The sequence below is a fragment of the Enterocloster aldenensis genome (assembly GCF_003434055.1).
GTDB lineage: Bacteria > Bacillota > Clostridia > Lachnospirales > Lachnospiraceae > Enterocloster > Enterocloster aldenensis.
The window spans coordinates 1-57,671 of the sequence record NZ_QVEX01000007.1 but is presented as its reverse complement, the minus strand read 5'-3'; the positions used below and the strand labels follow the sequence as shown (position 1 = coordinate 57,671).

Here is a 57,671-nt window from a genome sequence, read left to right as displayed (position 1 = left end):
TATGTAATCGGCGGTTTTGTTGAAGGCAAACTGATTGGGAAATATGGTTGGCGGAAGGTTTTTACCACTGTTATCTGTGCCTTCATCATCGCTTCCGTACTTATACCGCTGGTAACAAATTATTATATCATCCTGCTGCTGCGCTTTATCCAGGGGTGCGGATGTATGGTAGGCCTTACCAGCGCCGTAGTCAGTTCCTGGTTTCCGACCAAAGAACGCGGTCTGGCCCTCGGAATCCTTCTGGGTGCCATTGGACTTGGTTCTGCCCTGGGCGGATACGTGGGAGGATTGCTGACCCCTGCCTTAGGGTGGAAAATGACCTTTTGGATCATATCAGCCGTCTCCATCCTGGGCGCCATTGTCTTCTATCTCATGGTTAAGGAAGCGCCTCCCCTTGAGGAGGAGACAGTCATACCGGTAGAAGATCCGGAAAACATAAATATCTTTGCCCAACCTGCTCTTTGGCTCCTGGGTCTTTCAACCTTATGCTGCTTTTTTAACTGCTATGGCATGTATGCATACCTTGCTCAATATTTATTTACTTTAAAATACACGGCTGCGGAAGTCGGGATGATTGTATTCCTAAACGGCTTCATTGCCATTATTTCCACACCGGCCGTAGGATGGATTTCCGATAAAAAAGTGGCATCCATGGGCGCCCTTAAGGCAAGGACATGGGCCAATACATGGCTGGCTCTCTTCGTAGGATTAATAGGATGTGCACTCATCCCACACCTGGCCCCTATAAACATGGGTATGGCCCTCTTGATATCCTTGGTTGCCGGCTGGGGTATTCCCGCAACCAATGGCCCTGGGCTCTCCCTTCCGGCTGATCTGTTCGGCAGCGCTGCATCCGGAGCCGGTGTCGGTTTCGTACTGTTAATCGCAGGCGCCGGAGGAATCATCGCCCCCATATTTGTTCCCTGGCTTGCGGGTCAGACCAACTGGACCATTGCCTGGTATGTGACAGCGCTGCCGGCGCTCATCGGAATGTTTATTAATATCTATCTTGGAAAATATACAAAATCCCCAAAACACAGTTAGGGCATAACCAATCACCGCCCTGATATTCAAATTCATAAAGGAGAATGTGGAATGGAAGAAAAATATATGCTGGCTTATGACTGTGGTACAACCGCAGTCAAGACCGTAGTGATACGTATGGATGGAACAGTAATAGGAGAATCCAGGGCTGACAATCCCCTGATCCAGCCTTATCCCGAATGGGCGGAGCAGGAACCGGAGGTGCTTTGGGGACGTATCTGCCAGACAACTAAGGATGTAATCCAAAAGCAGGGGATTTCTCCTCAAAGCATAACAGGCCTGGTATTCGTGGCGCATTGGAAAAACATCATACCGGTAGGAAAGGATGGGCAGGTACTGAGAAACAGCATCATATGGATGGATTCAAGGGCTGCCAAACAGGCTGCCAGACTGAATGAAGCAGCCGGTTTCTTTGTTGGGACTGGACAGGAATACTGGCCCCGCCTTATGTGGCTCAAGGAAAACGAGCCTGATATCTGGAACAGGGCAGAGCGGATCATGGGCCTGAATACTTATTTCAAATGGAGGGCTACCGGCCAGTTCGTCACAGAGCCATCGGATGACTTCATCCATGCATATAATCCCCATATGCAGGAATACTATGACCGGATTCTTGCCGCCGCCGGATTAGGGGATGACATACATAAATTCCCACCTATCAAGCCCGCCACGGAAGAAGTAGGTAAGATAACCCCCCAGGCCGCGGAAGAATTGGGCCTGGTGCCCGATATAGCCGTGTTCGGCGGTTTCGGGGATCTTCCTGCCATAACCGTCGGAACCGGCTGCTGTCAGAAGGATATGGTGCATATATACTTCGGAACATCCTCATGGCTGGTGGATATCAAGGATACGCGCAAAGAAGGATACGCGCCCCAGTACTTCACCTTCAACCAGGAATTTGAAGGCGCCCTCTTTGCACTTCAGACAGGATGTTATGCCTTTGACTGGGCTCTTAGCCAGTTCTATCATGTGGAACGCAATATTCTCGGAGCCGACATATTCGGATTTGTAGACAAGCAGCTGGAGGATATCCCCGCCGGAAGCGGGGACCTGATTGCTACCCACTGGCTCACAGGGGAACTTCCTCCTCTGGCCAAGAATGCCAAGGCCCTGTTCTTAAACATCACCTCCAGCCATGACCGCAGGCATATGGTCCATGCCGTCATGGAAAGCATCTGTTACACACACAGGTCCTACCTGCAGACTTACGAAAAGAAAACAGGACGGACGCTTTCCAGCATCCGTGTAGTAGGCGGCGGAGCAGTAAGCGACATATGGATGCAGATGCTTGCAGATGTACTGCAGATTACGGTTGAGGTACCTGAAAGTCCCCGCTATACTGGCGCAATCGGAGCATATTACTGTGCCATGGTTGGTCTGGGCCTGCTTGAAAATTATGATGCCATCTACAAGGATGTGCGTATTGAAAGGACATTCATACCCAATAAAGAACATGCACAAATCTATGATAAGCTGTATAATGTCTACATAAAGCTGTTTCCTGCCTTAAAGGATCTGTACAGTGAAATCAACGGCGTTTATTAGGAAACAGATATGAAAACTGCAATGGAGGAAACATCATGAAAATTGCCATCGGTGAATTTCACCAGGAAACCAATTCTTTTAATCCGTTCCCAAGTACCAGAAAGGACTATGAGGTATTCGGAATCCATAAGGGCTGGGAAATGATTCATTCTGCAGACGCATCCTGCGCGCTGAAAGGAATGGTTGACGCACTGTCCGGGGATGGCGCGGACATCCTTCCCACCTACCGTATGTGGGCCAATGCAGGAGGTCCTGTACAAAAAGAGGTAACAGACGAATTCGTTACGGCTGTCTCACATATTTTAAAAGCCAATCTTCCATTAGACGGAATATGTCTCTCACTTCACGGTGCCACGCAATCAGTGGAATCCGATGATGTATGCGGTGACATACTGGAAACCATAAGGAATATTGTGGGAACAGACACCATAATCGCTGTTTCCCTGGACCTGCATGCCAATGTAACCAGAAAAATGGTACAAAATGCAGACTTTCTCTGCGGATACCATACATACCCTCATGTAGATTTTTACGATACAGGCACACGGGCAGCCAGGCTTTGTCTGGCAGGCATCAAAAAAGAGCGTCCCTTATATAGAAGGTATGTCACAATACCCATGATTGTTCCCGCCAGCGGCTTTACTACCCTGGATGGTCCATTTGCAGATCTGGTTGGGTTGGGGGAATCCCTTGTGGATTCAAATGAACTGACTGATTTTTCCATTTTCCAGATGCAGCCCTGGCTGGATGTAGAAAACGGGAATTCATCTGTTATTACCATATCAGAACACAGGGACGATACAAGGGCCTTGGAGTTTGCACAAAAGCTGGTCCGTATGCGTCATCAGTTAAAGCCTGCCCTGAGTTCTGTAAAGGATGTAATCCAACTGGCAGAAAACCGGGCGGATGAATCCCCCATCCTATTAGTAGACTCTGCCGACTCCACTAATGCAGGCGCGTGTGGGGACAGCGCATATGTCCTGCAGGTAATCCGTGAATGCCGTTCCGCCATAAAGGCAGGTATGGCGCTTTGCTGTAAACCTGCGGTGGAAAAAGCGTTTCAAATTGGGGTTGGGAATACCGGAAGATTTCTGATTGGCGCTTCCCTGGACAAAGTCCATACACAGCCAGTTGAAACAGATGCCTATGTACAGTCGCTTCATGACGGGATATATTTACAGGAAGGTCCTGCAAAAAAAGGGCTCAAAAATAACCTTGGCCGGACAGCCGTACTGAAGGTTGGGAATACGGACGTGATTGTCACATCTGATTTCCTGCTGGGTCCAGGCGATCTGCAGCTTTACCGCCATTTTGGGATTGAACCATTATTATACCAGCTGATTGTTGTTAAGGCCTGTACTTCTTTTAAAGCTGGTTACAGGACGGTTTCCCAACACATTGTTTATGCCGATACGCCGGGAGCCGCTACTGCTGATTTGTGCAGGCTGGATTTTAAGAAGCTGCCAAAGAAGTTCTATCCTTTTGAGGAAATATCAGAGGATATGATTGAAGTTGTATATTAAAGATAGGGATTCCTCCATTAAAGTATCGTTAATATTACGTCCATACGATTGACATCTGCCCTGCCGTCCCCATATAATGCCATCAGGGCCAGTACTTAACCTACATGTGGCAGAAAGGAAATGACATACCTATGGATGACGGATGCGATGCTAATCACATTCCTGTTGAGTTATATTTTAATATGTCTATGTAATTAAGAAGACATAACCTGCACTCGTTTACACGGATGCAGGCTATGTCTTTTTGAAATAATCTACAACTTTAGAGGAGGAATCATTTTGAGTATTGAATCGTTTTTCAGCCTTTTGGGAGGGCTGGCACTATTCCTATATGGAATGCAGATGATGAGCACCAACCTGGAAGCAGCTGCGGGCAGCCGCATGAAGCAGATTCTGGAAAGGCTGACTGCCAACCGCTTCCTTGGAGTGCTGGTGGGCGCCGGAATCACTGCAATCATCCAGTCATCATCCGCAACAACCGTCATGGTAGTGGGGTTTGTGAATTCCCAGCTCATGACCCTGAAACAGGCTGTATGGATCATCATGGGCGCCAATATCGGCACCACTATCACAGGCCAGCTGATTGCCCTGGATATCGGGGCCATTGCTCCCCTGATTGCATTTGTGGGCGTTGCCCTGATTTTGTTTGTTAAAAAGAAAAAAATCCAGTTTGCAGGCGGAATCGTGGCCGGACTGGGCATCCTTTTCCTGGGTATGGGCATGATGAGCGCTGCCATGATACCTCTGCGCAATTCAGAAGGATTTGTAAGGCTCATGACCAAATTCTCCAATCCCCTCCTGGGAATCCTGGCCGGCGCAGGCTTTACAGCCATCATCCAGTCATCATCCGCATCTGTCGGAATCCTGCAGGCCCTGGCTGTCAGCGGGCTGATTGGAATCGACAGCGCTGTCTTTGTTCTGTTCGGCCAGAACATCGGCACCTGCATCACGGCCGTGCTGGCCTCCATCGGCGCGAACAGGGATGCAAAACGCACCACCCTGATCCACCTGATGTTTAATATCATAGGCACCACTGTATTTACCATTGTCTGTATCATGATTCCCTTTACCAGCTGGGTGGCAGCCTTCACCCCAAGCAATCCGGCTGCCCAGATTGCCAACGTACATACACTGTTCAATCTTGTAACCACCCTGCTCCTGCTTCCATTCGGTTCGCAGCTGGCGCGTCTTTCCGAAAAGCTGCTTCCTGACAGGCCCGGGAAGCCGGCGGATGAAGAACACTGGTTTGAAGAGCTTCTGGCCTCCGAACATGTGCTTGGCGTCTCAGTCATCGCACGGAAACAGCTGATGGAGGAAGTCAGCCAGATGCTTTCCCTGGCAGCTGAAAATATCGACAAGGGCTTTCTTGCATTCCGTGAAAAAAGCGCGGATGAACTGGAACAGATCCTAAAACGCGAGGAAGAAATCGACCTTTCCAATGCCCGGCTTTCCAGAAGGATTTCCAAGGTCCTGACCGTGGAACACAACCCGGCCGAGGTGGATGCGCTGCGCCGTATATTCACCATCAGCGGTAATGTGGAGCGTATAGGCGACCATGCCAAGAATATTGCTGGTTATGCCCGGACCATGATGGACCGGGGGCTGGAGCTGTCGGCCCAGGCCCAGGAGGAACTGGCAGATATGAGGGCCTCCAGCATGCGCGCCATAAACCTTGTCTGCAGCGCAAAGAACCTTGCTGCCAGCAGCCTTGGCACACAGGCCCTGCCGGCGGATAAAACCTTACCCCTTAATCAGGCACAGTCCCAGGAATACGTGTCCCTGCTGGAACAGGCCGCGCTCCTGGAACAGGAAATAGATGAAAAGACCCTCTTGTACCGTTCCAACCAGATTGACCGTATGGGAAATGGAAAATGCCATGTGGAGACTTCCATCCTGTATTCAGAAATCCTTACGGACTACGAACGCATCGGCGACCATGTATTTAATATTGCACGCGCGCTTGCCAAGCTTGGGGAGGAAAAAGACTATATCAGACCAGCCATTTAAAAAGGAACTTACAGTGGAAAAGAGCCAGACACCTGGCCCTTTTCCATCTAAAAATCAACCGTACCGCCGCACTAATTCTTCTTAATACCTGCCGCAGCGCCACTCTAATCCCTAATATGGATTTGATGTCCGCTATAATTTCCCTGAATCATTCCAGCCTGTTTTTTTGCAGTCTTAAGAAGTTCGTGGAAACAGATTCCTGTCTCATAGCCCATCTCCTCCAATACCCATACCAAATCCTCTGTGGAAAGGTTCCCGGAGGCTCCAGGCGCAAAGGGACAGCCTCCCAGGCCGCCTAAGGCTGACTGAAGCCGGACCACCCCCGCCTCAATGGCTGCCAGGCTATTGGCCAGTCCGCTGCCTCGGGTATCATGAAAATGCACCATCAGTCCCAAATCCGGATAAGCTTCCTGCAGCACTGCAATCAGCCCCTTCACCTGCGCAGGATCCGCAATCCCTATGGTGTCACACAGACAGCATGTTTTCATCCCAGCCTCCACATAGTCCTTCAAAAATTCCTTTACTCTATATGGATTCCTGTATTTCCCTTCAAAGGGGCATCCGAATGCAGTTGCCAGATCCACAATTATTTCCATATCTGGATATGTATCTTTTATTTCCCTGAAAGAAGCCAGCGATTGTTCATGGGTCCTGTTGATATTGGCCTGATTATGGGACGCGCTCAGGGAAACAACATAGCAGACCTTTTGCAGGCCCGACTCATATGCATTTTTAGCTCCCCTCAGGTTTGGCACCAGGGCAAACATATCCAAATCCGGGTATGTTTCAAGAACAGCTTTTGTTATTTCCCCCGCATCCGCCAGTTGCGGGATTGCTTTGGGGCTTACAAAAGAAGTAAACTCCATGTGCCTGACCCCGGCCGATACAAGGTCCCCTATCAATTCAAGCTTTTCCTGCAAAGGAATATGCGCGCAGGCCACGCTTTGGAATCCATCCCTGGGTCCTACCTCGATTATCTCCACTTTATTGTCCACAAAACCAACTCCCTTCACTGTCAAATAACACCCTTGTCTTTTAGCACGGCTACCTGCTTTTCATCCAACCCCAGCAGTTCCCCATATATTCTGGCATTATCCTCACCTAATAGCGGGGCTGGCTTGCGGGGGAAGGATTTTGTCTCTGTCAGCTTTTGTGCACTGGCCGTTACCCTGATTTTTCCAATGCCCGGCTGCTCAATCTCAGGAAACATTTCCCGGTACTTGGCAATCTGCGGATCCGCCACAACCCGGTCCAGGGTGTTCACAGGACTGGAAGGCACGCCGGCTTCATTGAGAACATCCACCACCTCATCCACCGTATACTGCTTTGACCACGCGGAAATGATTTCCCGCATTTTTTCATGATTTTCCACCCGGTCCTTGATATCCAGGAAATCCGGGTCTTCCTTTAATTCCGGCCTGCCCATGACATCACACAGCATTGCATACAGCTTATTATTTCCAGCTGCAATAATCACGCTGCCGTCACTGGCCGGAAATGAATCATAGGGATATGTAGACTCATACCGGTTTCCGATACGCTGGGGAACACGTCCCTCCGCCAAATAAATCATGGTGATGTTTGTCATGGCGGAAACCACGGAATCCACAAGGGCCACGTCCACCTTTTCACCTTTGCCCGTTCTCTGCTTATTTACCAATGCGGCCAATACGCCGATGGTCATGTTAAGTCCGCCCAACACATCGCCCATGGGCGTACCTGTGCGGGTGGCCTCGCCTCCGGGCCAGCCGGTGGTGCTCATGAGTCCCCCCACGGCCTGCCCGATAATATCATACCCCGCCCGGTTCCTGCATGGGCCTGTATGTCCGAATCCGGAAACAGCGCCGTAAATCAGTCCTGGATTCACTTCCTTCAGCACCTCATACCCCAGCCCCAGCTTTTCCATTGTGCCGGGGCGGTAGTTTTCAATTACCACGTCCGCCTTTTTGACCATATCCAAAAACATCTTTTTTCCTTCAGGCGCCTTTAAATTCAAGGTACAGCCAAATTTGCTGCGGTTAAAATTCGTATAGTAAACACTGTTCCCATTGATGAACGGACCCATGCTGCGGCTGTCATCCCCCCCTTTGGGCTGTTCCACTTTAATCACCTTTGCCCCCATATCGGCCATAATCATGCCGCAGTAGGGGCCGGCCAGCACACGGGTAAGATCCAAAACAGTTACACCTTCCAATAAACCAGACATTATTTTCTTCCTCCATTTTTTGTTTTGTCACTCTGCATAAGCGTCTTCTTCTGCTTCCTTGGAGAATAAATCCTCTACAAATTCCTTTGGCAAAGGTTCCGATTTCTTATTTACAATTACATATACAATAATGGACAGGACCGCTCCTGCAACAAAGGGCGGCATTCCCAGGATAAATCCGCCTCCGGGTTTTACCGTGTACCAGAACAATGTGCCAAAACATCCCGCAAGCATGGCCGACACGCATCCCGCCCTGGTGCCGGATTTAAAATACGTGCCCCCAAATACAGGAACAATAAGCGTGGCCGCAATCACAGAAAAAGCAAATGTAGAGAACAATGATATCATCTCCGGGGGATTGAAGGCCCAGATAACCACCACGATCATAATGGAAAACATCATGATATTGGTAACGTTCATGACCTGCCTGTCCGTTGCCTCCTTCTTCAGGAACTTCTTGTAGATATCCACCCCGAAGGCGCTGCCGCTTGTCATCAGCACCCCGTCAATGGTAGACATGGAGGCCGCAATCACTGCCACGATGACAATGGCCCCGATTACGTTGGGGAAAAACTCCAGCACCATGGATGGAAAAACCGCATCCACGTTGTTTATAAATGCGTTCCCATAATATGCGCGGCCCATGTTGCCGATTATCATGGAGCCCCAAAGGATTGCCCCAAGCCATATTGACAGCAGGATAGAGGAAACATATACGGTCTTTCGGTCTTTAATCGTAAAGTTTGTCTGTACAAGCTGCGGAAGCCCCCATGGAGTCAACGCATACACGGTGGAGAACAGGAACAGGTTGCTCCAACCCATGGGCCCTGGTGTTTCCAGAAGCGCCGGATCGCTTGCAGCCACTCCGGCAGATATGGCGGAAGGTCCGCCTATAATGCAAAATCCGGCAATCAGGACCGCCATCATACCAAAGGCCATCATAAGCCCCTGTACTACATCCGTATAACAGCGCGCCATATATCCGCCAAAAATCAGATACACGCATGCCACGGCGGAAACCAGGATTACTGCAATGCCGTAAGAAATCCCAAATAATTGTGCCAGGGACAGGGCGCCGCCTTTTACAATCCCCACCATGTAAGGCACCATAAAAATAATAATCACAATTGAGGCAATCCCACCCGCCGCGGAGGACTTAAAGCGTTTGCTGATATACTCGGGTATGGTCATGGCCTGCAGGCGCACGGAAGCCCTGCGCAGGCCATGGGAGAACAGCAGCAGGCCAAGGGGAAGCAGGACGACCTGGGCAAGAGGCATCATCAGATAGGCCAGCCCTGCCTTGTAGGCAGTTCCCGTATTGCCAATAAATGTGGATGAACTGAGGTACGTGGAGCCATAGGTCAGGGCAAATATCCATGGCCCCAGGCTCCTCCCTCCGGTGAGAAAACCATTTAGATTGTTTGTGTACTTCCGGTTACAGTAAAATCCAATGAATAACATACCAATAATGTAAATTGTTAAAACAATAAATCCGATTAATGCGAGATTTCCTGATAACATACTTTTCACCCCTTACTCTTATACCACGTCACAATTCCTGGATTCTTTACCTTGCTGTTCCCAATGCCTATTTATTATGCTTCCTATATTTTAAATACGCCGCAATGCATACAGCGGCAGTTCCAATGGTGAGGATAGGTCCTAAAAACCAACCTAAATATGTGGGAAATGGTAATCCAAAAATCATAGTCATCCTCCTTTTTATTCACCCTGTTTCAGCCCAATACGTTCATGTAATCGATTACTTAACCGACAGAAGGCCACACTGCCCGATGTCTGACAGTGGGGGGCTTCTGCCGGGGACTTCCTATTTTATTTTCTCTTCATCAGCAGGGCTAAAATCGCCTTCTGAGCGTGAAGCCGGTTTTCCGCCTGGTCATATACGATGGAGTGCGAACCATCGATAACAGCGTCCGTCACTTCCTCCCCACGCGCTGCCGGCAATGGATGCATGTAATAAGAAACCGGTTTAGCCAGTTCAAAATGCCTGTCGGAAATGCACCAGTCTTTTGCAAACTGCCTGCGGTACTCCTTATCCTCCTCCTTGCCCATGCCCCTGGTGCTGCCCCAGCTCTTTGCGTAAATAATATCCGCATCCGTGCTTGCCTCATAAATATCATTGGTAACGTTTAAGGCACCGCCGCTCTTCTGATATGCCTTCTGGGCAAAATCCATATATTCCTCATCCAGCTCATATCCCTTTGGATGGGCCAGCGTCAGGTCCGCGCCCAGCAGGCTGCAGGCAAGGAGCATGGCCTGGGGCACGCCCGGTGACTTTACCCTGTCAGAATAAGCCCAGGACATCACGATTTTTTTCTTCTTCCAGCCAGACCCAAGCTTTTCCTGGATGGTCATAAGGTCTCCCATGCATTGGCAGGGATGTTCCTTATCATCCAGCCCGTTGATAACCGGAATCGTGGTGGCCCTTCGGATCTGCTCCATAATGTCCCTTGCCATCCCATATTTTTCCAGGTCGTAGAGGCGCACCATCAGGGCATCCAGATACCGTGAGATTACCAGGCCTGTATCATCCCAGGTCTCTTTATTCTTTCGCTGCATATTATCTTCACTGTAATACTGGGCATGTCCCCCAAGCTGGGTCATTCCTGTTTCAAATGATATGCGGGTGCGGGTGGAAGGCTGTGCAAAAATCATTCCCAGGGTTTTGTTCTTTAATAATTCGTGTTCCGCTCCCACGGCGTTCTGGCGTTTTAAGTCAAACCCTACTTCCAGGATTGTCTCAATTTCCTCACCCGTGAAATCCATCAGTGTTACAAAATCCTTACCTCTCATGTCTGTTCTCATAAAATACCTCCTATGAATGTTGTTATATTTCATGGCTGACGAATGTTCCCCAGCCTGGTTTCCCTGTAATGTTACCTTTGTGAATGACCTGTTTTCCCCGGACATAGGTTTCCTCAACCGTATAGTGCATCGGGATTCCCTGATAAAGAACCGCGCTGTCACGGCATTTTGTAAACAGTTCCGTTATCTTTAGAGGCTTTGGCACGTCTAACTTTCTGACAAGTACGAAATCCGCGTCCGCCCCCTCCTCAATCCTTCCTTTTCCCGGAATCCCAAGAACAGCCGCGGGCTTCTGTGCCATGCTGCGGGCAATTGCCTCCGGGGTCAGGCGGCTGTCCGCAACCGCGTTCATTAATAGCGGAAAAGAAAGCTCCAGCCCGGGAACCCCGTCATAGGTATGCCATATATCCGGTCCGTTTTTCAGTTTTTCTTCTTTCAGATAGGGCGCATGGTCGCTGCCTGTAAGCTCGAAGGCTCCCTCAGCGTATAACCCCAGAAGCTTCTCCATCCTTGCCTTGTCCCGCAGCGGAGGCTTCATACGGGCGAATACCCCGGCATGTTCCCCGCTGTCCTCATGAAATAAAAGATACTGAGGACATGTTTCCCCATGGATGTCCACCCCTTTTGCACGGGCCTCCTGTATCATGCATATTGCCTCAGGCGTGCTTACGTGGCAGACAGACACCCTGCAGCCTGTTTTCTGCGCAGCGGTTATTACCCATCTGACCGCCTCGGTTTCCGCTTCCACTGGACGGGACCTGCAAAAGGCTTTCAGTCCGTTATGACCGGATTTCATCTCTTTTTCAGTCTGTGCCTGTACGTACTGGTTCAACTCACTATGTACTGCCAAAAGCCTGCCTGTTTCAGCCACCTTCTCCATGACGCGCGCAAGCGCTTCCTCTGTCTCGCTGCACAAGCCGTAAAATTCCTTTTCCCGTCCAGGCACCGGAGGCATCAGGAATGTTTTATATGCCATGGCCCCTGCCTTTGCAAGGCATGGTATTTCTTCCAGATTATCGGATCCGGCTCCGCCATACATGGCGTAATCCACATAAACCTGGGGCGCCGCCTCCTGGACCCTTGCCACAAAATCCTCTTTGCGTGAGGCAGGAGGCAATGCAACCGGCATTTCCACAATTGTAGTCACCCCTCCCGCCGCCGCCGCCATTGTGCCGGAGGCAAAGTCTTCACGGTAAGAAAACCTTCCTCCCCGGATATGGACATGACTGTCTATCAATCCCGGAAAAACCAACAGGCCGCAAGCGTCCACTGTGTCACGGGCTGGATTAACCGGTTCCCGGACAGGACACACCCGTATGATTTTCCCTCCCCGAATCTCTATATTGCCCTGAAAACAGCCTTCGGGCCTTACAATCACCCCATGGACAATATTTAAATCATTCATTGCCATCTCCTCCTGCCCGCTTGGCTGGGCATTTATTTTAATGGTTCCTGATATACGAATCCATGGCCGCGGCCGCCTTTTTCCCATCGCTCACCGCCTGGACCACAGTAGCGCCTCCATTGTACCAGTCTCCGCCGGCAAAACAGTTGGTTCCCTCCACACGCAGCGTGTCCGGGTCCACGTTTCCCTCCGGCAGTTCCATATCCGCCACTTTTCCTATTGCCAACACAACAAGGGAGGCCTTCATAACGAATTCACTGCCAGGTATGGCCTCAAACCGCCTGCGTCCCGTACGGGTCCTGTCCCCTTCATCCGGGCAGGCTGTCATCCGGTTGCGTACAAATGTAATCTCCGCCTCCTCCCCTTTTAGGGAAATGTTTTTAGGGGATACCAGATACATAAACCCGCTCCCTTCCAAAGCCGCATGGATGAACTCCTCATCACAGGACGGCATTTCCAGACGGGAACGCCGGTAAGCCAGCACTGCCTTTTCAGCGCCCGCATCCAGGCTGCACCGTACGGCATCTATGGCAGAGTCTCCCCCGCCGATTACACAGACCGTTCCGGACAGTTCTTTTATGGTCCCGTCCTTCAGGTCCTTCAGAAATGAGGAACAGCCCACAACCGGAGCTCCTTCCCCAATCTCCACGCCGCTGATGCGGTCCCTGCCCAATCCTGCGCCCATAAACACCGCATCATATTGTTCTGAAATACCGCCCATCATCTCATCCAATGTGACCCTGCGGTTATACGTTATGTGGATACGGTCAGCCGGAAGTTCTCCCAAATCGTCCGCAATCACATCCATGCTGATGCGGGAACCCGGAATTTCACGGGATACAACCCCTGCGGCATTGGAATCCGCTTCCAGGACATCCGCCTCATACCCCAGGGCCGCCAATGAGGCAGCGCATGCCAGACCTGCAGGACCCGCGCCGATAACAGCCACCTTTTTTCCGTTTAACGGGGCCAATACTGGCCGGTATTGCCCATTTGCACAAGCAAACTTCTGTAAATCCCGGATATGGACAGGTGTCCCGCAACGGTTTCTGGTACAATTCTTCTGGCACAGATTTTCGCTGGGACAGAGGCTTGCGCATATGCCGCCCAAAGGATTGGCTTCTTTGATTACCCGCTTTGCGCTCTTCACATCCCCATAACGGAGATGGCGTATAAACTGCGCCACATCCACATTGGCCGGACAGCCCTTCTGGCAGGGCGCGTCCACGCAATACAGGCAGCGCTTTGCTTCCTCCTGGATTTCACCAAAGGTCTGTTTGATTCCATTCGTCATACTTCCCACCTCCTATTTCCGCGCCATGGTTATGGCCTGTGCCGGACAGATTCCATAACATAATCCGCAGCCATCGCATTTTTCCCTGTCCACTACCGCAATCCTATTTTCATCCAGGTGAATCGCACTGTAAGCGCTGTCCTGGCAGACAGCAACACAACGCCCGCAGCCAATACATGTTTCCGGATCCGGACTGCTGTATAATTTATACGCCCGGTTTAAGTCATTGTGCCGGAAAATGTGGGGCAGCGCCTTTTTGCAGAAATCATTGATTGACTCAAACCCCATTTCCTCCATATAGTTCAGCAATCCCGCATTAAGGTCATTAATAATCCGGTAACCATGGTGCATCACCGCGGAACAGACCTGGAGGGAGGATGCGCCCACTGCAATAAACTCCACGGCGTCCTTCCAATTAGAAATCCCGCCAATGCCAGATACCGGAATCTGGACGGAATCCGCAATCTGGGCCACGGTCCGCAGGGCCACCGGCTTGATGGCAGCGCCGCTCAATCCCTGGAACGCGCTGCATCCATCCACGCTGGGATATGGCACAAAGCTATGGATGTCAATTCCAGGCAGGCTGTTCAACGTGTTAATGGATGCAATGGCGTCAGCCCCTGCTTCCTGCGCTGCTTTTGCCTTTCCGGGAATATCCTGGACAATTGCAGGTAACTTGGTCATGACCGGTTTTAGGGTTTCCTCCCTGACCCAGCCAGTGACTTTCCTGATCATCTCCTCGTTGCCGCCAATGGCCGCTCCCCCTCCGGACTCCGCCATGCCATGTGAGCAGGAAAAGTTCAGTTCAAAGCCGTCTGCCCCTGCCTCGTCAAACATCCTGGTAACTTCCCGCCACTGTGCCTCCACAAGGCCCTCGGTATGCAGCAGGCTTACCCATACGCCATGCTCCGGAAAATGCTTCTTCAGCCATTCTGTATCCTTTGCCCATTTTTCAATGGTCTTGGGACTTCCCAATTCAAAATTGGTAAAACCAAGGATTTCATTATCCGCACTCCTGACCGCCGTAATGCGGGGATTCACATTTTGGGCCTGGCTGACCTGATAGGCCAATGTTTTTAAAACAGCGCCGCCCCAGCCGGCCTCAAAACATCTGGCAACCATTTCCACATTTGTGGTTGGAGGCGCCGATGACAGCATGAATGGGTTTGGCATGGCAACACCGGCAAAATTGACTTTCAGTGTTGATGGCATAATCTTCCCTCCTTATTTTCCAAGTATCCTTTTCAGATGATTCCTCAATCCTCCATCCTCCACAATACTTAATACATGATCCGGCAGACGGCTTCCATGATAGGTCTGGCCTGTGGTCAGATTTTCTATGGTTCCGTTCTGCAGATCCACTATGATTTCATCTCCCTGATTCAATTTTTCTGTCTCGGAAAATGTTACTGCGGGAAATCCCACATTGATGCAATTGCGGAAAAATATTCTGGCAAAGCTCTTGGCAATGACGCCTCCCACCCCTGCATACAGCAATGCAATCTGGGCCGTCTCCCGGCTGGAACCAGGCCCGAAGTTTTCTCCCGCCACAATAATGTCGCCTTTCTCTATGGCATCGGAAAAACCGGGGTATGCCCGCTCCATGGCATGTTTTCCAATCTCCTCATAACTGGCGTCCATATACTCACCAGGGGATATGATATCCGTGTTAATGTCATCCCCAAACTTCCATACTTTTCCTCTAATCTGAGATTCCATATGTACCCTCTCCTTCTGTTCCTCTCCCTTCAGATTTAATCAGCAAAATATCCCCTGGGATCGGCTATGCGGCCTTCCACTGCGCTGGCCGCGGCCGTGGCGGCGCTGCTTAAGTAGACCTTTGCATCCTTGCTCCCCATGCGGCCGATAAAATTACGGTTGCTGGTGGAAATACAGCTTTCTCCTCCTGCCAGGATTCCTGTGTGGGCGCCCAGGCAAAGCCCGCAGGACGGAGCCACGATCACCGCCCCGGCTTGTGCCAGTATATCCAGGATTCCTTCCTGAAGAGCCATACGGTACACTTCCCGGGATGCAGGCGACACAAGCAGGCGCATGCCCTTACTTACTTTTTTGTTCTTTAGGACTCTGGCGGCTGTCCTCAGGTCCGATATGCGTCCGCCGGTGCAGGAACCAATATAGACCTGGGTCAGCAGCGTTCCCTCCACCTCTGTCACATCATGGACATTGTCCACATGATGGGGGCAGGCCACCTGCGGAACAAGGGAGGCAGCATCATGGACATAATTCCTCTCATATCCAGCTCCTTCATCCGGATAAAGCAATTGGCATTCCCTGCTGCCGCCATGGGCCTCAAGATATTCAAGGGTCTTTTCATCCGGCGGTATATATCCGGCCTTTGCCCCCATTTCCACCGCCATATTGGTTATGGCCATCCGTTCGTCCATTGACAGGGAGCGGATTGCTTCCCCGCAATATTCCAGCGCTTTATAGGTAGCGCCCGAGTGCCCGATGGTCCCGCAGTCATGGAGCACCATGTCCTTTGCAAACACTCCCCTGCCCAGCGTGTTCCTCCATTCAATGCGGTAGCTCTCCGGAACCTTCAGCCATATCTGTCCCGTGACCAGGACCCCCAGCATTTCCGTGGACCCGATTCCAGTTCCAAATGCCCCGAATGCGCCGGACATACAGGTGTGGGAATCGGTTCCAACAATCAGGGTTCCCGGCTGGTCATAACATGCCTCTGCCAGTACCTGATGGCAGGGACCTTCATATTCGTGGTAGTCCACCTGCTTTTCAAGGGACCATGCTTTTGTGAACTTTACGGCTTCCGCCTGTTTGATTTCACAGGGCGGGGTGTAGTGGTCGCTGATAACAACCACTTTTGATTTGTCCCACACTTCTGCCTCCAGCTCTTTTAAGCCTTCTGCAATCTCAATACGTGGGCCCAGGATATCATCCATCATGGCAACATCCACATTGGCGTTAATGATTTCCCCGGTATCCACATACTCTTTCCCGGCAGCCCGCGCCAGGGCTTTTTGTGCAAATGTCATTTCCTTCATCACTTCAACCTCACAGTAAGCCATATGGGGACTCAGGGTCATCCTGGCCCCCATAAGCCATTCCTTACACACTATTCACAGGTCCTGTCTCTTATAAAACAGTCAAATTCCTCGATGATCTGCTCATTTGTTTTTTCTTTGTCATCCATCTTAAGGCCATACAGCGGAGGCGCGGTGATTCCCCTTGCATCCATTTCTTTTATAAGCTCTTCCATATAGATACCTGGTTTTTCCCTTAAACTGCGCACCGGTTCTTCCGGATGCCCTCCGCCGTTTTCGTAATGGCTGGAAACGGTAAGTCCGCAGGTAGGGGATCCGTCACACACCAGTATGGCAAGGATATCGTACCCGGCTATTGCATAATTCTCCATATAGTCGGCCATCTGTTCAGCCAGTTTACGGCAGAAACGGCGGTACCCTGCATTGTTGTACAAATTACGGTCATGCCACCAGCGCTGGTTTCCTATATGGAGCACCTCCGGGCAGGGCATCTGAATCAGTCCTGCGCCATACTTGTCCAAAATCTCCACCACCTGGGTAAACATACCCGGATACCTGGCAAATTCAGCCACTTTATTGTTGGCATTTAGAATGCAATTAGAGACAAAAACGATTTTTTTGCTGCGTTCATCCATATTGCGCTGCGTCATTGCATATCCACTCCCTTGTCTGCCAAATCGTAAAAAGCTACTTTACATCATTGACCAGTTTCATAAGTTCTGACATGTCTTTCTGGTTCTCCAGATCATTTACAAATTCAACAATGGACTCCGTGCGCAGAGGGTCGCTGTATACACGGTTGGCAAGATAGCGGAACTTGTTTACAACATCCTCATATGTAACGGGATTTCTCCAGTCTCCCTTGGGATCATCCACTGTGGCTGAATATGTTGTGCCGTCCTTCATGGTAATGGTAACAGCGCTGGAATAGTGGGCCGGATAGCGGCGCTCAAATTCTTCATCCATTGCAACCGTTGTATGGGCCATGAGCCTCTTAATCAACTCATCATCAATGTAAGCCACATCAAACTCATCCACCGTGACTTTGCCGTTTTTAAATGCAACCGCTGCCTGGAACGGCATGCTAAACTGCAGGTCCACGATATTGCGGGGCGACCACTTACACGGCTCTGCCAGGAGGTGCATGGTGTATTTGGATGAAAGGATATCAATCTTCTCAATATCTTCCGCATTCGGATGATACTTATTGACAATTTCCAGACAGGCGTCTATATGGCCTCCTGAATAACGGCAGCAGGGATAAACCTTGATGCTGGATTTGGCAAAGGTCCACTCCTCGCCAAGCCCCTCTGTGATAAACTTTGAATCATAGTGATCTAAGTAAGAATATGCGTGAAGCAGGCCGTCCTTACTCTCAAAAATGTCCGATGGTCCATTATATCCCTTGGATGCCATGCGCGCTGCAATCACCGCATTCATGGCCGGATGCCCTGCCTGCAGGCGTTTTGTAAAGGAGCCTTCCGTATTCCATGCCATCAGGCCCGCAACCATGCTACCGGCAATTCCCTGGGCGTAAATCGTCTTCTGCACGTCAAGGCCCATCAGCTTTGCGGCGGAAACAGCCGCGCCCATTGTACCGCAGGTGCTGGTGGGGTGGAATCCCTGATAATACATGTCGCCCAGATAGGCGGTGCCCATCCTGCAGACCACTTCATTTCCAAGTGAAACCGCTTCGATGAACTCCTTTCCGCTTTTCTTCATATGCTCGCACAGGGCCAGGCTGACCGGATAGGTTGCAGGAGATGGATGTGCGTTGGATTCGTTATGGTCATCCACAAAGTCAAATCCATAACATTGAATGGCGTTTGCAAAGGCTGCATTGGGAACCGCTGCCTTTTTTGGGGCTCCCACAATGGTTGCCTCCTCCGGTCCTCCCATCTCCTCTGCAATTTCCCGTGCAATTTCACTGGAAATAATATTCCGGGTACCTACCATGGATGCCAGGACATCCAGGGTCAATGTCTTTGCATGCAGGACCGCGTCCTCCGAAAGATTTTCAAACTTGGTGTTTACTGCTGCCTCCGCGATTTGTGTTGCAATTGTCTTGCTCATGTTTTTATCCTCCTTAAATTTTTTATATGATACAGGATTTGCGTAAATAAACCTGTCCATCCATGATTGTCCTGGCCGTCCTTAGAATCGCCGCGGTCTTCAGGCGATACGATGCCTTGTCTGTTTCCAGTTCCGAAACCACTGGTATGACCCCCGCGGGATGGCCTATGAAGATTTTCCGGCTCTCCTTTCCCCGGCCGGACAGGGCCTGGTTAACAATACTGCCAGGAATCCGGGCTGCCGCTGACATGCAGACGGTTCCCGTAACAGGGTGTGTTTTGTGCATTTTCTGCATAAACAGCAAGCGGCTTACAATATCCACATCCTCCTTTTTTACATCCTTTCCATCAAATGTGTGATATGCTTCTGCCTCGGAAACAATGGAGAAAAACGGAGCGTAAGGGCACTCCCTGGCGGAAAGCTTCCAATCATCCGTCAAACCGATTTTCTCGGCACAACGTCCCCGTATTTCCTCAATCAATTCCATCAGCTTCCCATTTCCTTCTATTTCATCAGGGGTTTCAGTCCCTTTCAGTCCCAGGGATCCGGCCCTTATAAATACGGTGGGGATTGCAGCGTCCACCACGGATACCTGGTAGCTTCCATTATCAGATACCGTAATCATATCCGTAACATTACCTGTTGGCAGAAGGCTGCCTGTAATGGATCCCACGCTGTCGGAAAAATCCAGTTCTATGGCAGATCCCAAGCCCGGAACCCCGTCAATATGTAAATCTCCGTCTACCGCAGCCCTGCCGTTCTTCACCGCCACCCTGGCAACAATGACCATTCCTGTGTTTACCTGGTGGATGCGTACGCTGGTAAATGGTTCCACTGCTTTTACCAAGCCGTGGTCAATGGCATAGGGGCCCACTCCCGCGGATATGTTTCCGCAGTTTGATTTATAATCCACCTTTGCGTCCACAAAGCTGACCTGCCCAAAGGTGTAGTCCACATCCGCATCCGCCCTGGAGGATGGCCCTATAATGGCCAGCTTGCTTGTAAGCACATCCGCGCCTCCAAGCCCATTAATCTGCCGCACATCGGGACTTCCGAATATCTCCAGAATATACTTGTCCCTGCTTTCCGGATCCTTAGGGAGTTCATTCTCCATAATGAAGATTCCCTTGCTTGTGCCGCCCCGGACAATCGAACATTTAACGCTAATCATTTCTTCCATCAAATCTTCAGCCTCCTTATATTTTAATAACCATATTACTGCCTGAAACGGTTCAGGCTATGATGCGTGTACCGCTTATTCCTTTCAACGCCAAAACCGCTTTATCCAGACTGGCAATGGTTGCAGTGCCGCCTGTTTTTGCAAAGGACACCGCAGCCTGGACCTTTGGCAGCATACTCCCCGGTGCGAAATGTCCCTCCCTGCAGTATTGCTCTGCTTCCCGGATTGTCATCTGGGACAGCGCCTTCTGGTCCGGCTTTCCCCAGTTAATTGCCACCCGGTCCACTGCCGTCAATATAAACAGCATATCCGCATGAATCAGTTCCGCCAGTTTGGCAGATGCGAAATCCTTGTCAATGACCGCCGCAATTCCCTCCAGCTTCCCTTCCTTTCGGATAACCGGTATACCGCCTCCTCCCACCGTAATAACGATGGAACCTGATTCCATAAGCTCTGCCACCGTTTCTTTTTCAATGACATCCACCGGCTTGGGGCTGGGAACCACCCGCCGGTATCCCCGGCCGCCGTCCTCAACCATCCGGTAACCCTTTTCTGCTTCAATCCGTTCCGCATCCTCCCTGCTGTAAAAAGATCCGATGGGTTTTGTGGGATTGCTGAACCCGGGGTCATCTTCATTGACCAGCACCTGGGTTACCAATGTGACTATTTCCTTTTTTAAACCGCGTGCAGCCAACTCATTACCGATTTTGTTTTGAAGATGGAATCCAATATATCCCTGACTCATGGCCGCGCATTCAGGAAAGGGCATGGATGCCCGGATTACATTGGCCTGGGCGGCCGAGGACATGCCAAGATTAATCATTCCTACCTGGGGCCCATTCCCATGGGCTATCACCACCTGATTTCCCTGTTCAATTAAATCCACAATTGGTTTTGCGGTACGGGCCACAAGCTCCAGCTGCTCTTCTGGTGTGTTTCCCAGGGCATTGCCGCCCAGCGCAATCACGATTTTTTTCAACAATACCTCCTCCTCTCATCAATCCCTTAACGTTTCACATAAAATCCCATAATCTTTTGGATGGCGGTCTTTTAACCCCGGCATGGCTAAACGGCAGGCAGTGATTTCATCCAGGTCTAATTTACAGACAATCATTCCTTCACCTTCTCCCAGTTCCTCCACCACGTTCCCTCTCGGCCCCGCCACCATGCTGTGACCGAATAAAAACAGATCATCCATCCTGGAATAGGTGTTGCATGCAGCAATAAAAATATTATTTTCCAGCCCATGGCAGCGAATCAACAAAGGCCATATATCGGCCTCCTGGACACGCCATGCCGCGGGCATGAATACAATCTCCGCTCCTTTGAGTGCCAGGATGCGGGCAGGTTCCGGGTGATTATTGTCCGCGCAGATCATAATGCCTATTTTGCCATACTTTGTGTTGAAAACAGGGTATTCCCCTGTCCTGGTAAAAAATAGGCTTTCTGCCCCAAACAGATGGTTCTTGCAATACCGCCCCTGGATTTCCCCATCATCATTGATAAGTACCGCTGCGTTTTCCATCTGGCCGGGAACGCCGTTTGTAATGGCAACAGGTGCGATTATATAGATTCCCAGCTTGCGCGCCACGCCGCACAGCCTTGCAAAAACCGCCCCATCCGGTCTTTCCGCCATGTCATATAAATCATCCTTCAGGGCTTCCAGGTGATATCCTGTGACAAACAGTTCCGGCAGACAGATGATGCCAGCCCCTTTTTTGGCTGCTTCCCCAATCAGGGAGACTGCCTTTTCCAGATTATGTTCCTTATCACCCAGTTCATTTTCCAACTGGATCAAGCCGATGATAACCTCTCGCATAACTCCCTCCTATGTATTTTTTTTATTTAACTGTTCCATGTGTTCCACTTTCTTGTTCTCCAGGTAGACCGGATCCGCTTTTTTCATCAATGCATAGTATAGGACAATGGAGAGGCCTGTCCCTATAAACCAGGACGCGTCGTAAAGCATGTGCAGTCCCGGAATCCAAAGGCCGCAGAATACCAGGGCCACGGATGCCATAACTGAAAAAACCGCAAAAACATTCACGCCTCCGCCTATGTTCAGGTGAATATAAACTGCCACGATCAGGGTCAGTACTGCATATGCAATCATGGACGTGCGGACGGACATGGAAAGCGAAGTGGCGGAACCCATCCATGCAGCCGGACCAATCATTGCTGCGGCAATAAGAATGATGGGAACAATGATACAGATATTGCGGAATAATGCATTGTATCCTTTGAATTTTTCATATTTATATTCCCCTTCGCCTTCATAAAGCGCGTCTACATTCAGTTCCGTCTTACTCACAATCATATAGTGGCAGATGATGACTCCGGCCACCGGTCCAAGGAAAGCAGCTCCGCCTACAAGAAACATGTTCTGGTACATGCTCAGATCTCCTACCAATGCCCAGGGACGGATCAGGATGGCTATAATGCCCAGGACAAGGACCGCCCATTTGAAATTGACGCGCCCTTCCGTAACCTGTACGATTACCGTGGCAGGAGCAACTGCGTTGGCAGCAACATTGGTTGTAAGTGTGGCTGTCATTAAAAAGAACATGGAGCCAACCACAAACCATACATTATCCACCATACCGGTGAGGGCCACGGGATCCCATATAGCTTCTCCGAAAATGACCACCGTTGCGCTGGTTACAAGGGAGCCTACCAATGCCAGTGCCACAATGCCGGAAGGAAGCCCTACAAACTGCCCCACCACCTGAGAGCGCTGATCCTTGGCATACCGTGTGAAGTTGGTGACATTCAGGGTCATTGGTCCCCAATACCCCACATTAGAGGTGAGGGCCGGAATAAAGAATGCCAAAAAAGCTCCGGTAGAAGCAAAGTTACCCGTCTGCCTGACCAATGGTCCCCAGGTTCCGGCCCTGTTATAGGCCCAAATCAAAAGAATAATCATCCAGAGAACCAGAAGCGGCGCACAGAACGCCTCCATTTTCTTTAATGCTCCCATCCCATTAACCAGGATTGCATAGTTAGCCAGCCAAAACAGACCAAAACAGATCCAAACCCCTGCGCTGAATTCCGCCCAGGCCGGATATAGGGCAACAATAATGGTGTTCAGCGCCTCACCGCCAATCCAGATTTGGATGCCATACCATCCCGCGGCAACAACGGCACTGACAATGGCCGGCAGGGTCGCCCCTTTATAACCAAACGCAGACCTCCAGTAAATTGGCGCCGGTACCCCATACTTGGCGCCGGCATGACCGTTCAGGAGAATAGGAATCATGACAATCACGTTCCCCAATAAAATTGTGAAAATAGCTCCTTTCATATCCAATCCGCCCGCAATCAGGCCTGAAGCCAGGTAATACGTTGGAATCCCGATATCCATACCAATCCATAATGCTATAAAATTGTAAATCCCCCAGTTTCTTTCCTCCGATAAAGTAGGCATCAGGTCCTTCGATATGGTTCTTTTAGCTTCACCTTCCATAAATAACCCCTTTCTCATTCATTCTGATAAAAATCATTTAATCGTTTACATTATCTGTATGATGACCGTTTATGCGTATTGACACCCCTCCCCCCATCCCTATGGGAATGTTATTTCTTGATGTTTATCCAACATGTAATCGATTACATTAGGCATATAGGTGTAATCGATTACATGTTGGATAAACATTATCTGTGAAGTACCGGTAAGATTCATCTCCCCGGTATTTCACAGAATTTTTAGTAATCGTTTACTTCTGGGTTAAAAACCAAAATGCCGCCTTTTAACCAGGAGCATATCATTTTTCTAAATTCTTCACACTGCCGCCCTCAACCAATGAACATGCACAAATATGCTTTTTCTTCAACAAAAGGGAACTGTTTTCCTTTGTCAGCTGCTTCATCAGTATCCGTCCTGCCATCTCCCCCACCCAATCCTCATGTTGGAAAATCATATGGTACTTGGGAGATGAAATCCTGGCCCATGATGGCGTCCCAACCATAATGACCGATATGTCATCCGGGACAGTATAGCCAATCTCATTCAGATACTGCACACCGCCCAGGGCGTGCCGATGATAACCATAAAATAAAGCCGTGGGATTCGTCCTCTGCAGCAAAGTCTTAGTCATCCGATATCCTTCTTCGGTGCTTAACACGCTTGAGGATTCTGTCTCAAGATATCCGCCGTCTGTCACATTCGCCATTACCGCATCATAAAATCCTTGTTTTTTTCCAAGTGTACTGGAAACATTTGCCTTCCAATCTATCACACCTATATGCTTATGTCCGTTCTCAGCCAGACACCGCCCGGCTTTAAATCCAGCCTCATAGCTGTCATCCCCCACATAATACGTGTTCTCCGCTTCTGCAGGGTTATCTTCCGAGACAAGCTCCCTTCCGATAATCACATATGGTATATTTCTCTCACGGAGAAGCGAAGTATTGCTCCATCCCTGACTGGTAGGCCCCAAAATAATGCCATCCGCCCTTTGTGTAACAGCGCTCTTGATTAACTTGAGTTCACGTTCCGGATCCTCACGGGTATCGCAGATTATGGGCAGAAAACCAAATGAAGAAACTACATCTTCTATCTTTTCACATACACGGGTAAAGTATATATTGCTAAACTGAGGAATCAATATGAATACCACACCGCTCTTACAGGTGCGGAGATTGGACGCCACCGCACTTTTTGTATAATTCAGTTCTTTCACCGCAGCTAATACCCTGGCCCGCAGTTCCTGACTGATTGGACGGCTTGCATCCTCGTTTAATATATATGAAACCGTGGCCGTTGAAGTGTTAGCCAATTTGGCAACATCCTTGATTGTTGGGTAATGTGTTCGCTTTTCAGACAAACTTATCACCTCTTTTGTGTATTGTAGCATAACAATTTCTCCATGGATACCGTAAAATATTACAAAAAAATGAAACCTTGTTTGGCTAAATTCCCTATATTATCTTCTGGGCAACCGCCAAACGCACACTCCTCCCGGCAGCCTGCCCTTTGTATCCCCTACTTTTTATTCCCCATCCAGTGTCATATCTTCCAAGAAATTTCCTGATCATAATGATAAAATAAGCTCTATACCATTGAAAAATAAAGTATACCCCCTTGAAAAACCAAGGAATAAGCAGAGTCTACCAGAATATGTCTGAAAAGGAGTCAAGAAATATGGATATGCAAAACCAGAAATGTGTCATGGTCATGGATGAAGATTTACCCTTAGGCGTCATTGCCAATACTGCCGGGATCATGGGGATTACCCTTGGCAAGCACATGCCGGAAACAGTCGGGCCGGATGTCCGGGATAAAAGCGGGAGAGAACATCTTGGAATCATAGAATTTCCGGTTCCAATCCTGAAGGCGGATAAGGAAAAAATCCGTTCCATCCGCGAACAGCTCTACCAGCCCTGTTACTCTGATTTAATGGTTGTTGACTTTTCCGATGTGGCCCAGGGCTGCAGGACCTACGATGAATTCATTGACAAGGCTGCCCAGGCCGAGGAAAAGGAATTCCAGTATCTTGGCATCGGAATCTGCGGTTCCAAAAAACTGGTCAACAAACTGACCGGAAACCTTCCCCTGCTGAGATAAGCAATACATTCATCCTGATTATCAGGAATCTCCTCCTGCCGCAATGACATTTATTTAAAATCATGGTACTATATCTTAATAAAAGCAATTGCCAAAACCATCACCCCAGACAGGAGGAAATCATGGAAATATTACGTGCAGAACCATCTGATACAAACGAAATCCATCACATCATGTCCCTGGCCAGTTCCCTATTGGATGACAAGGGCTGGTATTGTACTGATACAGAGGACTATATCCTGGAACACATAGCGGACCAGCATAAGGGAATTGTGTTTAAAGCTGCCCACCAGGGCCGGATCGGGGCATTTTTCATCATCCACTACCCTGGCGGGGGGGATGACAATCTGGGGCATTATGTACATCTGGAGAAGGAAGAGCTGCAAAAGGTGGCTTATATGGATTCCCTGGCCGTGCTTCCTGATTTCCGCGGCAAGGGTCTTCAATATGAGCTGATGAAACACGGGGAGGATTACCTGGCTTCCACCCCCTACTGCCATCTTATGGGCACGGTCCATCCTGACAACCTATACAGCCTGAATAATTTTCTCAGACTGGGCTTTAAGATTGCAGACACCACCGTGAAATACGGCTCCCTGCCCCGGCACATCATGTATAAGAAAATATAATTCCGTTTTCGTGGAATGGTACATCCCTTTCCCCTATATATTTAAGTAAACACGTCTGAAACGGAATGAAATCAGAATGAAAAACAGGCTTAGAAGACTTTCAGCCAAACTTCCTATTAAAAAACTACTCAAGACCACCCTGCTGTTTGCCCTGGCCTTCTGCGCCGGGCGGCTGACAGCCCAGGTCGTGGAATACAACCGGGGACTCCAGACAGCAGACTATGCCAGCGCCCCCCAGGCCGTCACCACATCCGCGGACGGCAACTGGGGCTTAAGTTTCCCGGGCGAGGGACAGATGCCCATCGGCAATGCCACTGCGGATTATCTGAAACAGTACAATGCCTACTATGCCCAGAATACGCAGGATAAGGTGATTTACCTGACCTTTGACGCGGGATATGAAAACGGGAATACCGCCGCCATCCTGGACGCCCTGAAAAAGCACAATGTCCACGCCACATTTTTCCTGGTAGGAAACTACATTGAGACCAGCCCCGACCTGGTCAAACGTATGGTGGCCGAAGGACACACCGTGGGCAACCACACCTTCCACCATCCGGACATGTCCAAGATATCCACCAAGGAATCCTTTGAAAAAGAACTGAACGACCTGGAAAGCCTGTACCAGCAGACCACCGGCCAGCCCATGAAGAAATACTACCGCCCCCCGCAGGGGAAGTACAGTGAGAGCAACCTGAAAATGGCCAATGACATGGGCTATCGGACCTTTTTCTGGAGCCTCGCCTATGTGGACTGGTATGAAGACAAACAGCCGACCAAGGAAGAGGCTTTTAAGAAGCTTCTGGGCCGCATCCACCCCGGCGCCATTGTCCTCCTTCACAGCACCTCTAAGACCAATGGACAGATCCTGGATGAACTTCTGACAAAGTGGGAAGAAATGGGGTATCACTTCGGGTCACTGGATGACCTTGTGGCCGCCCAATAAAAATATTGCAGGATTAGGGGGGAGGGAAGGCTCGGACTTCTGCGGGGTTGCCGGGAAGTTACAGCATCTTCTCCTTCCACTCCGCCTCTTTAAAACCAGTGAGTACAAATCCATCTGCAATTACCAGCGGGCGCTTTACCAGCATGCCGTCCGTGGCAAGAAGGGCCAGCTGCTGCTCTTCATCCATCTGGGGCAGCTTGTCCTTCAGTGACATTTCCTTGTAAATGTTTCCGCTGGTATTGAAGAATTTCTTCAGGGGCAGCCCGCTCTTCTTATACCATTCCCTCAGTTCCTCCTGGCTGGGATGCTCTTCCTTAATGGGCCTTTCCTCATACTTGATTCCATTGGCATCCAGCCACTTTAATGCCTTCTGGCATGTGCTGCACTTTTTGTAGCATAAAACGGTCATATTCATCTGAATCATCATCCTTTCTTTCATGTGTGTTCCTGAATCATTTTCCTATGAATGTAATCTCCGGCTCCCCTGTTTTTATTCCGGCCTGCTGGGGAAGGATGCGGACCTGGTCCGGTATGGATACCTGAGGCTCGGCCGGCTGGGGAGTGGCTAAAAGGACTGCGCCAGCGTTCCCGCGGATTGTATAACTGCCCAGGGACGGCTCCGCAGCAAGCCTTCCGGCGCAGATGCCGGTCCCGTTTTCAGCTTCTGCCTCTATTATCCCGCTTCCGCCGGCCAGCTCCAGTTCAACCCCGGCTATGCCGTAATCATTTCCAGTAATTTCCATGTCTCCGTCCTCTATCCTGCACAAAGGAAGGGGCGGTTCCATACTGTTTCCGGCAATTGCCGTGCCCCCGGCATCAATCTTCAGGCTTCCGGCCCCGCGGATGACCAGGGTTCCTGCTTCTATCTGTATGCCATTGCCGCCAGAATTTATCCAGCTGCCGCTGTCTTTCTTTAATTCCATGATAAGGTCCCCGGTTATGGAAATGGCCGGCTGCCCAGATCCATCCCCAATCATGGCGTTGTCCAGGGTAAGGGTGTAAATATCCCTGGAATTCCTCAGTCTCCAGCCCTCGCCTTCCACCATCTTCCCCCGCTGGGGAAGTTCCACGCTGCCTTCCCCTTCTATGGAAAGCGCGGTCAGTGGAACCTGCTCCCTGGATTTGGTCAGTCCGAATCGGGATGCCAGGAACAGGCCGGCACTGGAAACAGCGGTGCAGAGTATGACCACCAGGCCAATGAACAGCAATGCCCGGATTGTCCTTCCCACAAACTCCTTTGACAGATTCTTCATATACGGCGCCTCCTGTTACAGTTTTGTATATTTTAACACAAATTCCTGTATTTTGCCATCACTTGTGATATGATAGAAAGCAGCAAAAAGAAGGAGGCATTGTTTATGATTAATATTCTCTGCTTTGGTGATTCCAATACCTTCGGTACCAATCCAAAGGGAGGAAGACATGCATGGAACACCCGCTGGCCCGGACGCCTGCAGGTACTTTTAGGCCCTGAATATTATGTGATTGAAGAAGGGATGGGCGGACGCACCACGGTCTGGGACGACCCCCTGGAACCGGGACGCTGCGGGATCCAGGCGCTTCCCATTGCCCTTCAGAGCCACAAGCCGCTGGACCTGGTAATCCTTGCCCTTGGGACCAATGACTGCAAGGTCCATCTGAATGCAACGCCTAAAATCATTGCAAAAGGCATGGAAAACCTGTGTAACCTGGTGCAGCATTTTGATTACGGCCCTGGTTATAAGGTTCCCCAGATCCTGGTTGTTTCACCTGTCCATATCGGAGAGGACTTGGACCATTGTCCCTTTGTAAGCTTTGATGAAACTTCTCCTGTTAAGTCAAGGAGCCTGGCCCCGCTCTATGAACAGGCTGCCAGATCCCTTGGCTGTATGTATATAGACGCTGCTTCCCTGGCCCGGGCCAGTTCCCTGGACCAGCTCCATATGGATGCCAAAAACCATGGGGCTTTGGCGGAAGGCATCATGACTGTTGTCAAATCTTTTTTTGAACCATAAAATGATTCAGGGCAGGAATGGATTTCCAACCATTCCCTGCCCTTTATATCCGTCCCCTATATCTGTCCTTTCCATGCATCAGGGATTTTCATCCAACCCCCGGATATCCTGCCTCCATCTCTTTTATCCTCCGGTACAGTTCCCTGTTCACCGGCACGTTAAGCCCATGCCGTTCTGCCATCCGGATGACCGTGCCTGCGAAAAACTCCACTTCGGACTGCCTGCGGGCAATGCCATCCTGGCGCATGGAGGGCATCCCATCCGGATTCAGTGTATCAATTAAATCCACATAACCCTGCAGGTCTTCTTCGGTCACCCGTATGTGTTCCCTGTCCGCCAACGCCACCACCTCCGCCATGGCATCGCGCATCATCTGACGTTCCTTTCCGGGACGCTGAACCGTGCCATAGGTTCCTTCCGTCACCATGACTGTCTGGTTCACGCCCACATTAAGCATCCATTTGCACCACAGGCGTCTTATGATATCAGGTTCCCTTGTATAGGGAAATCCGGTTTCGTCAAACAGGTCTGTGACAGCCAAAAGCATTGGCTCCTTGTATGCCTGGTCCTCCGGTATCCCGATGCATATCTGGCCCATGTGGGAATAGGTCAGTTCATTTCCCAGCTTCACCGCGTCCATGCCCTGGGACACACAGTAGAGCACATGGTCCATGCCCAGCGCCTCCCCAATCACGGCTTCACTGGTAATGCCGTTGAGCACGGACAGTATGACCGTATCCTTCCCAACCTGGTTTCCGGCCACGCTGATGGCGTCCCCTAAAGCAGTTGCCTTGACAGCAAACAGCAACAGCTGGGCCGGTCCCTGGGAATCAGGCACGGCTCCGTCCTGTATCCGGAAATCCATCTTCCTTCCATTGCAATATACCGGGGTATTCCTGTACCGCCTGGCCCTGTCACTGTCTGCCAGGAAGGTGACCTGCTCCCTCCCCAGCGCATTGGCAAAAAAGTCCCCGTATAAAATTCCCATGGCGCCCATTCCTACAATGGATACCCTGTCAATCCTGTCCATATATCACCCTCCGTCCATTCTAATAAAAACGGGCAATCTCCTCCACGCTCTTCCTGGCCGGCATGGCAGGGTCGATGTCCCTGTATCCCACGGCAATGACCGACACCACTTCCTGGTCCCCATCAATCCCCAGGATTTCCCTCAGCGCATCCGCGTCGCGGATTCCCATTATCAGGGTATCCAAACCCAGCTCCCTGGCCTTAAGGATCAGGTTGGCATCGTGAAGTCCCAGGTCATAGGCGCCCCAGCCATTGCCCAGTTCATTTACAGGACAGCCCTGGCTGTCATGTCCTGAATGGTTTTTTACAAAGGCAGTGACAATAAGCACCGGCGCATCCTTACAGTTTTTCTGGTTGAACTCCGGAAGGCAGGAAGTCTTTACCTTTTCCAGCATTTCCCGTGACGTTACCACATAGTATCTGGAGGTCTGGGAGTTTTTCCAGGAAGGCGCCCAGACAGCTGCCTCCAGCATTTCCCGGATCAGGGCCGGGTCCACCTCCGTACCGGCTTTATACCTGCGTATGCTTCTTCTCCCGCTTAAGATCTCATTCAGTCCCATAATCTGTTCCTCCTGTTCTTTTTACCATTTTCCTGCATCCTGTCTGCTTCTTATCTGCCTATGCCGCCGGCTGAAACGCCTGTCCGGATTCCCTGGCCGGCCGCAAATGCGGCGGCTTCCTCAAGCCGTCTGTAGAACTGTGGATAAAAATCCTCATCTTCCCCAAAGGGGGTTACATAGAACCGGTTCAGCATGTACATGTTCACGGCTTTCCTGGTTTCCTGGCTGCTGTCCTTCATGGCTTCCCCCAGGTCTTTCAGAAAATAGTGCCAGTCCGCCACGAACCGCTCATATGCCTTAAAGTCCGGGGTGTCCACCCATCTGCGTACCTTTACCTTGGTACGGTTTTCCCTGGGACATTCGTGAACCTGAAGGAAATACCGGAAGGAGCGGTCCTCATAGACCCTTCCAAGGGGAAACAGCCGGCAAAAGCCCGGACGGATGGGATGGATGGAGCACCGGCCCCGGTCATCCAGGAAACCGCATCTTTCATCGCCGCCGGACATCTTAAGGTTGGGAAGGATCATATAATCCACCACATTCAGTTCCATGTAGTCTGCCAGCAGCTGGTTAAACTGCATATGCAGCCCGCCTGTCATGCGCATGATATCATAGGGGTCCAGAAGGATGGAACTTCCCATGCCCCGGCAGCACGCAGAACATCCGCTGCAGTCACCGCAGTCCGCCTTTACCAAATCATTGCTTCCATAAAGTTTTCCGTCTGATATCTCTTCCAGGCTGACCTTCCGTTCCATAACAGAGCCCTCTCACTTCGTTTTATTTTCCAGTCTAGTGCTTTGCCCTAAGGGGTACCTATGGTGGATTCCTTAGGGCAGATGGCGGGAATGAATTTTCAAACACACCTTAGCGCCGCCTGGCGTATTTACGCCTGGCGGTACTAATTATGTTTAGTATACCATTCTTTTCCATTGGAACGCAACTGTGGGTTTAGATGAAATGTGGGGCACGGGACCGCAGGTCACCGGGCCGCGGGCTAATATTGGCCTTTGTGATTCCTGCCTGAAGTTCCACTTCTTTTATTGTCATATGATTCCTCCTTGTCCCGGGACACCTATAGTGTAAAGGGTGAAGAGGGGTGAAGGTCAAGGATATTTTGTATATCTGGTAAAAAAAGAGCCAGCGTCCCCCGTCCGCTTAACCCGGACATGAGGTACCTGACTCCTATAACTCAGATTAACTTAGGTTATGGTAGTGATGGCAAACACAGTGGCTATGGAATGGAGCCATCCCTTCAGGCGCTTGCGCATTCATCCTGCCGCTCCTTGGCCGGCAGGCAGTAATGGTAGCTTCTGGTCAGGACGCCGATGTCTTCCAGTGTACCTACCATGCGGTACACGGTTGCCAGGCCGATGGATGGGTCGCGCTTGGCTGCTTCATAATAGATTTCCTTGCAGCTGCTCCAGGAACCGTCCAGGATGATTTCCAAAAGCATCTCCCGCTGCCTGGTTACCCGCCTGCCGCTTCCCTGAAGTTTATGGATGACCTCTTCTTTCTGCCACATAGTATGATTTCCTCCTTTTACCTGATTTCATGTATAGGGACAATGGATGGGTGATTCCGTTTTTTGGTAAGTTTCAACTAACTATGTATTTCAAAATATGCAGTCAGGGAATTAGTGTATCCTAACTGCATATATAGATTAGCATCTTCTAACTAAATTGTCAAGAAATATCTCAGCTTTCACGATCCAGCCTGATTCCTGCCAGCGCTTGTGCAAAGGCGTTGTTCACAGGCTCTTCTGCTTCTTTTTTCTGCTGGTTCAGGTATTTGGCCACATCCTTTTTAGATACCCCGGCGCCCTCCTTTTTCCTGCGGGCCTGGAATGCGGTCAGCTTTTCCTTGTACCCGCATTTACACACAAATATCTGGGCATCTCCCTTGCCTCTTAGCTCCAGCTTCTTGTGGCACACAGGGCAGCGTGCATTGGAGGTGCGTGAAACAGTCTCCCTGTGCCCGCATTCCCTGTCCTGGCACACCAGCATCTCGCTGTTTTTCCCTTTCACGGCCAGCATGCGCTTCCCGCACACAGGGCACTTGGTATTAGTCAGGTTGTCGTGGCGGAAATTTCCCTGTCCGGCCTTAATCTGCCCAATCAGTTCCTGGGAATAAATCCGTATATCCTTCATGAAGGCGCCCCGTTTCAGGCTTCCTTTGGCTATCTTTGAAAGCTTTGTCTCCCAGTCTGCTGTCAGTTCCGGTTTCTTTAAGTCCCCTGGAACCAGTTCCAGAAGCTGCTTTGCCTTGGATGTAAGATATATGTCCTTTCCCCTCTTTTCCAGAAGGAAGCTGGAAAACAGCTTTTCAATGATATCCGCCCTGGTTGCGACTGTCCCCAGCCCCCCTGTCTCCCCAAGGGTCCTTGCCAGTTCCTTGTCCCTGGATTCCATGTAAGCCACCGGATTCTCCATGGCGGACAGCAGGGTGGCTTCATTAAAGGGCGCAGGCGGCTTTGTCCTGCCTTCTGTCACGGAAATGCCCAGATTCCCAATCACATCACCCTTTTTTAAATCCGGCAGCTGCTGTTCCCGCACTTCCTTTTCATCTTCTTCGTCCTCATCCTGAAGGTTTTCATAGGCAGCCTTCCAGCCCTGGTCCTTGACGATTTTCCCGCGGGCCACAAAGCTCTCGCCTCCGACCTTTATGACCAGGCTGGTCTGTTCATATTCAAAGGGCGGGTACATCACAGCCAGGAACCTGCGCACCACCAGGTCGTATATCCGCCGCTCGTCAATGGTCATATGGTCCAGCTGCACGAACTGTTCCGTGGGGATGATGGCGTGATGGTCCGATACCTTGGAATTGTCCACAAAGAACGGTTTTGCCGGGAGGGCCTGCATGGTAAGGCGCCCTGCCAGGGTGCGGTAAGGTCCAACCGCGCAGGCCTTCAGCCTTTCCTTCAGGGTTGGCAGGATGTCGCTGGTCAGATATCTGGAATCTGTCCTGGGATAGGTCAGCACCTTATGGTTCTCATACAGGCGCTGCATGATGTTAAGGGTTTCCTTGGCAGAATAGTTAAAACGCTTGTTGGCGTCCCGCTGCAGCTCGGTCAGGTCATAAAGAAGGGGAGCGGATGTTTTCTTGGGCGTCCTCCTTACCTCATCCACCACACCGTTTTCCCCTTTCAGGCGTGTAAGCAGGTCCTGGGCCATTTGCCTGTCAAAGGTGCTGTAACCTCCGGATGCACGGTTCTGCCAGGTGAATACCAGCCCGCCCTTCCTGGCCTGAAGCCCGTAATATGGTTTTGGGACAAAGCTTCTTATGTCTGCTTCCCGCTTTGCAATCATTGCCAGGGTAGGCGTCTGGACACGGCCGCAGGATAGCTGGGCATTGTATTTGCAGGTCAGGGCCCTGGTGGCGTTGATTCCCACCAGCCAGTCCGCCTCCGCCCGGCACATGGCCGCGTCATACAGGCTGTCATATTCCCTGCCGTCCTTTAAATGGGCAAAGCCTTCGCGGATTGCCTTGTCCGTGACCGATGAGATCCATAAACGCTTTATGGGCTTATTGCTTCCCGCCTTCTTAAGTATCAGCCTGGCAACCAGTTCGCCCTCGCGCCCCGCATCCGTGGCAATGATGATTTCCCCCACGTCCTGCCTGTGTATCTGCGCCTTTACCGCGTGATACTGTTTGGCTGTCTGTCCGATGACCTCCAGCTTGAACACGTCCGGCACCATGGGAAGGTCTTCCATCTTCCATTCCTTATACTTCTTATCATAATCCTCCGGATCGGCCAGTGTGACCAGGTGGCCCAGCCCCCAGGTGACAATATACCGTTCCCCTTCAATGGCCCCGTTTATGTTCTTATTGCACTTAAGCACACGGGCAATGTCCCTGGCCACCGACGGTTTTTCAGCTATTACAAGTGATTTCATATCATGACTCCTATCCGTTTTTCTTCTTGCCGATTACACCTATAATCCGTTCACGTGTGTCCCACAGATGTTTCTTCACTTCCTCCAGGCGTTCCTCCTGCATCCTTGCCAACGGGGCGGAAATACTGATTCCGTAGACATAATCGCCCTTATAATCCGGCACGCTGACTCCCACGCAGAACAGTCCGGCTTCCCTTTCTTCCATATCATAGGCAAACCCGGTTTTCCTGGTGTTCTTAAGCTCCTCCAGCAGCCGGTCCAGGTCGCAGATCGTGTTGGACGTATACTGCACGATCTGGCTGTCATCCCACACCGCCTTTACCTCGGCCTCGGACAGTTCGGACAGGATGGCCTTGCCCACCGCGGTCCCTGCCAGAGGGAACTCCAGCCCCACATGGGAGCCGGTTGCAAACATATTGGCTGAAGGCGTGATTTTATCAATATAACGTATGTTGGTCCCTGCCCGTTCCACGAAGTGCACGGTTTCCTTACACTCCTCGGACAAGGCCGCCAGGTATGGATGGGCCAGCTTCACCACGCTGTTGCGTTCCTGGATGCTGTTGCCCACTGCCAGCATTTTATAGGTAAGGAGGTATTTGCCGGTTTCCTCCTCCTGCCCCGCGTATCCCAGGTCCACCAGTGTCCCCAGAACCCGGTGCACCACGGTGGAGTGAAGGCCGGTCTCATGCCCGATTTCCCTGACGCCCATGGCGCCCTTTTCCGCCAGCAGCTCTATTACCTGAAACGTCCGCTCCACGGACTGTATTGTCTCTTTTGCCATAACTGTTCCTGCACCATCCTCTGTTTACTGTTTATTTCTGTATCATAGCATAGTTCAGGGGCGGGCGCAAGGAATCGGGAACATGAAGGCGCGCCCCAGGCCAAAAAGGACCGGGTCCTAACCGCCGCAAACCTGCGGATTAGGACCCGGTCCTGCCTCAGCCATACAGACCGTGCTTATAAGTGGTTGACTGGATATTTCACTGCTTCCCCATTGGCAAAGCGCACTGCTTCCTCGGCAATCTTGCGCTTCAGTTCAAGGGCGGATTCCTGGGAATACCAGGCCATGTGGGGACTGCACAGGAAGTTGTCAAACCGGAAAAGGGCTGCCCCCACTTCCATGGGTTCCTCTGATACCACGTCCAGGGCCGCTCCTGCAATCAGCTTTTCCTGAAGGGCCGTAAGCAGGTCCCCTTCATTGACAATACCGCCTCTGGCCGTGTTGACCACAAAGGCAGTGGGCTTCATTTTCCTGAAGGCGTCAATGTTAATCAGGTTGGTGGTTTCAGGCAGAAGGGGACAATGGATGGAAATCATGTCGGATTCCTTTAAAAGTGTATCCAGGGTCACGATTTCCACTCCGTCATGCACGCTTCCCACCTCATAAACAGGGTCGCATGCAATGCGCCGGCAGTCAAAGCCCATCATCCTCTTGGCAAAGGTGCGGCCAATACGTCCAAAGCCCACGATTCCCACCGTGGAACCGGGAATGCGGTGTACCGGGATGGCTTCTGTATAATTCCAGGTCCTGTGCTTGGTACAGTCGTTCATCTCACATATCTTGCGCACCAGGCCCAGCATCAGGCCCATGGCCTGGTCAGCCACTTCATTCATGCCGTAATCCGGGACATTGCATACCTGCACGCCCAGGTCGGTAGCTGCTTCTAAGTCTATGGTATCCACGCCCACGCCGTATCTTAAAATCAGCTTCAGTTCCGGCTTCAGGGCCTCCATCACCCGGCGGCTGAAGGGGCCGTACTGGGTCAGCATGATTTCCCCGCCCTTGGCCTGGCAGATCAGGTCGTCCTCAGTCTTACAGGCAAGGTGTGTAAATGTCATACCGGCCCTGGCAAACACCTCTTCCTCCTGAACCATCTTATCGTGGTCGCAATCCGTAACAATGATTTTCATGGCTGTCCTTCTCCTTCCTGATATTACCGGCAGTCAACCAGTACTTTTACCGTCATCTCGCCGGGATCTTTAATCAGGTCAAAGACCTTCTCAGACTCAGCTAACGGAACAACATGGGTCACAATCTTCTCCAACTCAGGCGCAATCTCCTTTGCATACTCCACTGCCTGGCCAAACTCCCGAAGCGTGTATACACGGCTGCCCACCAGGGTCTGCTCCTTGAAATTCACATCCTGAAGGTTCACTGCATGGGGAACCTTATGTACGCCGGTCAGGCAGATCATGCCGCCTATGCGGCAGAGCTTTGTGATTTCCAGGGCTGACGGCTCAGAACCGCTGCACTCAAATACCACATCCACGCCCACGTTTCCGGTTGCCTGGTTCACATAATCTATCATGCTCTCATTCTTCACATTTACTGTCTCAAATCCAAATTCCTTACACATGGCAAGCCTTGCGTCATCCACATCCGAAATAATGATTTTGGAAGCGCCCGCATGCTTTAATACAATTCCCGTAAGGAGTCCGATGGGGCCTGCGCCGATGACTGCAGCCGTATCCCTTGTCTGGAAATTGGCCTGGTGCATGGTGCGCACGATAACGGCCAGGGGTTCAATGACAGCTGCCGCCTTGTCGGAAACAGCCTCATCAATCTTAAACAGCACATCCTCATCACAGGTCACATACTCTGCTATCCCGCCGTCCACGTCAATGCCAATCAGCTTCAGTGTCTGGCACACATGGGGGATTCCTGTCTTACATGCAAAACAATGTCCGCAGGAAAGAAGAGGATATGCAGATACCCTGTCCCCAACGTTAAACTTGCCGCTTCCTCCGTTAATCGCATCAATGGTTCCTATAAATTCATGCCCCAGTACCAGGGGAGCCTTTGCACGCGGATGCTTGCCTGCAAATATGCCGATATCCGATCCGCAGATACCGCAGTAAGATACACGGATCCTGACCTGTCCTTCCTTTGGCTCCGGAACAGGCATTTCGCGGACCTCTACTTTTTCCGGCGCTGCATAAACTAAAGTCTTCATAATTTGTAATCCTCCTTACTCCATTTACATTGTATTGGCTGCCGATGGTTTTACACGGTTTCATATTTTAACGTGCACATCTCAGTGACATCCATATCTTAGTTACATCCACATCTTAGTTACATCCACATTTCAGTTACATCCACATTTCAACTAAATCCCACACATTCACACAGGTAAATCTTACAGCCAGCCCTATTGTTCCGAATATCGGAACAATGTTCCTTTTTTATTGTTATGACTTAATTTAAGCATATTTTACCCATAATGTCAATACAGACAGGCAGTTTTATATAAAAAAATAACACCGCATCCATATGCACGGAATGCGGTGTTGGTATATTCTATTTGCTTTCTGCAATTCATATAAGGTCTACTACTTAACCAGATATCCTCCGTCCACAGGAATCACTGCCCCGTTCAGGTAATCGGATGCCGGCGATGCCAGGAATATCACGGTTCCCTTCATATCATCGGGCGTGCCCCAGCGGCGGGCGGGAATACGGTTGGTAATCTCAGCAAACCTTGGGTTCGCCGGATCCGTAAGGGCTGTGTTCATCTCCGTGTCCATATACCCTGGGGCAATACAGTTAACGTTGATGCCCTTGCTGGCCCACTCATTGCAGAATGCCTTGGTCATCTGTGTCACTGCGCCCTTGGACGCGGCATAGGCCGGAACAGTCATCCCGCCAAAGAACGCCAGCATGGACGAGATGTTGATGATTTTGCCAGGCTTTTCCTTTGCCATGAACTCACGGGCCGCCATCTGACAAAGCTCAAAGCAGGCAGTAAAGTTAATGTTCATCACATCTGCCAGGTCGTCAAGGGGAAATTCCTCACTTTTGTGGCGTCTCTGGATTCCTGCGCAGTTCACCAGGATGTCAAGACCGCCCAGGCACTTAACCGCCTCGTCAAATGCCGCTGCCCTGGCAGCGCTGTCCCCCAGGTCCACTGCAATTCCATGACACTTAAGCCCCTTATGGCACAATCCGGCAGCCACATCATGTACCCTTTCGCTGCTTCCGAATATGACCACCTCGGCGCCTGCCTCAATCAGCCCTTCAGCCATTCCATAGCCAAGGCCTCTGGTTCCGCCTGTTACAATTGCCTTTTTGCCTGTTAAATCAAATAAATTCATTCGTTTGCCCTCCTGATTGTGATGGTTCAGGAGCTGGCTGTGTGTGTGAAATGTCATCCTTAGCGTATCATCATTTCATTAAAAAATCAAGATTTTTTTAACACGGTGTCATATCATCCAAGAAATCCCGGCAAAATTATGATACACTATGATGTGTCCGCATCCCGCCGCCTCTGCGGCACCCATGCCGTAGGTCCCCAAATCCTGCGCAATGCAGTAACAGTCACACACGGCACGAATGCCGGACGGACACAGCCAGACAGAACCGGAGGTAATCTTTCATGATACAGAACCAGGAACAACGCCATGTCCATTATGACCGCGACTTAGAACTGGAGGCTTACCAGCTCAGCGGCATCGTACAAAAATTCCCCAATCATTTCCATGAATGTTATGTCATTGGTTTTGTGGAGGGCGGGAAACGCCATCTCTGGTGTAAAAACCAGGAATGCGATGTAAGCGCCGGGGATTTAATCCTTTTCAACCCCAGGGATAACCACTGCTGCGCGCCCGTGGACGGCCAGCTGCTGGACTACCGGGCAGTAAACATCCAGCCGGAGATAATGGAGAAATCCGTTAAAGAGATTACAGGCAGATCCTTCCGCCCGTATTTTACGCAGAACGTGGTGTTCCGCAGCGACATCACCCGGTCCGTGGCAGCGCTTTATGACGCCATATTAAGGCATGCGTCCAAACTGGAAAAGGAGGAATCCCTGTTTTTCCTTCTGGAACAGCTCCTGCAGGAATATGCGGAACCTTTCAGCGAGGAAACCATTTCCCGGCCGAATCCCCAGATACAGTCGCTGTGCACCTATATGGAGGAACATTTTTCAGACAACCTGTCCCTTGACGAACTGACAGCCATGACTACTTTTGGGAAATCCTATCTGCTCCGTTCCTTTACAAAGCAGATTGGCGTATCCCCCTACCGGTATCTGCAGACCATCCGCCTTGACAAGGCAAAGCATTTCCTGGAGCAGGGAATTGCGCCTGTGGATGCGGCAGCCATGGCCGGATTCTCAGACCAGAGCCATTTTACCAATTTCTTTAAGGAATTCATCGGACTGACCCCCAGGCAGTACCAGAAAATATTCACCACCACATCAGAACCGGAAAAGGAGCCGCACCATGAATTATGATAAAACACACAAAGGCCATCTGGCCGCATTCATCACCATCCTCATATGGGGAACCACCTTTATTTCCACCAAGGTCCTGTTGAAAACATTTTCTCCTGTGGAAATCCTGTTCATCCGCTTTGTCATGGGTTATCTGGCCCTGTGGCTGGTGTGTCCCAGGATCCTTAGGCCGGATTCCCGCAGACAGGAACCGCTGTTCGCTGCAGCAGGACTGTGCGGCATAACCATGTATTACCTGCTGGAGAACATCGCCCTTACCTACACATTGGCATCCAACGTAGGCGTCATCATCTCCATTGCGCCGTTTTTCACGGCCATCCTCAGCTGCCTGTTCCTGGGCGGCCCCCGGCCCGGCAGGCATTTCTTCATCGGGTTCCTGCTGGCCATGGCCGGGATTTTCCTTTTGAGCTTTGGAAGCAGTTCCCTGTCCATCAATCCGATGGGTGACATCCTGGCCGTGGCTGCCGCCATTATATGGGCCGTGTACTCCACTTTGACAAAAAAAATAAGCGCCCTTGGCTATGGCACGATCCAGACCACACGGCGCACATTTTTCTATGGGCTTATCTTCATGATTCCGGCACTGGCCATTATGGACTTCCATGTCTCACTGAGCCAGGTCATAAGCCCCTTAAACCTCTGCAACCTGTTGTTCCTGGGACTGGGCGCGTCCGCCCTCTGCTTCGTCACCTGGAACCTGGCTGTTAAAATCCTGGGTTCGGTCCGGACCAGCGTGTATATCTACATGGTACCGGTCATTACCACGGTCAGTTCCGCACTTGTATTAAAGGAACCCGTGACCATGACCGCTGTATGCGGCATCGCATTGACCCTTGCCGGACTGTTCCTGTCCGAGCGCCCGTCCGTCCATCAGCGCCCGGACCGGGCAGAAACAGTCCATTGATTTAAAAATAAGCCTATTGCTGCATCACCCTCTGTATATGGATTGCCAGGAAGCCTGTTTCCTCCGGCGCCAAGGGAATCCCCAGGCGCTTCTCCATATACCGGCACACCATCTTGGCCACCTCATAAGGCTTTGGGAAACTGGTCCTTGCGTAATCCTGCATATCAAGGCTGGCCCGCTCTCCTTTTCTGGCCCTGGCAATCATATACCGGACATGGCTGGCCAGCCTGTTATATCCCAGTGAATCCGAAGCAAGGTTAACCCCCATGCTGCTTTCAATCTGATGCATACTGTCCTGCACCAGCCGCGCTATGTCCATGGCAGCCGCAACATTCTCTTCAGACAGGCCTGCATGGATGTGAAGGGTGATGTAGCCAACCTCGTCCTCTGATATGGTTATCCCGGTCAGTTCCCGGATAATCCCAACGCCCTTCAGGGCGGACTGATATTCACTGGAAAATAACGCCTTGATGTCATGCCGGAAAGGATTGGGAAGTTCCCGGTCCTCCCTGGCCCGGCTCACCGCCAGGGCAATATGGTCCGCCATGGGTATCAGGATATCGTGGCTTAAGGTCCCCATGGTCCCTTCTGCTTCTTCAATAATCCTTCCGGCGGCTTCAATGTACACTGGTTCGATACTGTTTACCTGCTGGAGCGCCGATGTCCTTCCGGTAACCAGTTCGTAACGTTTCGCCTGTCCCGTGGATTCAATCCGCTCTCCTGTCCTGTGCCCGAAACCGATACCGTTGCCCAGCAGTATGACCTCCCGCTGTGACTCCCCGTCCAGCACCAGTATTCCGTTGTTGTTCAAAACCTTTATGATACGGTACATATGTTCCTCCCCCATACCGGATACCCTGATATTGATCCATCTTAAAATAACATCATGCAAAATCCTGATGCTCCACTTTTATTTTACACTGCTTCCGGTAGAAGGCAATCCCATGATTCCAAACTTCCGTATATCCCTCTTCCGGGAGCCAGGATCCATACTCTTTCTCCTTAATCTGATTTAATGCCCTGTCACAAGCCTCTTCCAGCTCTTTATAAGTCTCTGCAGACTTCAGCTCCAATATCATTGGAGGACACTTTACGTTCAGGCTTCGGATCACAATATCGGAACGCCAGCGCCCTCCTTCCCGGTCAGATCTGACTATATAATCTTTCATGTTACCTAAAACTCCCAGCAGAAAGCCATGATAAAAAGACTCCTTAGCATCCATACTGTCCCAGATACTTTCCTAATGAATTATAACATATACGGATATAAAAGAACAACTCTGAATAACCACAAGCCATTTATACCTGAGCCATTTATCAGCACATGTCTAATACCATCCAATCTCATCCAGTCCCTTCACATCCCCGGTCCTGGTCAGATGTATCTCCTGGCCTTCCTTCAGCCCCGTGAACACAACCATGCAGGCTTCAGACGCCGCGTTGGCCCTGATGAAATCCAGGTCAAAATGCATGAGTCTGCTTCCTTTCTTCACCTTCTGCCCATCTGTCACAAAGGTCTCAAATCCCTTGCCGTCCAGCTTCACTGTGTCCACGCCCACATGCAGGAGATATTCCATGCCGTCTGCATTCCTAAGGCCCATTGCATGCTTTGACGGGAACACAAACACAATCTCACAGTCCTCCGGAGCAACCACCTCTCCGTCCGACGGGATGACCATATACCCATCCCCCATAGCCTTACTGGAAAAGGCTTCATCTGCAGCCTCGGTAATTGACGCCGCCTTTCCGTTAAACGGGGAACAAAGGACATGGATGTCAGACGGACTCCTGCCGGCTTTCTCCCTGGCAGCATCACCGCTTCCGCCTTCCGGGCCTTTCGTATCACCGCTATTGCCTGCCAAGCTTTCGTCATTGCCTGCGTCCAGCTTCACCTTAGGCGCATGTTCCAGGAAATGTTCCAGGTTTGCTTTTATCACTGTCACATTCGGACCGTAAATCACCTGGATTCCCTGTCCCTTTTTAATGACGCCCACCGCGCCTGTTGTCTTTAATACTTTCTCATTTACTAAATCCGCTTCGTCCACCGAACACCTGAGCCGGGTCGCACAGCAGTCCACGGATGTGATATTCCCGGCGCCGCCCAGACCTCTTGCAATCTCTGCGCTTAACTGGTCCACGGGTTCATTATCCTTACCCGTACCGCTGACAGAAGCCGCTTTCCTGGCATTGACATCGGCTTTTGTATACAACTTTGTCTCTTCGTCCTCATCCTCACGGCCAGGGGTCTTAAGGTTGAACTTTTTAATCAGGAAGCTGAAAATGAAGTAGTACAGAAGGAAATAAACGATCCCCACCGGAAGGATCCATAGCCAGCTGGTTTTTGCATTTCCCTGAAGGATACCGAATATAAGCAAATCCAGGAAACCGCCGGAAAAAGTCAGTCCCACAGCAATGTTCAGGATATGGGCAATCATATAGGCGCTTCCGGCCAACACTACCTGAACCGCAAAAAGCATGGGCGCCACAAACAGGAATGAAAACTCAATGGGTTCCGTGATACCTGTCAGCATACTGGTCAGGGCGGCTGACAGAAGCAGGCCGCCGGCTGCCTTTTTCTTATCCGGCTTTGCACACCGGTACATGGCCAGCGCTGCGCCAGGAAGTCCGAATATCATGAAAATGAACTCGCCGGAAAAATAACGGGTTGCATCCGCGCTGAAATGTACCACATCCGGAGAAGCCAGCTGAGCAAAGAATATGTTCTGTCCGCCTTGAATCAGGTTTCCGTCTATCATCATGGTCCCGCCCACGGCCGTCTGCCAGAACGGCATATAAAATACATGGTGAAGCCCAAATGGAATCAGGGCGCGTTTGATGATGCCAAATATCAGCGTGCCCACATAACCTGTCCCTGTCACCAGTCCGCCCAGGGCAAAAATCCCGTTCTGCACCGCCGGCCAGATAAAATACATCAGGATTCCCACTCCCAGATATACCACGGTGGAGATAATAGGGATGAACCGTGAACCGCCGAAAAATGAAAGCGCATTGGGAAGCACAATCTTATGATAACGGTTATGAAGGGCCGCCACACCCAGACCCACGATGATACCGCCGAACACTCCCATCTGAAGGGTCTGCATACCGCATACAGATGCAATGGTTCCGTCCAGAACCCCCGGCGCAATACTTCCGTCCGGAAGTATTTTTCCTGAAATAGTAAGCACTGCATTGATTGACATATGCATGACCAGGAACGCTATCATGGCAGAAAGGGCGGCAACCTCCTTCTCCGCCTTGGCCATACCGATGGCAACACCCACTGCAAATATGATGGGCAGATTGTCAAATATAACGCTTCCAGCCTTACTCATGATTACCAGCAGGGCGTTCAGAATGGTCCCATCTCCCAGAATCCTGCCCAGTCCATAGGTGGCAATGGTTGTTGGGTTGGTAAATGAACTGCCGATACCAAGCAGCAGGCCTGCAACCGGCAGCACTGCTATGGGCAGCATGAAGCTTCGTCCCACGCGCTGAAGTACACCAAAAATCCTGTCTTTCATATCTTTCTCTCCAATCTTATTATATTTCCTGTTCTTCTACATCCTGTCCATTCATATCATGCCCGTATATAGCTCCTTCATATCCTTTTCTTTCATAACCTTTTCTTTCATATTCTGCTCCTACACCACACTGCGTATCCCTGGCATTTGCGGCGCCACACAAAAAAGGCATTAACCACAAAGAACACTGCGTCCAATGTCCTTTTATAGTTAATGCCTGCTTTACCAGTAACACGCTCTTTCTTCAATTGCGCCTTAAGTATAAACAATTTATAGTTCTACTGTCAATAAGAAATATGTAACAAATTAGTTCTGTTTTTTTGTGCAAAACGCCCATTTCCCCTTGGATATCATATCGAAAAGCTTTTTATTTACTTAATAATCAGATCCCGGCCCTTCGTATCTGAATTCAGGCAAACCGCCGCAATCAATATGATACCGATCACGATATTCTTCCAGAGCGGGTCCACCCCCATCATGTTAAGGCCGGAGGTTACCCCTGTGATGGTCACCACGCCGATCAGGGTCCTGAGGACGCTGCCCCGGCCTCCTGCCATGGAGGTGCCGCCAAGTGCAACCGAGGCGATTGCAGTCAGCGTAAGGGCGTCTCCCACGGTGGGAACCGCTGACTTCAGCTTGTATGCATAGAATGCCCCTGCAAGGGCGCTGCAGGCGCCGCTCATTACAAATGCGGATATCTGTGCTTTATCCGTGTCCACGCCGGCCAGCCTTGCGGCGCTTACATTGGCGCCCACGGCATAGATGGATTTGCCATACACCGTGTACTGCTGGAAGATGAACAGCAGCAGGATTCCCAGCAATGCGATGATGAATACCACCGGGATGCCCGCCACCTTCTGCGTGGCCCATTTTACCATGAAACGTTTGTCCATGGGAATGATTTCCGAACCATTGGGGCAGAGCGTCAGGGCAATATAGGACCAGAAGTTGGTGGTGCACAGGGTGACGATAAAGGACGGAAGCTTAAGCTTGGTCACCAGCAGGCCGTTCAAAAGGCCCATGGCCAGTCCCACCACCAGCATGATCGGAATGATTACATTGCCGAACCTTGCCACATAGATGCCGGTAAGCACACAGGTACAGGATACCATTGGTCCGGCTCCCAGGTCGATGCCTCCTGTGTAGATCACAAAGGAAAGGCCTCCGGCCATGAGAAGCAGGGGCGCTGCCTCAATCATCATATTCTGCAGGCTGTATGCGCCGATGAAATTCGGTATCACAATGCTGAATATGCCAAACACCAACACAATGCTTATGAGGCACATGTACTTTGAATAATCAGATATACTAAAGCTTTTCTTTTTATTAGCCATGATATGTACCCTCCTACATCATTTGCTGGACAATATCCAGCTGAAGCGGCTTGTTGCCAACCGGACACTCAAAGCTTCCCCTGATAAGTCCGTCCCTGAGAACAATGATCCTGCTGGACAGGCCGATACACTCATCCAGTGTATCTCCCAGCAATATAATGGAATGGCCTTCAGCGGTCATATCCCTGACCAGATCATATATCTCCTCCTTGGAGCCGACATCAACGCCTCTTGTGGGATGGTTTAGGATCAGTATCTCACACCCGCTTTCAAGGGCCCTGGCAAATATGACCTTCTGCGCGTTGCCGCCTGATAGCTGGTTGATACGCTCGGCAATGGAAAAGCACTTAACCCCTGCCTTCTTTACCCAGTTTTCAGCAACCTGGTGCATTTTCTTAGCTGACAGGAAGCTGTGGCTGGACAGCTCATCCATATGGGAGACAATGATGTTGTCCTCAATGGACAGCAGTCCGATCATCCCCTCATCCCGGCGTTCCTTGGGAACGGACAGGATTCCTTTTTTCCTGGCCGCGCAGGGATTGGGGAAGGTGCATTCCCGGCCCTTTACCTTAATCGTGCCCGCCGTGGGCGCGGCATCGCCTACCAGCACAGCACAGATATCTTCCTTGCCCGAGCCTTCCACTCCGCAAAATCCCAGCACTTCCCCCTTTTTCAGTTCAAAGCTTACATGGTTAAATGCGCCGAACAGGCTTAAGTCATTTACCTCCAGGATTACCTCGTCCGTTGGCACGGTCTGCTTGTGCTCCACATAGAATTCGCCTGTGGTGGTCCTGCCCACCATCTTCTCATAGAGAAGGTTCACATCCGCGCCCTTGGTGGGCATTACGGCTGTCTCCTCGCCGTCCTTGAACACATAAATCCGGTCCGTTATCTCCAACACCTCGTCCAGGCGGTGTGAGATGAAAATCACCGCATTGCCCTGTTCCTTCATATTCCTTACCTGGACAAACAGCTTTTTAATTTCCTCGTCGGACAGTACCGTGGTCGGCTCGTCCAGAAGGATGATCGCGTGTCCGTTTGCAGCTTCTGTCACCACATCCAGCACCTTTGCAATCTCCACCATCTGACGGGCCGCAAAGTCAATGTCCCTTACCTTCCTGGACGGGTCCAGGTCCATGTCAATGCGTCCCAGGGCCTTTTTTGCGTCCTGGTTCATCTTGTTCCAGTTGACGAACCCGCATTTTGAATACCCCTTTTCCCTGCCCAGGTAAATGTTCTGGGCAATGGTAAGGTTGCCTACCAGGGACTGCTCCTGGAACACCATGCCGATTCCCTGATGGTTGGCATCCAGGATGGAACTGGCCGAATAGGGCTTGCCCATCCGGAACATCTCTCCCATGGAAGGTTTCTCAACACCGCTGATTAATTTCATCAGCGTGGATTTGCCTGCTCCGTTTTCACCGATTAATCCAATGACCTCTCCGCTGTAGACCTGCATATCAATATCCCGGAGAACGGTATTGGCTCCGTATGTCTTTCCAACGCCTTTTGCTTCGAATAACAAATCGCCCATGTGTCCCCCTCCTTACTTTGATATGGTCTTGCGGTTACGGTTAATGGTAAGGGTAACTGCAACAATGATGATCACGCCCTGGATGACCTTTTTCACGTATGGGTCCACGCCCATCAGGGTCAGCCAGTTGGCAAGCTCTGTATATATTAAAACTCCGACAAAGGCGGACAATGCGCCTCCTTTGCCGCCGGCCAGTGAACCGCCGCCAATGACAATAGCCGTTACAACTGGGAACATCTGATTCAGACCGATGCTGGATTGTCCTAATTTAAGGCGTATGCACTGCAGTATGCCTGCCATACCCGCCGTACATCCGCACAAGGCAAATACCTTTATTTTCGTAAGACCGATATTGATTCCCGTGGACGCTGCCGCTGTCTCATTATCGCCAATTGCATACACAGCCCTTCCAAAGGCCGTATAATTGAGGATCAGCGCGCCGATGATGAAGATGGCAAAAGCGATGATGGTTATGTAGGGGATACCGATGAATTTCCCCTGTGACAGTACGACGAAAAGTTCATCCTTGACCTGGATGGGCGTGCCCTGGTAAACCAGTACCGCCACGCCGGTCATGATGCTTCCCACCGCATAGGTGACAATGAATGTTGCAATCCTTGCTTTTACATGGATGATACCTGTTATTGCCCCGATAAAAGTACTGATAAGAATGACAAACAAAATACCTAAAATACCAAAATCATTGCTGTTTGAGTTGTTAACAACCAAAAATGCCACAAATGATCCTGCAAATCCCATGACCCCTTCAATGGAAAGATCGATGCTGCCCAGCAGCAGCACATAGGTCAGGCCAACAGAGATTACAAGAGGGATTGACATCTGGTACATGATGTTGACCACATTTCCCCAAGTAAAGAAATCCTTCTGGGAAACTGCTCCTATCATAGTCATGATAACTAACAGAATCAGTGGTGCATATCTTCTAATCTTATCTTTCCTTGCGTCATCCTTGACCTTGTAAGCAAACTGCTGGCCCACGGATAATGCAGCTAAAGATTCTTCCCATTTATTCTTCATTATATTATCCCCTTATATACATAGTCATTATGGAACAATATTCCCCTTTTAAAGGAAGTGGGTCTGCCCTCAGGCAAGCCCACTTCACAGTTACCTACTTGATACTGATTATTCCTGGTATTTGTCAATACAGAATGACAGGTCATTGTAGTCGTAGCCAGGATTCTTGGTCTTAATGAACTTGTCAATGATATCAGTTGCATTGTCTTTTGTAACCAGGGTTGTCTTACAGAAAATCAGGCGCTCATTGTCAGGAATGGAGGTTGGGTCTAATTTGCCCAGGGCTGCCTGGATTGCATAGGATGCGCCGTAGCCTGCGATCATGTATCCGTTGTTGGCATTGGTGATTACCATGTCTCCGTCATTCACAGCGTTCAGGGCCGCCTCGATGCCGTCACAGCCGCTGACCATGACTTTTCCGTTCAGTCCCTTGTTCTTAAGGGCTTCAACAGCGCCAAGGGCCATGGTGTCGTTTGCAGAATAAACACCCTTTAAGTCAGGATATTTAACCAGCCAGTTCTCTGTCAGGGTCATTGCCTCGGACTGGCTCCAGCTTGCTGTCTGGCTGTCAACCACTTCGATGTTCGGATAATCCTTCAGGGCTTCCTCAAATGCTTTGTGACGGTTGGTTGCAGAGTCATCGCCTAACAGTCCCTGCAGTTCCACAACCTGTCCCTCGCCGCCAATGGACTCAAACAGCGCCTTTGCGGTTGCCTTGCCGATTGCGATATCATCCAGCATAAGGCTTGCCACAAAATGAGGGTAATCCTTTGGATACAGGCCCTCTGCCCTGTGTGCCAGAATTGTCACGTAGTTTCCGGACTCCTCGCACAGCTCTGCGATGTTGGCTGTATTGGCTGTGGATGACGGGTCAACTACAAAGATGGCCTTGTCGCCGTACTGTGCAATGTAATCCTTGATTCCCTGCAGCTGCTTGTTGTCATCGCTGTCACAGGTAAGGACATCTGCCGATACACCATAGGATGCCGCTGCCAGCTTTGCGCCTTCTGCTTCCTGCGCCCAGTACTCGTTGTCCATGGAATGGATGCAGATAGCCAGATGGTAGTCAGAACCCTCTCCTGAAGCTGCTGCCTGCGCAGCTGCCTCGGTGGCTGCCTCGGTAGCCGAATCCTCCTTGGCTGCCTCGGTTGCTGCCTCGGTTGCCGCTGCCGTGGTTTCTGCCGGTGCTGCCGCGGACTCCGCGGGTTTGCTGGAACAACCTGCCAGTGCGGATACAGCCAGTGCTGTTGCCATTAATGCTGCGATCATTCTTTTTTTCATGTTACTTCCTCCTTCTACTTTTTAATAGTTTTTTTATACGTAAATGCCGTCTTTCATCAGCATCCAGTATTCATTACACCCTTTGTTCCATCCTGGCCGCCGCATTGATGGCAGCCCCCACGATCCCCGCCTCAGGATCCCCCAGGGCCCGGATGAAGCGTACCGAATCCCTTGGATAGGGAATCCTCAGGTTTTCCTTCACGGTCTGTTCAAAGTATTCCATGGGAAATCCTTTCATGTCCACCACACCGCCGCCCAATACCACATAATTCGGATCCAATATGGTAATCTCCGTGGCAGCAGCCATGGCGCAGGCATGGACCACATCCTTAACATCCTTCTCCCCCCCATGCCGTTCAAAAATCTCCGACACCGGACAGTGGTATTTCTCCTCTGCCAGAAGATAAAGGGTCCTGCCGCTGGCTTTCAGCTCAATGCAGCCCTTCTTGCCGCAGCCGCAGCTGTCCGTAAATCCCAGGACCGGTATGTGTCCAAGTTCACAGGCCGAGCCTGTGTTTCCGATATACACCTTTCCGTCAATGCACATGGCGTTGCCAAGCCCTGTACCGATAAATATACCTATGATGATTCCCCGTTTATCAATATGCCCCTTCCATATCTCATAGAGAAGGGCCGTGTTCACATCCCTCTCCATGAATACCCCAAGCCCGGTCCTTTCCGTGAGGATATCCACCAGGGAAATGTTGTTGAATCCCTTTATGTTAGGCGAATTGTAATTGATTGTGCGTTCCCTGTTCATCAGCGAAGCCAGGGACAAGGTCATGCACAGGAAATCCTCCTTCCCATACCGCTCTATATAGGGCCTTACCAGCCCCTCAATATACTCCCCCTTGTCCTCTGCATCTGAGAGGTACCTGCTGGGTTCCTTTTTAAAGTCCAGCACCCGGAAGGTCTCATCAAGAACCCCATACCTGAGATTGGTCCCCCCGATTTCCATTGATAAATATAAATGTGCCACATCCATCATCCCTGTCGTCATGCCTTGTTGGCGCTGCCCATTACATCAATCTTATGAAGATAAATTTCTTTTAACAGGCCGCGGTTCTTTAATGTAAATACCCTGCTGTCAATTGCCCCGGGGTTCTCTGCCAGGATTTTCCTTGTATTGGCCAGCGCGCTGATCCAGCCGTCCGTAGCGATATTGACCTTGCATACCCCCATCCCGGCAGCCTTTGTCACCTGCTCTTCCGGTATGCCGGCCACGGCCTCGATATGACCTCCGTAGGAGTTGATCATGTCCACGAACCGCGGCTCTATGGTAGACGCGCCGTGGAGTACAATGGGGAATCCCGGCACCCTGCGCATCACATCCTCAAGGATATCGTATCTCAGTTCGGGAAGCGTCCCGTCCGGATTGGCCTTGATCTTCACCAGGCCATGACAGGTGCCTATGGAGATGGCCAGGCTGTCGCATCCCGTCTCCCCCACGAATTCCTCCACCATCGCCGGATCCGTGTAAAGGCTTTCGTGATGGCCCTCATCACCGTCCTCTTCCGCACCGGAAAGGACGCCCAGTTCAGCTTCCACCGTCACCCCATGCCGATGGGCATATTCCACGGTCTTTTTGGTAAGGGCAGCATTTTCCTTAAATGGAAGGGTGCTGCCATCTATCATAATAGAAGAAAATCCAAATTCCACCGCATCCACGCACTGTGCAAAGGTCATGCCGTGGTCCAGGTGCAGGGCCACAGGGATATCAAGCCCCGCATTCCTGATACGGTCGGTCCCGGACTGCACAATCCTGGCAAGCATCTCATATCCCAGCTGCTTATGCAGGTTGGGGGATGCCAGCAGGATGACAGGGGAACGTTTCTCAATCACAGCGTCCATGATTCCATTGAACTGCTCAATGGATACGAAGTTAAATGCCGGTATTGCATAACCTCCTTCATAAGCCTTTTGGAACATCAGCTTCGTGTTTACCTGTCCAAGTTCTGAATAATGATACATATCTGCCACCTCCATGTTGTAATAGCCTGTTAGATATAACGTCTGTTCAATACCGTGTACCTTGGGAGTTCCCCGATAAGCGGCATGATATAATCATAAAACCCTTCTTTGATGTAATCCTTATCCTCATTCACATAGGACATGGGAAGGCAGTTGTCTTCCTTTGCCACTTCTTCAAGGGAAGCCAGGCCATACACTGCCTGGTACTGTGCGCCGGGAGCCCGGCTGAGCGTCACCATCTTAAGCGACTGCCCGGCCACGGCCGTCCTTACGGCCCTTCTCCCCAGCTCTTCTGCCTCTTCCCTGTCAATCTCCGACGCATCATGGGCGCCGCATCTCTGCATCAGCCCCAGGTCAATGCCCCTGATTTTACAGTCAAAATTATCCCTTAACAATTGGTTCAGATATGGGGTGATACCGCCCATATTCTTCTGCATGTCCATGCCCCGGTTCACGGAAATGTCTTCGAACAGGAATTTGCCGTCCGCCGTCTTCACGCCTTCCGCAACCACTGCAAAGCATTTCCCTTTCCTGTCCAGGACACGCCTTATATCTGCTATGAACTTCTTCTGGTCAAATACCACTTCCGGTACATAAATCAAATCCGGCCCCAGATCAATCTTTTTAGCTGCCATGGATGCCGCTGCCAGGAAACCCGTATTGCGGCCCATGACCTCCGTGAACATGATAAGTTCTGTGTCATAGGTCATCATGTCCCTGGCCAGCTCCGAAACCGTAACCGCCACATGCCTTGCCGCCGAAGGAAAGCCAGGCGCGTGGTCAATGCAGGATATGTCATTGTCCACTGTCTTTGGCACCACGATCAGCCGGAAATCATAATCCTGTGATTTTAAAAACCGGCCCAGCCTCAATCCTGCCCTTACCGAGCCATTGCCCCCGTTTATGAATATGTACCGGATGCCCAGGGATTTAAGGTTTTTCAATATCTTCCTGTAATCCGTCTGTAACGGGTCGTTCTCATCAATCTCATACCTGCAGGATCCAAATATCATGGACGGGGTGGATGGCAGCAGCTTCTCGCCCGCCATTTCCTCTGTAATATCAAATAACCTCCGCTCAATCAATCCCACGATCCCGTGTTCGGATGCGTAAATCCTGTCTATCTCCGGATGCCTCCTGCATTCATCAATCACACCGTAGGCAGATGTATTAATCACTGCCGTTGGTCCTCCCGATTGGATATATAATGCATTTGCCACTTTTTCCATTTATCTGTCCCCTCTGCGATGTCGTTTTTCCCTCTGTCCAATTACTGCCCTGTGTAAACCTGTACCGTGCAGAACCCGTACTGCGTGGATCCCATGCATCCTGCGCCTTACTCTGTCTTAAGCCTTGGATACAGGTCCTTTACTTTCAGGTAAAGTTCCCTAAACAGCGCCTGCTGTTCCCTGTAGCGCTTCACATGTTCCGTCACCGGTTCCACGGGACAGTCATTGATTTTTACAATCCGGCTGCACGCCTCCTTAATATCCCGGTACATACCGCAGCCCACGGCTGCAAGTATGGCCGCCCCCTGGCAGGCCTCTTCTTCTGTCTTTGTGGTATATACAGGCATCTCCAGGATATCTGCCTGTATCTGTTTCCATGTAACCCCTTTTGCCGCCCCGCCGGAGGCAATCATCTTCGTCCTCTGGATTCCCATCTCATCCAGCACCAGGGCGCATTCCTTCAGGTTGAATATGACGCCCTCCATGGTTGCCCGGATTATATGGGCCTGTTCATGTTTCATGCCCATCCCAAAATAAATCCCTTTGGCATATGGGTCCATGAACGGCGTCCGCTCACCAGCCAGATACGGGATAAACAAAAGCCCCTCTGCCCCGGCAGGCGCCTGTCCCGCCTCCGCGTCCAGTTCCCCATAGGAACGGCCATCCCTCAGAACCTTTTTCTTAAGCCAGCTTAAGGTGCTTCCGCCATTCAGCGCCCCGCCCTGGACATACCAGCGGTCCGCCACGGTGTGGCACCATGTCTGCAGGCGCATCTGTGTATCATATAACGGACGGTCCACCACAGCCGCAAGCTGGGAGGCCGTGCCGATGTTGCAGGCCATGATTCCTTCTTCTATTACCCCGTTCCCGGTGAGCTGGGCAGAGGAATCCCCCGCCCCGTATACCACCCTGGTATGTCCTGACAGTCCGGTCCGCGCAGCTGCTTCTGCCCATACATGACCCGCCGCCTGGGAGCTTTCCCCCACCTGGGGCCAGATATCCTCCTTAAGCCCTGCCCGTCTGATCAGTTCCATGCACCAGCATCTGCCCTTAACGGAAAATGCCAGCGTGGCGCATGCGTCCGAAAAATCAGAGCCAATGGTCCCTGTCAGCCTGTACCGTATGTAATCCTTGGGAAGCATCACATGGGCTATGCGGTCATATACATCCGGACGATGCCTTTTCAGCCAGAGAAGGGAACATATCATCATGCCGGCCCCGGGCTGATTGAGCAGTTCTGTTTCCAGAAGGTCCCCGGCCAGTTCTTTTATCAGGGCCGTCTCTTTTGCAGAGCGCTGGTCCATCCATATGATGGCAGGCATGACCGGTTCATTGTTCCTGTCAAATGCCACCAGTCCGTGCATCTGGCCGGAAAGCCCGATGCCGTCCAGTTCCTCCGGTCTTATGCCGGACTTTTCCATGGCTTCCCGGATGGCCATTACCGTGCAGTCCCACCACACCTGCGGCTCCTGCTCCGCATAGGACATCTTCGGGGTCATCACATCATATCCCCTGCTGCTTACCGCCAATGTCCTGCCGTCCGGGTCCATGATCAGTACCTTGACGCTTGACGTACCCAAATCAATTCCAGCTAAATATCCCATATCCATCACCTTTGTATGATTTCAATCTCGACACCGTTCGGATCTGTAATAAGCATGGTCCTGCATCCCAGCTGGTCCACATAGGAAGGGGTCTTCCTTATGGATACGCCCTTGTTCCTGCAGGTGCTGTACACCTCATCCAGCTGTGCGGCCACCAGGCAGAAATGCCTGTAGGTACCTGTGTCCGTCTCCTTTATGTCCTTTGGCTCTTCCTTGGATTCATAATCAATCAGTTCCAGCCGCACGCCCTGGGGAAGTTCATAGTACGTAAGCGTATGGTCCCCCATCTGGACGGATCCGGCTTCCTTAAGTCCCAGCACATCCCCGTAGAATGCTTTGGAACGGTCCAGGTCCTTCACATTAACCGTTATATGGTCCAGTCCTGTCATCTTCATGGGAATCCTCCTTTTATTCAGCCAGGATGATGTCTGTCATGGCCACGATGGAATCAAAATCTTCCTTCTCAATCTCCGTGTCCACAATCAATCCATTTACATAACCAAGGTCCGCTATCTGTGCAAATGTGACCGTGCCCAGTTTGCTGCTGTCGCTCATAAGATAGGACGCGCAGCACACATCCAGAATCTCACGCACGCTTTTGGCTGTCTCAAAGTCAGGAGCGGTAATGCCCCGCTCAACACTGAAGCCGTTACAGGAAAAGAATCCCTTGTCAATGTTGATCATACCCAGGAATTCATTCCTGGTGGGAAGGGTGGTATAGTGGTACCCCCTTCTGACCAGGCCTCCCAGTATATAAACATTGAAATCCGTATGGTCTTCCAGCCATACCGCGTTGCGGATATCATTGACCACAACAGTCAGGTTCTTTTTCTCCGGAAGCAGCTTCACCAGCTCAAATGTGGTTGTCCCTGTTGTTACCGCAATGATATCGCCGTCATCAATCAGCTCCAGGGCAGCCCTGGCAATGGCCTTTTTCTGAGGCATCATCTGTGTCTCTTTGTCCGTGGGGGACAGCTCCCGTCCCATCTTGGAATTCCTGATGGCGCCTCCATGTGTCCTGGTAATCAGCTTCTTGCCCTCCAGCTGCTTCAGGTCATTCCTGATGGTTGAGGAGGAAACCCCAAACATCTCGCACAACACCGGCACCACTGCCTTTCCATTGGCATTGATGGTTTCAATTATCTTTCGTTGGCGTTCTTCGGCGAATAAGCTCTTATTTGAAACGCCCGTAGTCATTTTGTCCATTATCATCACCCTTTACGAAAGTAATTATAGCAAAAATCACAATGCATTGCAATATCTAATTCTCATTTTTTATTATTTTATGCAGATAACGTTTATTATTGTTGTTGTTTACTGTTGTTTGTTGTTGTTTCATCTTGACAAAAATCTATTTTCTGCTAACATCTAAAGTAGGATTATCTTTTTAAGAAACGTCCGCGGCAAAGAGAACCGTGGATAGGTATTGCAACCATATTCCACACAACAAGGAGGGTGTATGAATGATTACCAGTTATCAAACTTCTGCCGGTCTGCAAAAACTTGCCGACCGTATCCGGTTCAGTTCCATCAAATCCATGTATGCAAGTAAAGGCGGACATGTGGGCGGCGTATTATCCCTGTGTGAGCTCATGGCTGTCCTGTACGGGAACGTCATGGATTATGACCCCCAGAACCCGGGCTGGGAAGACCGTGACAAGGTGGTGCTTTCAAAAGGCCACTGCGGGCCGGTCCTCTACAGCGCCCTTGCCCTCTCCGGCTTTTTCCCGGAAGAAGAGCTTATGACCCTGAACCAGAACGGCACCCATCTGCCCAGCCACTGTGACATGAACAAAACCATTGGAATCGATATGACCACCGGCTCCCTTGGCCAGGGCGCCTCCACCGCGGCCGGCATGGCGCTTGGCAGGAAGATGCTGGGTAAGAAAGGCAATGTCTTCCTGATCCTGGGGGACGGGGAACTCAATGAAGGCCAGGTCTGGGAGATGGCCATGTTCGCAAAACAGCATGGGCTTGATAACCTCATAACGTTTGTTGACTGGAACCACCAGCAGCTGGATGGCTATACGGAAGATATCTGTAATCTTGGGAACATTGAAACATTGTTTAAAGCCTTTGGTTTTGAAGCAGTCACCATTAACGGACACGATGTGGACGCCATAAGGACAGCTTCCGTGAACGCCCTGGCTTCTAAGAACGGTCTGCCAAAATGCATTGTCCTTGATACGGTCAAAGGAAAGGGCTGGAGCGTTACGGAAGGAAAAACAGGCATCCACCACATTGCCATAACAGACGAAATGATGTCGGAAGCCGAAAAGGAATTCGCAGGAAAGGAGCTGTAAACCCATGAAACAATATGCAACCGATATGAGGACTGCCCTGGCAGACACCCTGATTGAACTTGAAGGCACCAATGACCGGATTCTCTGGCTGGACGCTGACCTGATGGCATCCTCGGGCATGAACCGGTTCAAGGCAGCATACCCTGACAAAGTCATTAACTGCGGGATCCAGGAAGCCAATATGTTCGGCGTGGCGGCCGGCCTTTCCGAAGAGGGATTCATACCCTTTGTCCATTCCTTTGGCGCATTTGCAAGCCGCCGCATAGCGGACCAGATTTTCATGTCCGGCGTATATGCGCGCCAGGACGTGCGTATCGTGGGCAGCGACCCCGGCATATCTGCCGGGCCAAACGGAGGTACACATATAAGCCTGGAGGACATCGGCATCCTTCGTTCCCTTCCCGGAACCATTATCCTGGAACCATGCGACCCGGTGCAGCTGCGCTCCGTGATTGCCCAGACCACCAGCCAGAGGGGGATTTTCTATATCCGCCTCATGCGCAAGACAAAGGAACAGTTCTATGAAGAAGGCGCTGTCTTCCGGCTTGGGAAAGCATCCATACTGCGGGAGGGAAAGGACCTGTCCATCATCACATGCGGCACCATCTGCATCAAGGAAGCATTAAAAGCAGCGGACGCCCTGGGAGCAGAGGGCATCCAGACAAAAATCATTGACATGTTCACCATCAAGCCCCTTGACAGGGAGGCGGTCATAAAAGCTGCAACAGGCACAAGGGCCGTCATCACCCTTGAAAACCACAATATCCTTAACGGCCTTGGCTCCGCAGTGGCAGAGGTGATTGCAGAGGAAGGAATCAGCATCCCCTTCAGGCGCCTGGGCGCCCCGGACACGGCCGGTGAGGTGGGAACCGTGGATTATCTGCTGCACAGGTTCGGCATGGATGCCGCGGCCGTGACCGCGGCATCCAAAGCCATGCTAGTACCTTGACATAGTTAAAAAGCATTTATACTAATTGA

General features: G+C 50.9%; 53 protein-coding genes (1 of these 53 running past the window's edge). 12 read left to right on the top strand and 41 right to left on the bottom strand.

What is annotated here, in order from left to right; translation table 11 throughout:
• From DWX59_RS15475 to DWX59_RS15460, 4 genes are all read left to right on the top strand, one after another.
• Positions 1-1,044 carry the 3' portion of an MFS transporter gene (locus DWX59_RS15475; RefSeq protein WP_117560121.1) on the top strand. The gene continues 177 nt to the left of window position 1, outside the view, so 1,044 of the gene's 1,221 nt are visible here — the last part of the coding sequence; its start codon lies off the left edge, out of view; it ends in the stop codon at positions 1,042-1,044.
• Positions 1,045-1,095: 51 nt separating this feature from the next.
• Positions 1,096-2,589, top strand: coding sequence for a xylulokinase (locus DWX59_RS15470; RefSeq protein WP_117560120.1), 1,494 nt, complete (start codon positions 1,096-1,098; stop codon positions 2,587-2,589).
• Positions 2,590-2,624: 35 nt separating this feature from the next.
• Positions 2,625-4,112: a M81 family metallopeptidase gene (locus DWX59_RS15465; protein ID WP_117560119.1), complete on the top strand. Its 1,488-nt coding sequence runs from the start codon at positions 2,625-2,627 to the stop codon at positions 4,110-4,112.
• A gap of 279 nt (positions 4,113-4,391) precedes the next feature.
• The gene (locus DWX59_RS15460) at positions 4,392-6,119 is read left to right on the top strand and encodes a Na/Pi cotransporter family protein (RefSeq protein WP_117560118.1); all 1,728 of its coding nucleotides are present in this window, start codon (positions 4,392-4,394) and stop codon (positions 6,117-6,119) included.
• A gap of 104 nt (positions 6,120-6,223) precedes the next feature.
• Here the strand turns inward: DWX59_RS15460 and DWX59_RS15455 are convergent, their stop codons facing one another.
• From DWX59_RS15455 to DWX59_RS15380, 16 genes are all read right to left on the bottom strand, one after another.
• Complete coding sequence (locus tag DWX59_RS15455; RefSeq protein WP_117560281.1) at positions 6,224-7,114, bottom strand: hydroxymethylglutaryl-CoA lyase; 891 nt, start codon at positions 7,112-7,114, stop codon at positions 6,224-6,226.
• A 20-nt stretch (positions 7,115-7,134) separates the two neighbouring features.
• Complete coding sequence (locus DWX59_RS15450) at positions 7,135-8,325, bottom strand: CaiB/BaiF CoA transferase family protein (protein WP_117560117.1); 1,191 nt, start codon at positions 8,323-8,325, stop codon at positions 7,135-7,137.
• Positions 8,326-8,352: 27 nt separating this feature from the next.
• Complete coding sequence (locus DWX59_RS15445) at positions 8,353-9,786, bottom strand: sodium:solute symporter family transporter (RefSeq protein WP_166460238.1); 1,434 nt, start codon at positions 9,784-9,786, stop codon at positions 8,353-8,355.
• A gap of 372 nt (positions 9,787-10,158) precedes the next feature.
• Positions 10,159-11,151 (bottom strand): ornithine carbamoyltransferase, encoded by a 993-nt coding sequence (gene argF, locus DWX59_RS15440; protein WP_166460237.1) that lies wholly within the window; start codon positions 11,149-11,151, stop codon positions 10,159-10,161.
• A 22-nt stretch (positions 11,152-11,173) separates the two neighbouring features.
• Positions 11,174-12,556 carry a dihydroorotase gene (locus DWX59_RS15435; protein WP_165640934.1) on the bottom strand — a complete coding sequence of 461 codons (1,383 nt, stop codon included), beginning with the start codon at positions 12,554-12,556 and terminating at the stop codon, positions 11,174-11,176.
• 37 nt (positions 12,557-12,593) lie between these two features.
• Positions 12,594-13,850 carry an FAD-dependent oxidoreductase gene (locus tag DWX59_RS15430; RefSeq protein WP_117560113.1) on the bottom strand — a complete coding sequence of 419 codons (1,257 nt, stop codon included), beginning with the start codon at positions 13,848-13,850 and terminating at the stop codon, positions 12,594-12,596.
• Positions 13,851-13,862: 12 nt separating this feature from the next.
• A complete protein-coding gene (preA, locus tag DWX59_RS15425; RefSeq protein WP_117560112.1) occupies positions 13,863-15,062 on the bottom strand; it encodes an NAD-dependent dihydropyrimidine dehydrogenase subunit PreA in 1,200 nt (399 codons plus the stop codon).
• 12 nt (positions 15,063-15,074) lie between these two features.
• Positions 15,075-15,569 carry a LeuD/DmdB family oxidoreductase small subunit gene (locus DWX59_RS15420; protein ID WP_117560111.1) on the bottom strand — a complete coding sequence of 165 codons (495 nt, stop codon included), beginning with the start codon at positions 15,567-15,569 and terminating at the stop codon, positions 15,075-15,077.
• Positions 15,570-15,604: 35 nt separating this feature from the next.
• Positions 15,605-16,897, bottom strand: a complete 1,293-nt coding sequence (locus DWX59_RS15415; protein ID WP_235845068.1) for a 3-isopropylmalate dehydratase large subunit — start codon at positions 16,895-16,897, stop codon at positions 15,605-15,607.
• 47 nt (positions 16,898-16,944) lie between these two features.
• Entirely contained in the window at positions 16,945-17,508 is a 564-nt protein-coding gene (locus DWX59_RS15410; RefSeq protein ID WP_207660434.1) for a CD3072 family TudS-related putative desulfidase, read from the bottom strand.
• A gap of 52 nt (positions 17,509-17,560) precedes the next feature.
• Entirely contained in the window at positions 17,561-18,946 is a 1,386-nt protein-coding gene (locus DWX59_RS15405) for an MmgE/PrpD family protein (RefSeq protein WP_165640932.1), read from the bottom strand.
• A gap of 22 nt (positions 18,947-18,968) precedes the next feature.
• Positions 18,969-20,126 (bottom strand): 2-methylaconitate cis-trans isomerase PrpF family protein, encoded by a 1,158-nt coding sequence (locus tag DWX59_RS15400; RefSeq protein ID WP_117560108.1) that lies wholly within the window; start codon positions 20,124-20,126, stop codon positions 18,969-18,971.
• Positions 20,127-20,178: 52 nt separating this feature from the next.
• Positions 20,179-21,108, bottom strand: coding sequence for a carbamate kinase (gene arcC / locus DWX59_RS15395; protein ID WP_117560107.1), 930 nt, complete (start codon positions 21,106-21,108; stop codon positions 20,179-20,181).
• Positions 21,109-21,123: 15 nt separating this feature from the next.
• Positions 21,124-21,945: a nitrilase-related carbon-nitrogen hydrolase gene (locus tag DWX59_RS15390; RefSeq protein ID WP_117560106.1), complete on the bottom strand. Its 822-nt coding sequence runs from the start codon at positions 21,943-21,945 to the stop codon at positions 21,124-21,126.
• A 9-nt stretch (positions 21,946-21,954) separates the two neighbouring features.
• Positions 21,955-23,589 (bottom strand): cytosine permease, encoded by a 1,635-nt coding sequence (locus DWX59_RS15385; RefSeq protein ID WP_165640930.1) that lies wholly within the window; start codon positions 23,587-23,589, stop codon positions 21,955-21,957.
• A 298-nt stretch (positions 23,590-23,887) separates the two neighbouring features.
• Positions 23,888-24,979 (bottom strand): LacI family DNA-binding transcriptional regulator, encoded by a 1,092-nt coding sequence (locus tag DWX59_RS15380; RefSeq protein WP_117560104.1) that lies wholly within the window; start codon positions 24,977-24,979, stop codon positions 23,888-23,890.
• Between the two features lie 287 nt (positions 24,980-25,266).
• Between DWX59_RS15380 and DWX59_RS15375 the strand changes: the two genes are divergently transcribed.
• The 3 genes from DWX59_RS15375 to pdaA all read left to right on the top strand — a co-directional run bounded on the left by DWX59_RS15375 (position 25,267) and on the right by pdaA (position 27,264).
• Positions 25,267-25,689 (top strand): DUF2000 domain-containing protein, encoded by a 423-nt coding sequence (locus DWX59_RS15375; RefSeq protein WP_117560103.1) that lies wholly within the window; start codon positions 25,267-25,269, stop codon positions 25,687-25,689.
• Between the two features lie 122 nt (positions 25,690-25,811).
• Positions 25,812-26,318, top strand: coding sequence for a GNAT family N-acetyltransferase (locus DWX59_RS15370; RefSeq protein WP_117560102.1), 507 nt, complete (start codon positions 25,812-25,814; stop codon positions 26,316-26,318).
• Positions 26,319-26,394: 76 nt separating this feature from the next.
• Positions 26,395-27,264: a delta-lactam-biosynthetic de-N-acetylase gene (gene pdaA / locus DWX59_RS15365; protein ID WP_117560101.1), complete on the top strand. Its 870-nt coding sequence runs from the start codon at positions 26,395-26,397 to the stop codon at positions 27,262-27,264.
• A gap of 58 nt (positions 27,265-27,322) precedes the next feature.
• Here pdaA and DWX59_RS15360 read toward each other — a convergent pair whose 3' ends face one another.
• Positions 27,323-27,679 (bottom strand): arsenate reductase family protein, encoded by a 357-nt coding sequence (locus DWX59_RS15360; protein ID WP_117560279.1) that lies wholly within the window; start codon positions 27,677-27,679, stop codon positions 27,323-27,325.
• A gap of 37 nt (positions 27,680-27,716) precedes the next feature.
• A complete protein-coding gene (locus tag DWX59_RS15355) occupies positions 27,717-28,517 on the bottom strand; it encodes a hypothetical protein (protein ID WP_117560100.1) in 801 nt (266 codons plus the stop codon).
• A gap of 105 nt (positions 28,518-28,622) precedes the next feature.
• On the opposite strand from DWX59_RS15355, the gene DWX59_RS15350 reads away from it, so the two are divergent.
• Positions 28,623-29,258, top strand: a complete 636-nt coding sequence (locus tag DWX59_RS15350; protein ID WP_117560099.1) for an SGNH/GDSL hydrolase family protein — start codon at positions 28,623-28,625, stop codon at positions 29,256-29,258.
• Positions 29,259-29,346: 88 nt separating this feature from the next.
• Here DWX59_RS15350 and DWX59_RS15345 read toward each other — a convergent pair whose 3' ends face one another.
• From DWX59_RS15345 to DWX59_RS15300, 9 genes are all read right to left on the bottom strand, one after another.
• Positions 29,347-30,288: a ketopantoate reductase family protein gene (locus DWX59_RS15345; protein WP_117560098.1), complete on the bottom strand. Its 942-nt coding sequence runs from the start codon at positions 30,286-30,288 to the stop codon at positions 29,347-29,349.
• Positions 30,289-30,307: 19 nt separating this feature from the next.
• Complete coding sequence (locus DWX59_RS15340; RefSeq protein ID WP_117560097.1) at positions 30,308-30,847, bottom strand: nitroreductase family protein; 540 nt, start codon at positions 30,845-30,847, stop codon at positions 30,308-30,310.
• 50 nt (positions 30,848-30,897) lie between these two features.
• Positions 30,898-31,602, bottom strand: coding sequence for a YkgJ family cysteine cluster protein (locus DWX59_RS15335; RefSeq protein WP_117560096.1), 705 nt, complete (start codon positions 31,600-31,602; stop codon positions 30,898-30,900).
• 497 nt (positions 31,603-32,099) lie between these two features.
• Entirely contained in the window at positions 32,100-32,369 is a 270-nt protein-coding gene (locus DWX59_RS15325) for a Fur family transcriptional regulator (RefSeq protein WP_117560095.1), read from the bottom strand.
• 172 nt (positions 32,370-32,541) lie between these two features.
• A complete protein-coding gene (locus DWX59_RS15320; protein WP_117560094.1) occupies positions 32,542-34,740 on the bottom strand; it encodes a DNA topoisomerase III in 2,199 nt (732 codons plus the stop codon).
• Positions 34,741-34,750: 10 nt separating this feature from the next.
• On the bottom strand, positions 34,751-35,521 hold the full coding sequence (locus DWX59_RS15315) for an IclR family transcriptional regulator (RefSeq protein WP_117560093.1): 771 nt from the start codon (positions 35,519-35,521) through the stop codon (positions 34,751-34,753).
• Positions 35,522-35,697: 176 nt separating this feature from the next.
• Positions 35,698-36,651, bottom strand: coding sequence for a C-terminal binding protein (locus DWX59_RS15310; protein WP_117560092.1), 954 nt, complete (start codon positions 36,649-36,651; stop codon positions 35,698-35,700).
• 23 nt (positions 36,652-36,674) lie between these two features.
• Complete coding sequence (locus DWX59_RS15305; protein ID WP_117560091.1) at positions 36,675-37,694, bottom strand: zinc-dependent alcohol dehydrogenase; 1,020 nt, start codon at positions 37,692-37,694, stop codon at positions 36,675-36,677.
• 376 nt (positions 37,695-38,070) lie between these two features.
• Positions 38,071-38,832 (bottom strand): SDR family oxidoreductase, encoded by a 762-nt coding sequence (locus DWX59_RS15300; RefSeq protein WP_117560090.1) that lies wholly within the window; start codon positions 38,830-38,832, stop codon positions 38,071-38,073.
• A 281-nt stretch (positions 38,833-39,113) separates the two neighbouring features.
• Between DWX59_RS15300 and DWX59_RS15295 the strand changes: the two genes are divergently transcribed.
• Positions 39,114-39,971: a helix-turn-helix domain-containing protein gene (locus DWX59_RS15295; RefSeq protein ID WP_117560089.1), complete on the top strand. Its 858-nt coding sequence runs from the start codon at positions 39,114-39,116 to the stop codon at positions 39,969-39,971.
• Positions 39,961-40,875, top strand: a complete 915-nt coding sequence (locus DWX59_RS15290) for a DMT family transporter (RefSeq protein ID WP_117560088.1) — start codon at positions 39,961-39,963, stop codon at positions 40,873-40,875. The genes DWX59_RS15295 and DWX59_RS15290 overlap by 11 nt, the downstream gene beginning before the upstream one ends.
• Positions 40,876-40,888: 13 nt before the next feature.
• On the opposite strand, the gene DWX59_RS15285 is transcribed toward DWX59_RS15290, so the two are convergent.
• From DWX59_RS15285 to DWX59_RS15225, 14 genes are all read right to left on the bottom strand, one after another.
• Entirely contained in the window at positions 40,889-41,707 is an 819-nt protein-coding gene (locus DWX59_RS15285) for a PRD domain-containing protein (protein ID WP_117560278.1), read from the bottom strand.
• A gap of 52 nt (positions 41,708-41,759) precedes the next feature.
• Positions 41,760-42,098 (bottom strand): PD-(D/E)XK nuclease domain-containing protein, encoded by a 339-nt coding sequence (locus tag DWX59_RS15280; RefSeq protein ID WP_117560087.1) that lies wholly within the window; start codon positions 42,096-42,098, stop codon positions 41,760-41,762.
• Between the two features lie 105 nt (positions 42,099-42,203).
• Positions 42,204-44,399 (bottom strand): PTS sugar transporter subunit IIABC, encoded by a 2,196-nt coding sequence (locus DWX59_RS15275; RefSeq protein WP_117560086.1) that lies wholly within the window; start codon positions 44,397-44,399, stop codon positions 42,204-42,206.
• Between the two features lie 19 nt (positions 44,400-44,418).
• Entirely contained in the window at positions 44,419-44,634 is a 216-nt protein-coding gene (locus DWX59_RS28550) for a hypothetical protein (protein ID WP_147325823.1), read from the bottom strand.
• Between the two features lie 136 nt (positions 44,635-44,770).
• Complete coding sequence (locus DWX59_RS15270) at positions 44,771-45,733, bottom strand: ABC transporter permease (protein ID WP_117560085.1); 963 nt, start codon at positions 45,731-45,733, stop codon at positions 44,771-44,773.
• 13 nt (positions 45,734-45,746) lie between these two features.
• Complete coding sequence (locus DWX59_RS15265) at positions 45,747-47,267, bottom strand: sugar ABC transporter ATP-binding protein (RefSeq protein WP_227116879.1); 1,521 nt, start codon at positions 47,265-47,267, stop codon at positions 45,747-45,749.
• A 12-nt stretch (positions 47,268-47,279) separates the two neighbouring features.
• Entirely contained in the window at positions 47,280-48,305 is a 1,026-nt protein-coding gene (locus tag DWX59_RS15260; RefSeq protein ID WP_008721144.1) for an ABC transporter permease, read from the bottom strand.
• A 108-nt stretch (positions 48,306-48,413) separates the two neighbouring features.
• Positions 48,414-49,586 (bottom strand): sugar ABC transporter substrate-binding protein, encoded by a 1,173-nt coding sequence (locus tag DWX59_RS15255; protein ID WP_117560084.1) that lies wholly within the window; start codon positions 49,584-49,586, stop codon positions 48,414-48,416.
• 73 nt (positions 49,587-49,659) lie between these two features.
• Positions 49,660-50,565, bottom strand: a complete 906-nt coding sequence (gene alsK, locus DWX59_RS15250; RefSeq protein ID WP_165640917.1) for an allose kinase — start codon at positions 50,563-50,565, stop codon at positions 49,660-49,662.
• 17 nt (positions 50,566-50,582) lie between these two features.
• Complete coding sequence (locus DWX59_RS15245) at positions 50,583-51,557, bottom strand: ketose-bisphosphate aldolase (protein ID WP_117560082.1); 975 nt, start codon at positions 51,555-51,557, stop codon at positions 50,583-50,585.
• Between the two features lie 29 nt (positions 51,558-51,586).
• Entirely contained in the window at positions 51,587-52,786 is a 1,200-nt protein-coding gene (locus tag DWX59_RS15240; RefSeq protein ID WP_117560081.1) for a diphosphate--fructose-6-phosphate 1-phosphotransferase, read from the bottom strand.
• A gap of 107 nt (positions 52,787-52,893) precedes the next feature.
• Positions 52,894-54,390 (bottom strand): xylulokinase, encoded by a 1,497-nt coding sequence (xylB, locus tag DWX59_RS15235; protein WP_166460236.1) that lies wholly within the window; start codon positions 54,388-54,390, stop codon positions 52,894-52,896.
• A gap of 5 nt (positions 54,391-54,395) precedes the next feature.
• Entirely contained in the window at positions 54,396-54,785 is a 390-nt protein-coding gene (locus tag DWX59_RS15230) for a VOC family protein (RefSeq protein WP_117560079.1), read from the bottom strand.
• A gap of 13 nt (positions 54,786-54,798) precedes the next feature.
• Positions 54,799-55,596 (bottom strand): DeoR/GlpR family DNA-binding transcription regulator, encoded by a 798-nt coding sequence (locus tag DWX59_RS15225; protein ID WP_227116877.1) that lies wholly within the window; start codon positions 55,594-55,596, stop codon positions 54,799-54,801.
• A gap of 257 nt (positions 55,597-55,853) precedes the next feature.
• Between DWX59_RS15225 and DWX59_RS15220 the strand changes: the two genes are divergently transcribed.
• A complete protein-coding gene (locus DWX59_RS15220) occupies positions 55,854-56,693 on the top strand; it encodes a transketolase (RefSeq protein WP_117560078.1) in 840 nt (279 codons plus the stop codon).
• A 4-nt stretch (positions 56,694-56,697) separates the two neighbouring features.
• Complete coding sequence (locus DWX59_RS15215) at positions 56,698-57,642, top strand: transketolase family protein (RefSeq protein ID WP_117560077.1); 945 nt, start codon at positions 56,698-56,700, stop codon at positions 57,640-57,642.
• The last annotated feature ends 29 nt before the right edge of the window (positions 57,643-57,671 follow it).

Coding starts and splice junctions, on each gene's coding strand:
- DWX59_RS15345 (WP_117560098.1), bottom strand. CDS start 30,288: ATGGACAGGATTGACAGGGTATCCATTGTAGGAATGGGCGCCATGGGA.
- DWX59_RS15255 (WP_117560084.1), bottom strand. CDS start 49,586: ATGAAAAAAAGAATGATCGCAGCATTAATGGCAACAGCACTGGCTGTA.
- DWX59_RS15350 (WP_117560099.1), top strand. CDS start 28,623: ATGATTAATATTCTCTGCTTTGGTGATTCCAATACCTTCGGTACCAAT.
- DWX59_RS15305 (WP_117560091.1), bottom strand. CDS start 37,694: ATGAAGACTTTAGTTTATGCAGCGCCGGAAAAAGTAGAGGTCCGCGAA.
- DWX59_RS15225 (WP_227116877.1), bottom strand. CDS start 55,596: ATGGACAAAATGACTACGGGCGTTTCAAATAAGAGCTTATTCGCCGAA.
- DWX59_RS15355 (WP_117560100.1), bottom strand. CDS start 28,517: ATGAAGAATCTGTCAAAGGAGTTTGTGGGAAGGACAATCCGGGCATTG.
- xylB (WP_166460236.1), bottom strand. CDS start 54,390: ATGGGATATTTAGCTGGAATTGATTTGGGTACGTCAAGCGTCAAGGTA.
- DWX59_RS15470 (WP_117560120.1), top strand. CDS start 1,096: ATGGAAGAAAAATATATGCTGGCTTATGACTGTGGTACAACCGCAGTC.
- DWX59_RS15300 (WP_117560090.1), bottom strand. CDS start 38,832: ATGAATTTATTTGATTTAACAGGCAAAAAGGCAATTGTAACAGGCGGA.
- DWX59_RS15315 (WP_117560093.1), bottom strand. CDS start 35,521: ATGGCAAAAGAGACAATACAGTCCGTGGAGCGGACGTTTCAGGTAATA.
- DWX59_RS15435 (WP_165640934.1), bottom strand. CDS start 12,556: ATGAATGATTTAAATATTGTCCATGGGGTGATTGTAAGGCCCGAAGGC.
- DWX59_RS15410 (WP_207660434.1), bottom strand. CDS start 17,508: ATGGATGAACGCAGCAAAAAAATCGTTTTTGTCTCTAATTGCATTCTA.
- DWX59_RS15325 (WP_117560095.1), bottom strand. CDS start 32,369: ATGTGGCAGAAAGAAGAGGTCATCCATAAACTTCAGGGAAGCGGCAGG.
- DWX59_RS15360 (WP_117560279.1), bottom strand. CDS start 27,679: ATGAATATGACCGTTTTATGCTACAAAAAGTGCAGCACATGCCAGAAG.
- preA (WP_117560112.1), bottom strand. CDS start 15,062: ATGCCATCAACACTGAAAGTCAATTTTGCCGGTGTTGCCATGCCAAAC.
- DWX59_RS15340 (WP_117560097.1), bottom strand. CDS start 30,847: ATGGGACTGAATGAGATCTTAAGCGGGAGAAGAAGCATACGCAGGTAT.
- DWX59_RS15245 (WP_117560082.1), bottom strand. CDS start 51,557: ATGTATCATTATTCAGAACTTGGACAGGTAAACACGAAGCTGATGTTC.
- DWX59_RS15275 (WP_117560086.1), bottom strand. CDS start 44,399: ATGAAAGACAGGATTTTTGGTGTACTTCAGCGCGTGGGACGAAGCTTC.
- DWX59_RS15285 (WP_117560278.1), bottom strand. CDS start 41,707: ATGTACCGTATCATAAAGGTTTTGAACAACAACGGAATACTGGTGCTG.
- DWX59_RS15370 (WP_117560102.1), top strand. CDS start 25,812: ATGGAAATATTACGTGCAGAACCATCTGATACAAACGAAATCCATCAC.
- DWX59_RS15445 (WP_166460238.1), bottom strand. CDS start 9,786: ATGTTATTCATTGGATTTTACTGTAACCGGAAGTACACAAACAATCTA.
- DWX59_RS15310 (WP_117560092.1), bottom strand. CDS start 36,651: ATGAAAATCATTGTTACGGATTGCGACCACGATAAGATGGTTCAGGAG.
- DWX59_RS15280 (WP_117560087.1), bottom strand. CDS start 42,098: ATGGATGCTAAGGAGTCTTTTTATCATGGCTTTCTGCTGGGAGTTTTA.
- DWX59_RS15290 (WP_117560088.1), top strand. CDS start 39,961: ATGAATTATGATAAAACACACAAAGGCCATCTGGCCGCATTCATCACC.
- DWX59_RS15430 (WP_117560113.1), bottom strand. CDS start 13,850: ATGACGAATGGAATCAAACAGACCTTTGGTGAAATCCAGGAGGAAGCA.
- argF (WP_166460237.1), bottom strand. CDS start 11,151: ATGAGAACAGACATGAGAGGTAAGGATTTTGTAACACTGATGGATTTC.
- DWX59_RS15390 (WP_117560106.1), bottom strand. CDS start 21,945: ATGCGAGAGGTTATCATCGGCTTGATCCAGTTGGAAAATGAACTGGGT.
- DWX59_RS15265 (WP_227116879.1), bottom strand. CDS start 47,267: ATGGGCGATTTGTTATTCGAAGCAAAAGGCGTTGGAAAGACATACGGA.
- DWX59_RS15220 (WP_117560078.1), top strand. CDS start 55,854: ATGATTACCAGTTATCAAACTTCTGCCGGTCTGCAAAAACTTGCCGAC.
- DWX59_RS15380 (WP_117560104.1), bottom strand. CDS start 24,979: ATGCTACAATACACAAAAGAGGTGATAAGTTTGTCTGAAAAGCGAACA.
- DWX59_RS15450 (WP_117560117.1), bottom strand. CDS start 8,325: ATGTCTGGTTTATTGGAAGGTGTAACTGTTTTGGATCTTACCCGTGTG.
- DWX59_RS15295 (WP_117560089.1), top strand. CDS start 39,114: ATGATACAGAACCAGGAACAACGCCATGTCCATTATGACCGCGACTTA.
- DWX59_RS15270 (WP_117560085.1), bottom strand. CDS start 45,733: ATGGCTAATAAAAAGAAAAGCTTTAGTATATCTGATTATTCAAAGTAC.
- DWX59_RS15400 (WP_117560108.1), bottom strand. CDS start 20,126: ATGGAAGAAATGATTAGCGTTAAATGTTCGATTGTCCGGGGCGGCACA.
- DWX59_RS15385 (WP_165640930.1), bottom strand. CDS start 23,589: ATGGAAGGTGAAGCTAAAAGAACCATATCGAAGGACCTGATGCCTACT.
- DWX59_RS15420 (WP_117560111.1), bottom strand. CDS start 15,569: ATGGAATCTCAGATTAGAGGAAAAGTATGGAAGTTTGGGGATGACATT.
- DWX59_RS15260 (WP_008721144.1), bottom strand. CDS start 48,305: ATGAAGAATAAATGGGAAGAATCTTTAGCTGCATTATCCGTGGGCCAG.
- DWX59_RS15465 (WP_117560119.1), top strand. CDS start 2,625: ATGAAAATTGCCATCGGTGAATTTCACCAGGAAACCAATTCTTTTAAT.
- DWX59_RS15415 (WP_235845068.1), bottom strand. CDS start 16,897: ATGGCTTACTGTGAGGTTGAAGTGATGAAGGAAATGACATTTGCACAA.
- DWX59_RS15230 (WP_117560079.1), bottom strand. CDS start 54,785: ATGAAGATGACAGGACTGGACCATATAACGGTTAATGTGAAGGACCTG.
- DWX59_RS15320 (WP_117560094.1), bottom strand. CDS start 34,740: ATGAAATCACTTGTAATAGCTGAAAAACCGTCGGTGGCCAGGGACATT.
- DWX59_RS15335 (WP_117560096.1), bottom strand. CDS start 31,602: ATGGAACGGAAGGTCAGCCTGGAAGAGATATCAGACGGAAAACTTTAT.
- DWX59_RS15405 (WP_165640932.1), bottom strand. CDS start 18,946: ATGAGCAAGACAATTGCAACACAAATCGCGGAGGCAGCAGTAAACACC.
- DWX59_RS15375 (WP_117560103.1), top strand. CDS start 25,267: ATGGATATGCAAAACCAGAAATGTGTCATGGTCATGGATGAAGATTTA.
- DWX59_RS15240 (WP_117560081.1), bottom strand. CDS start 52,786: ATGGAAAAAGTGGCAAATGCATTATATATCCAATCGGGAGGACCAACG.
- DWX59_RS15215 (WP_117560077.1), top strand. CDS start 56,698: ATGAAACAATATGCAACCGATATGAGGACTGCCCTGGCAGACACCCTG.
- pdaA (WP_117560101.1), top strand. CDS start 26,395: ATGAAAAACAGGCTTAGAAGACTTTCAGCCAAACTTCCTATTAAAAAA.